Raw genomic sequence first — 57,671 nt, 5'->3', positions numbered from 1 at the left:
ACACCCGCTTCGAGCTGCACCGCGTGTGGGAAGTTCAGGGCAACGTGAAAGCCGGCCAACGCCACATCTACGCCCAGCGTAACTTCTTCATGGACGAAGACTCGTGGATGATCAACCTGGCTGATCACTACGACGGTCGTGGCACGCTCTGGCGTGTAGGCGAGGGCCATATCGCCTTCAACTACAACGAGAAGATCCCGGGTTACTCCATCGAGACCCTGTATGACCTGCTGGCCGGTCGCTACATCGCCCTGGGCATGTACACCGAAGAAGTCTCTGCACCGCAGTTCGACTTCGAGCCAAGCTACAACCAGTTTACCCCGGCAGCCCTGCGCTCCTCGGGTATTCGTTAAGGTGTAAAGCTGCTCAAGTAGTTGTTTGGGATTTAAGGGACATCTTCGGATGTCCCTTTTTTTATGCAAGCTTTTCGCCCAAATAATGCTGAAACCCGCTTTTTAAACCCAAAATGGATCCCCGCCTTCGCGAGGATGACGAAGGGGGGGCGTCATTCCCGCGAAGGCGGGAACCCATTTTGACCTTGGGTTCTGGCCCGCGAACCCGCACACATAATGCTGAAACCCGCTTGCTTGAAACCCAAAATGGATCCACGCGTACGCGAGGATGACGAAAGGGGGGGCGTCATTCCCGCGCACGCGGGAACCCATTTTGACCTTGGGTTCTGGCTCGCAAACCCGCACACAAAATGCTGAAACCCGCTTTTTAAACCCAAAATGGATCCCCGCCTTCGCGAGGATGACGTTGTCTAAGAGGTTCGAGGATGACGATGTCTGTCTAGTGTTACACTACCCACCATCAAATCCGATTACTGCCGTACCAGAGGGAAGCATCCTTGTTTAGCGAATTTGCCCTGCACGAACGTCTGCTCAAAGGCATCGAAGAACTGTCTTTCGACAAACCCACCGAGGTTCAACAGGCAGCCATTCCGCCTGCGATTGCGGGTGATGACCTGCATGTGATTGCCCAGACCGGCAGTGGCAAGACAGCGGCATTTGTAGTGCCTCTTCTGCAGCGCCTGATGACCGACGACAGCCAGGCCATGGCGCCGCGGGCGTTGATCTTGCTGCCCACGCGTGAACTCGCGCGGCAGATCATCAGCGAAGTGCAGAAATTCGCCAAGTTCACCTTTATCAAGGCTGAACTCATCACCGGTGGCGAAGACTTCAAGGTCCAATCCGCCAAGATGCGCAAGAACCCCGACATCATCATCGCCACCCCCGGCCGCGCCCTCGAGCACCTGGCCGCCGGGAGCTTGATCCTGTCCGATATCCAGGTACTGGTCCTCGACGAAGCAGACCGCATGCTCGACATGGGCTTTACCGAAGACGTGATGAAACTCGCCAACGCCTGCCCGCCGGAGCGACAGACGCTGCTGTTCTCCGCCACCAAGGGCAGTGCAGCACTGCGGCGTGTAGTTGAAGAGGTGCAGCGCACACCACGTCTGTTACAGCTCAATACCGTACGCGACGACACCCCAGCCATCACCCAGCAGGTTATCGCCGCTGACGACCAGGCCCACAAGGAAGCGCTGCTCAAGTGGCTGTTGGTTAATGAAAGCCCCGGCAAAGCCATCGTCTTCACCAACACCCGCATCATGGCTGACCGCCTCAACGGCGTTCTAAGAGCCATGGACCTGCGTGTATACGTGCTGCACGGCGAGAAAGACCAGAAAGACCGCAAGCTGGCCATAGAGCGCCTCAAGCAGGGTCATGTAGGCGTCCTGGTCGCCACCGACGTCGCGGCCCGCGGACTGGACATCGACGAGCTGGACCTGGTCATCAACTTTGACATGCCGCGCAGTGGCGACGATTACCTGCACCGCATCGGCCGCACCGGCAGGGCAGGGGCCGAAGGTATCGCCATCTCCCTGGTAGCACCCCACGAATGGAACCTGATGTGCAGCATCGAGCGCTACCTGCGCAGGCAGTTCGAGCGCCGCACCATCAAGGAGCTGGTCGGCAACTACAAAGGCCCGAAGAAAACCAAAGCCTCGGGTAAGCCGGTGGGTAGCAAGAAAAAGAAAGACGACAAGAAAAAAGACGGCAAAAAACGCCCCAAAACCGGCAAACCCGCCGCCAAACGCAAACCCGCCACGCCCCAGGGGCAGGTGGTGACAACGTCAGATGGATTGGCACCGCCGAAGAAGCGTAGCTGAGTGCAAATGCTCAAACCCGCTTTTTAAAGTCAAAATGGATTCCCGCCTTCGCGGGAATGACGGGGAGGGGGTGGGAATAACGTGGTAGGACGCGGGAATGACGGGTAGTGGTTGTCATCCTCGCGAACGCGGGGATCCATTGTGGGTTTCAAAAAAGCGGGTTTGTGCCTTACTGAGCGGGACGGCGCGATCCACGCCACAACTGAAACAACCAAACCATCACCAACCCCACAACCACCCCAGCCGTATTGGCATAAATGTCAGTAATATCAGCCGACCGCGTCGGATGAAAACTCTGCACATATTCCACAGCCACACCCACCATAAACATCAACAGTCCACGCACCCACCAATACCACCTGGGGAAGGCGAGGAAGTTGAGGACCGTGCAGGCGAATAGGCCACCGGCGTGATAGAAATACGAGTGCCAACCAGCGGTTGCCGGGGGCGGGGTGGGGCTCATGCCCAGGTAGATGCCCAGGCCGAGTACCGTAAAAAATATAACCTTGAACACCGTGCGATACCGCGCCCATTGGCGCATAAGTCTTACCCACATATCAGCACGGTCAATCCCTCAGGCTGTCGTAGCCGTCGTTGAAACGGCTCATGTCAGCGGAACGGGTCATGTCATACAGCTGGTAGCGTCGCGCCAGGCGGGCGCCACCGTCACGGGTCAGGGGGTTCCAGGCGATGGTACCGCTGGACTTGGACGAGCGGGCAAAGAACGCATCGAACGGGAAGGAGAAGTACACGCCCTTGTCGAAGCTACCCTCACCAAACTCTTCAGCCGACACGTTGGTACGCGTTACCCAGGCACCCACGGAAATACCGTTCTTGTAGCGCCGCGATAGGTCCAGCGTTGCACCGTAATCACCAGCCAGATAGCGGCCCACGCTGCCCTTGGCCAGCACATCGTAGAAACTGGTCTGCACATAGCCGGTCACGTGGCCGGTCAAGGTGGAATAATCGCGGAAGCTCAGATCCTGCTTGAAGCCACGCTGGCGCACCCAGTTCACATCCACACCCACAGCCCAGTTATCGTTATGCGGCCGGAACAGCAGCTCACCACCCACACCGCCGAACATACTTTCCAGCATGCCCGCATAGGCAGACGCATACAGATCACGGTCAAGACGCTTGGTGTGGGTGTATTGCAGACTTTCGATCACCACATCCGAGCTGGTCAGGTATTCACGGATATTGGTACGCACCCGCGGCAACTGGCTTGGGGCGTCGTAGCGGAACTTGTCGAAGTTATCCAGCAAGTTGGCAGCCACGCTGGTGTGAATCCACTGGTTGCGACTGAAGCGGTACTCACTGGTGAGACGCGCCAGGAACTGATACAGAATAAAGCCGTCAGGTCCACCCACGTTCTGGTTATAGCCTAGGGAAACGCCGTAGGTAAACTTGTCCAGAGGCTCGGTGTGCAGAAGCTCGGTGTTCAGAACGCTTGGCGTGGCATTTACCACGGAACGGCGCATTTCAGCGTCATCAATCCGGTTATCACGCAGATCGCGCAACTTGCCCGCGTCGATGCTGGTCTCGGTCACCGCCATGCCGCGGGGCTTGTTGACCAGGGTGTACCAGTCATAGGTGCCTTCGCCTGCGCTGTTATCCAGAATCCGGCTGGCCCGGCCCAGGCCCTGGGCTTCGTTACGGAAAACCTTTTGCTCACCGGTAACGATCAGCTCGCCATTCTTTTCTTCAATGGTTTCTACTTCAAAGCCGGCATTCTCGCGCAAACGATCGCTGACATTAGCCCAGTCTATGGTTTTGGCGCTCACACCAGCGGGGAGTGCTTGCCGCGGTTCTACCTCTGGATCCAGTGTTTTAGGCGTCAAGGCATCAGACAGGTTGGTACGCAGGGTAATACCGATCATCGCGGTATTACCGCGCTCCCAGCCTGCAGTAAAGGAGATGCCGTCGCTGTATTTGTAGACTGCACCTATGTTAATAGGTGAGTCTTGGGCCTGATTGTTTTCTTGAGGTTCAGATTGATAGTCGTTACCGTCGAGCTCGAGCTTCAGTCGCAAGGGTTCCCAGGGAGTCTGGTATTCAACGCCACCGAATATACCTGGGCGGCCTTTGAAATAGGCATCCTGGTTAAAATCACCCACTTGATCCGAGGTTCGACCGGGGCGCTCGTTGAAGTTACCACCCAAAATCGCCAGCGGGTTGGTCACGTCACCGCGGTTGCCGATGTAGCCCCAAGCAAAACCGAGACTGAAGTCGAGGTCGTAGAATCGCTTGTTAGCGACAAAGTACTCACTGGCGAACAAACCGGTACCGCCGACGTCACGCATACCAAAGGCCACGTCAGGTAACCAATAGTTTTCCTGCAGTAGTCGGACCTTTACATCTACGGCCTTATCTTTATAGCTCTGTCCAGTAGTAGATACGGCGTATTCCCTATTGCTGATTGCCATATAACGTATAGTGCCTTCAAGCCATGAAAACGGTTGTACTGAAACGCTGTAACGGCTGTAGGGTGATGTTCTGTTGGCATTAAAACTAAACTCACCCACGGGCGCCATACGGGCTGTCGGCGTCTGCAACAAGCCTACACCGCCAAAGTCATGCTGTGTGGTGCTGTAACGATCCGCGAGCGCCTGAGCTGGCAAGATAAGGCAGGCCATACTCAGTGATGCTACAAGGGAGGAAGCAGCAGCTTTACTCATCAAAGCGGCCTCCCAATTGATACTGTGTTGCGAGCAGTGCGGTGAAATCTTCATTCAGGCCCGTCGCTTCCGGCGAGAGGATATTCCGTTGCAACGGTACAAAAACGATTCCCCCGACAGCCAAATTGGCAGGTTGGGCGTTCCAGTAGGCGACGGAGGCCTTGCTGACACTTCCATCCGGCTGCACTAAATACACAAGACTGGGATCAGCCATATCATGTCGCGGGCAGCTCTCCAGGTAAGCAACGGGTTGTTCGCCGGGTACATAAGGCAAGACGCATTCGCGTTTTACCGCGCCTATCACGCGAATTTGATCGGGGCGCCGCGGATAGCGCAACTGATCACCGTCACGCAGTAATTGGTTATTCTGCGGCAGTAGTTGAGCGAGGGGATTCATTTCAGCCACTACGCGGCCAGTAACAGGCATGGGCTCTACCAGGGCATGCAGGCGCTCGGCCAGCTCCAGCAAGGGAGCGTTACCCTCTGCCTTGGCATGTACTGCGTTGACCTGCAATTCAAATAGAACGCCAGCCTTGAGTCGCACCTGGTCTTCTACTGCGTCTTTGCGTAAAAGGGCGGCGCCCAGAAACCAGGCATTGGCACTCACCTGGCCGGTAGCAGCAGCCTGGCTCAGCCGAGCACCCATCGGAAACGCAAATGTGCCGGGGTTGAGCACCTGACCGTCAATCTGCACCACTATCCTGTTTTCGTCAGGCAGTGCGGCCCTAGCTTCACTATTGCCTGCTGTTTGAGCCAGAGCATGAACTGAAAAAATACTGAAAAGAAGAAAACACCCCAAACTCAAAAAAGAACGATTCATTCCTGAAACCCCGCCGGACGCACTTCAGTCAGTCGCATGGGGGGCAGGCCTGGCGCAACATGTTGCACGCTGGCTATTACCTTGCCCGTGGCAGGGTCAAACCAGTAGTAATTGGTAGCGGTGAAATCCAGTGCAGGCATGCTTATGTTTTCATCCAGGCGTTGCAGTTGAATTTCCCTGCCCATTACCTGAATGGCTTCCTCTGGGCCCAACTCATAGGACGCGATTTGCGGAATGCCGGTCAAAAACCGATCCGGGTAATCCACGGTCCGCACAACTTCGACTTGCCCAATAGTACGAAGATCGCCGCGAAATGGATCAGCGGCCATCATTGGCGCCAGTACGTCACTCCCATCGGGCAGGCCCGCAGCCTGAATCACTCGGCCGTTCTGGGTCACCAGCATCTGCTCAAGTCCGTGCCACTCGGCAGTGCCCTGGCTTTCAGCGGCTCTGATGAGTAGCGCTTCAGATTGCACCAGTTGAACCACCAAGCCAGGTCGATCCAGAGTATTGACGTACTCGGCAGTAACCAGCGGTTCAGGGCCACTGACTGCCAGCTTGATCGACTCATAGGAATCGGTCATCAGCGAGTTACAGCCTGACAGCAACAGTGCCGTCAGGCAGCTAGCGCCCAAACGAAAGAGGTTATTCACTACGTGGCCAGTCCCTTGCTCAGTTATCGTTGCTGCCGATGTCTTCGTTGATCAGCACAGAGGTGCGCAAGATGTTAGCTGAGGGGAACAACTGGCTGATGAAACGGTTCCAGCGTGTGATCTCGGCAGCGCCAACAAACACCACATCCTGTGGCTGCATTTCAAACTGATTAGCCAGAATGAAGGCAGAGGGCGATTTAGCATTAAGCTGGAAAACAGTGGCTTTATCGGTTGCGAGGTTCTCGACACCACGGATCACATACACATCCTTGCCGCTAGCCGATGTGGGCAGGGGGCCACCAACTGAACCCAGCACTTCGGTCAGCGTCATACGGCTGGTGCGGTATGGGATGGCTTCAGGTGCACTTACTTCACCCATGACAAAGATCTTACGGTTATCGTTCAAGCCCATGTGCAGCTTGTCACCGGCGCGCAGATAAATCTGACCGATGCGGCTATCGTTGCTGCTCAGGCGGTCGTAGTCCAGAGTGTAAGTGACTCCGTCACGCACCAATACTAGATTGGATAGGTCGGCACGCTGCTGGTCGATCTGTGCGAGTCCCACAGCTTGCAATAATGTGAGCTGAGTTGAGTCGACTGGCAAAAAACCCGGATTCACAAATGCGCCGCTGATATCGATTTTCTGGCTGTTATATCCCAGCACATTGACGTCGACCTGGGGTTGTTCGATGTAGCGGGCCAAGCGCTTGGTGATGATTTCTCGCAGTTCCTCAAGCGTAAGGCCTGCTACCTCTACGTTACCCACAAAAGGATAAAACAGTGTGCCATCGTCACGAACGACGCGGGCGTTCGCCGCTTCTGTTTGCTGTGGGCCGCCAGGAGTGGTCAGTTCAGGGTGATCCCAGACTGTGATAAATAGAGCGTCATTCGGTCCAATGCGATAATTCTCTGGCTCATAGGAAAGCAGCTCAGGTGGAATCATCGTTTTTTCCGCATTGCTGGCCTGATCCTGGGCAATCAGCTTTGGTGTTATCTGCACCATCTCTACCATGCTGTCTTCAGCTGAGTCATCGCTGATCAAACGGTCCGTGTCCATGTGCATACCGGGGGAAAACATGCACGCCTGCAAAAGTAGTACAGAAGCGCCCAAAGCGACTAGCGGGAATCTGGTCATCGTATGGAGTCTTTATTTGAATTTTCGGAATCGAACATAAAAAAGCCACCTAAAACAATGTTTCAGGTGGCTTCCATCACTGACAACAAACTCTATCAGTTAGTGCCGGTAGTACCGGTGGTACCAGTAGAGCCGCCGCCATCATCAGCAGCTGCAGCAGCTGCAGCCCCTGCAACAGCTACACCAACTGCTAGGGTACCAACTCCAAGGCCGCCAGCTGCACCTGCGCCTGCTGCTGCGCCGCCTGTACCAACACCGGGCGCTGCGCCTGGCGCTGCACCAGCACCGCTACCAGCGCCTTGGCCAGCATTGGCGCTTGCGCCAGGTGCTTCACCTGTTGGGGTTTGAGCAAAGGCACCCGCAGAAGCGAGTAACAGGCCACTAGTTACCAGAGCAAAAATTTGTTTTTTCATAATTTAATTCTCCCGGATTTGCAATTCAAATTCGATTATACGCAGATCTCCGTTAATGGAAACCCTGCTGGCAATACCTTGCTTGAAAGTGCAAGCAAAAAGTGTGCGCTCGATCACGTCAATTTGTGATCAATGTGATTAGTATGCGGCACAGTTAAGGCAATAGCCGTTCAAAAAGCAAGTGAATTTGCAAAGGAATGCATATGAATACCCAATACCCCCACATACAGCACCATGGAGCAGTGCAGGGCGTTACTGGCTCCTGTCACCAGTTATGGTTAACCCCTCAGGACAGCCTGCTGATTGATTGCGGGCTCTTTCAGGGCGGCGAGAGCTCCGGTAACGGCGCAGATGCGCACAACCTGGCAGTCGAATTCGATCTGACCAGCGTCAGGGCGCTTGTTGCTACCCATGTGCACATCGATCACATAGGGCGTATCCCATGGCTGCTTGGTGCAGGGTACAAGGGCGATATTCACTGCACCGAGCCATCAGCCATGCTGATGCCGACGGTATTGGAGGATGCTTTTCTGGTAGGTATCAAGCGTGACAAGCGCCTGGCCACCCGCTTTATTGAGATGGTACAGCCCAGACTCCAAGGCCACCCCTATAAAACCTGGGTCACCCTGATTGAGCGCGAAGATCTTGTCTGCCGAATTCGCTTTCAACGCGCCGGCCATATTCTCGGCTCTGCCTACGTGGAATTCGACATAAGCTACCCACAGCAAAACCGCACCCGCCGCATCGTATTCTCCGGCGACCTCGGCGCACCCCACGCCCCGATGCTTCCCGCCCCAAAGTCACCTTACAAAGCAGATGTTGTGGTACTCGAAAGTACCTACGGTAACCGTCTCCACGAAAACCGCCGCACAAGACGCGCCCGTTTCCAAAAAGTAATAGAACAAGCCCTACAAGACGGCGGCACAGTTATAATCCCCGCCTTCAGCATAGGTCGCACCCAGGAGCTCCTCTACGAACTCGAAGACATCATCACCAGCACCCGCCAAAAAACCTGGCAAAACATCCCGATAATCCTCGACGCCCCCCTGGCCACCCGCTTCACCAAACTCTACCGCCAACTAACGCCCTACTGGAACGCCGAAGCCCTGAAGCGTGTCACCAGCGGCCGCCAACCCCTGGGCTTCGAACAACTCCTCACAGTCGAAACCCACGCCCAACACCAATCCATGGTCAACCGCCTGGCCCAAACCAGACAACCCGCCATCGTCATCACCAGCAGCGGCATGTGCAACGCCGGCCGCGTCATCAATTACCTCAAAGCCATGCTCAACGATCCACGGCACAACGTCGTATTCGTCGGCTACCAGGCCCGCGGCACCCCCGGCAGCATCATTCAGCAATACGGTCCCCAGGGCGGTTATGTAGAGCTGGACGGAGAACGCTATGACATCAAAGCAGGTATCTACACTCTGGGTGGCTACTCAGCCCACGCCGATCAGGCAGGGCTGATTGGTTTTATCACCAATATGCGCCACTGGCCTGAAGAGGTGCGCCTGGTGCATGGAGATGAAGACGCCAAATCCACCTTGGCCGCGCTGCTCAAGGCACGCGCTGTCTCGGCCGGAAAGACACTTGTGGTAAATGTGCCTTGACCGAGCAGTCCGAGTTGAACCCTTTCGGTTTTATACGCTCTCATTTGTGTGTCAAGTCTTGTAAGTGTCACATACGACCCATTATCATCATCCCGCTTGGATTGCTGAATCAGGATCGATCCGCCTCCATTCTTTGCCCCAATCACTAACGCCGTCTAAGCGGCAAGCAGGACAGGATGCCAGCCCCTAAACGCAACGTTTCCCAGTGGTATCTGATTCAGTGCAAGGCTCGGCAAGACGAGCGGGCAGAGCTGAATCTGAAAAACCAGAACTTTACCTGCTATAGACCGGTCCATACGGTTGAGCGCCTGCGTCACGGCAAGCGGGTTCGTATCGAAGAGTCTCTTTTTCCAGGCTACATGTTCATTCATCTGAGCTATATCTCGGACAACTGGTACTCCATTCGCTCCACCCGCGGAGTTTTGCGCCTGGTTGGATTTGACCACCAGCCCACCACGGTAGCGCCGGAAATCATCCATGCAATCAAAACGCGCAGCGAGGGCTTACCTATCAAGCCAATCCTGCAACCAGGTGATCGTGTGCGCATTGTGAAAGGGCCCTTCAACGAGCTGGAAGCCATCTTTACCCGGCAAGATGGCATGGAACGTGCTGTGTTGCTATTAAACCTGTTACATCGCCAGCAGCACATGAAAGTGCCATTGCATGCCATAGAGCCAATGGAACGTCTGACCAGAACTGGCTGATGTAAACTGCAAAATGTATTAAAAACCTTATATTTATCAATAGGTCTGCACAATGTCAGTAAGAAAAGCCATCCTCCCCGTTGCCGGTCTAGGCACCCGTTTTCTGCCCGCGAGCAAGGCTATTCCCAAGGAAATGATCACCGTGGTGGATAAGCCGGTGATTCAGTATGTGGTGAATGAAGCCATAGCAGCCGGCATCAAGGAGATAGTGCTGGTCAATCACTCGGCCAAACGAGCGATTGAAGATCACTTCGACGTCCACTACGAACTTGAAACCGAATTGGCCAATCGCGGCAAGGACGAGCTTCTCAAGGTGCTGCGTTCGATCTTGCCAGCAGACGTTCGGGTGATCAGCGTGCGCCAGGGCAAACCCCTCGGTCTGGGCCATGCCGTATTGTGCGCACGAGAAGTCGTTGGCGATTCGCCATTCGCAGTAATGCTGCCTGACGTGTTGGTTGATGATTACTACCAGCCCGCCGGTAGTGAACCAGACCTGGCCACCATGGTGCGCAATTTTGGTGCAACCCAGCACGCGCAGATCATGGTCGAACAGGTACCGATGGACAAGGTCTCGCAATACGGTGTGGTAGCGCTGGACGGCAAGCCGCCTGCAGCCGGCCAGAGCTGCACCATGACCGGTGTGGTAGAAAAGCCCAAGCAGGCCGATGCCCCTTCGGACCTGGCCGTGGTTGGCCGTTATGTTCTGCCCGCCCGTATTTTTGATCTGCTGGCAACCACCCAGCCGGGGGCCGGCAACGAGATTCAATTGACCGACGCCATCGCCGCGCTGATGCGCGAGCAGCCGGTAGATGCTTACCGCATGCAGGGCAAAACCTACGACTGCGGCAGCAAGATCGGCTATCTGCAGGCCACTCTGGCCTACGCGCTGCGCCATCCTCAGGTGGGTGACGAGTTTGCCCAACTGATCCGCGCGCACCGTTAACGGGAGCTCTACTGTCATGCATCTGGACGTATACGGAGATACCCTGTGCGCGCTGGTCACAGCTGCCGGCCTGGCGTCCGTCGGCCACGACGTGACACTAAGCCTACCCTATGGCCGCGTGCGCGAACGCGTATTGGCCAATCACGCGGCCTACAGCGAGCCGGGCCTGCGCAAGCTGATCAGTGGCGAGCACACCGCCGGGCGCCTGAGCTTTTCCGAGTTCAGTACCTTGCCGGACGAAAATAGCCGAGCGGTGTTCCTAGCCCTGAATACCGGCGAAGAAAGCGCAGCGGAGAATATCGTCCAGCGACTGACCCAGAAACCTGACCGACGCTGGTTGATCATCAATCAGTCACCGTTCCCGGTGGGCTTCACGGAGCTGTTGCAGTCACGTATCAAATTGGAAACACCAGATAATCCCAGCGCTGTTGTCTGCCTGCCCGATTTCCTGCAGGAAGGTTCAGCTATCGACGGCCTGCGCAAACCGGCACAAATCATACTGGGGTGCAGCGATGGCCACGCAGAACTCAAGGTCAAGGAGATTTACCGGCCCTTCAGTCGTGAAGTTGATCGTTTCCTGGTCATGACAGAGCGTGAAGCCGAATTTACCAAGCTCACGATCACCGGCATGCTGGTTACCCGCATCAGTTTCATGAACGACATGGCCAATCTGGCCGACTCCCTGGGTGTGGATATCGAGCACGTGCGCCAGGGCGTGGCGGCCGATCCACGTATCGGGCCGGCCTATCTATATCCCGGGGTCGGATTTGGTGGGCCGGGCTTTGCCAGCAACGTGGTCAACCTGGTCGATACGTTAAAAGCCAGTGGTGTCGGTTCCGAGTTGCTTAACGAAGTATTGGAGATCAACGAACGGCAGAAGGACCTGCTGTTTCGCAAGCTCTGGAAGCATTACCGCACTGACCTGCAAGGACGCACCATCGGCATCTGGGGCGCGGCCTTCAAGCCAGGCACTGGCCGAATTGACAATGCACCGGTGCTACGCGTGCTCGAGGCACTCTGGGCCCAGGGCGCACGGGTACAGATCCATGATCCTGAGGCCATCCCTGCGCTTCTCGAACATTACGGCAGCCGTGCCGACCTGGTTAGCGCCAGCAATCCCTACACGGCGGCAGAAGGCGTCGACGGTTTGATGGTGCTCACTCATTGGCCACAATATGGCAGCCCTGATTTCGAACGGCTCAAGCGAATTATGCGAACACCCGTTATTCTGGATGGTCGAAATGTCTACGACCCTGCCACGGTGCGGGAATACGGATTTACCTATTATGGAGTCGGGCGATGAATGCATTCAAAGCGATACCGGATACCGGCAACGCGGCGATTCAGCAAGCCTGGGCCGAACTGGCTGACGAGGCCAAACGCCTGCAGGATACTCATCTGGCAGAGATGTTCAGTGCTGACCCTGAACGATTCAAACGACTGAACGTCAAGCACGGGCCTATGCTGCTGGATTACAGCAAGCAGCGCCTCGATAACTCAGCACTCGCAAAACTCGGCTCACTGGCCGATGCCTGCGACCTCAAAGAGTGGATAGAGCGGTTGTTCAGTGCCGAGCCCATCAACTGCACAGAAAACCGCGCAGCCATGCACTGGGCGCTGCGCGTACCTGCCGATACCGCTCTGCAGGATCCAGCGCCAGGCGTGTTCTCAAGTGTGCAGTCCCAGCTGGAGAAAATGGGCGGCATGGTCCGCAAGATTCATAATGGCCAATGGCGCGGTATGACCGGTGAGGTGATTACCGACGTGGTCAATATCGGGGTAGGGGGCTCAGACCTCGGCCCTCTGATGGTTAGCCGTGCTCTTAACGACTCCACGCTGATACGTGACAAGCCCCTGGGTATCCATTTTGCTTCCTCTATGGACGGCAGTCAGCTGGCTCAGTTGCTCAAGCTGCTCAAGCCACAGAATACCCTGTTTATCGTCTCGTCCAAATCCTTCACCACTGTGGATACCCTGTATAACGCCAACACCGCCAAGGTGTGGTTGGAGCGCAGCCTGGGTGGCGGCGATGAGCTGATGCACTGCCATTTCATTGGTGTGTCTTCTGCCCAGCAGAAAATGAACGACTGGGGTATTCACCCGGAAAATCAACTGCAGATATGGGACTGGGTAGGCGGCCGGTACTCACTTTGGTCCTGTATCGGTTTACCGGTCGCGTTGCGTATTGGCATGATCGGCTTCAATCAGTTGCTGGCCGGGGCGCACCTGATGGATAACCACTTCCGCAGCGCTCCCTGGCAAAACAATATACCGGTGCTGATGGCACTGATAGGTATCTGGAATACCAACTGCCTGAACATCAACGCTCAGGCGATCCTGCCCTACGACGGCCGACTGGAGAAACTCCCGGCCTACCTTGAACAGCTGGAAATGGAATCCAATGGCAAATCCGTCACCCGCGACGGCCAGATGGTGCAGACCCACACCTGCCCGGTTTTATGGGGTGAAGTAGGCCCTAACGCTCAGCATGCGTTCTATCAGTTGCTGCACCAGGGCACAGAGGTGGTGACCTGCGACTTTATCGCTCCGGCCTTGCGTTACCATGAGGCCATGCACAACAGCGATTCGGAAGAGCTGGTGCGCCAACACGAACTGGCCCTCGCCAACTGCCTTGCCCAGTCCCGTTTGCTTGCCCTGGGTGAGGATGCCCTGAAGGGCGAAGGCGAGCTACCGGACTACAAACGCTACCGCGGCAACCAACCCAGCTCTACCATCCTGCTGAAAGAGCTCAGCCCCTTCAGCCTGGGCGCCATGATCGCCGCCTACGAGCACAAGGTATTCGCCCAATCTGTCATCTGGGGCATCAACCCCTTCGACCAGTGGGGCGTAGAAATGGGCAAAAAGATCGCCACCGAAACCCTCGGCGTCATCCGCAACGAAGCCAAACCCGAATACCCCCTCGACAGCTCCACCAACGGCCTGATCGACTTCATCAAGAATCAGTAAGCCCAAACGCAAAAGCCGAGCATGCGCTCGGCCATTTCCCCCCACCACCCCGTCATTCCCGCGCACGCGGGAATCCATTTTGACCTTGGCGCAGAAACCGCGCTCCACCTGAATAAGGCTGAAACCCGCTTTTGTTGAAGCCCAAAGATGGATTCCCGCGTTCGCGGGAATGACGGGGAGGGGCCGGAATGACGAGGAGGCGCGGGAATGACCAGGTGGTGGAAGGAAATCGTCATCCTCGCGAACGCGGGGATCCATTTTGACCTTGACCTTGACCTTGACCTTGATCTAGACCTTGACCCTCACCCTCAATAAGCATTCTTATTAATAAACCCCTTAAAAATCGTCATAAACACAATCTTCAAATCCAACAACAACGACCAGTGCCTTATATAATCCAGGTCGCACTCAACCCGCTTACGCATCTTGTCCAGCGTATCCGTCTCACCACGCCAGCCATTCACCTGAGCCCACCCGGTAATACCTGGCTTTACCTTGTGCCTCAGCATGTAACCACTGATCAACTTCCGATACTCCTCATTGTGCGCCACCGCATGCGGTCTTGGCCCCACAATCGACATCTCACCCCGCAACACATTCAAAAACTGCGGTAATTCATCCAAGGAAGTACGCCGCAAAAAAGCCCCAAAAGGCGTAATCCGAGCATCCCCCTGGGTCGCTTGTATTACCTTAGCGCCGTTTTCCATCACCTTCATGCTACGAAATTTCCAGACTTCAATCGGCTTGCCATCAATACCGTAGCGCTGCTGCTTGAACAACGCCGGCCCGCGGGACGTCATTCGCACACAGAATCCAATAAACAGCATCGGCACCGCAATAATCGCCAGAATGATCAGCGACAAAACGATGTCCTCAATCCGCTTGATAATACGGTTCGATCCATCCATGGGCGTATCAAAAATGCTGATACTGGGCAGCCCGTTAATACTTTCACTGCGAGCGTGCAGCAGATCAAATACAAACACGTCAGGTATCAGGTATACAGAAGCCGTAGTATCACTGAGCTCATCAAGCAGGCGGCGGATCTTCTCCTCCGCGCGCATGGGCAGGGTGATATACACCTTGTCGATCATGCCAGCTCTTGCATCGCGCACCAGGGCCTGCATAGTGCCTCTTATAGCGACATCCTGCTCATGGGTGGTCAACCGCACGGGATCATTTGACTTATCATCGTAAAAGCCGACCAGATTGAGCCCCATCCATGGGCTGGCGATGATATTGTCAGCCAGCCGCTGGCCAAGCTCACCAGCTCCGGCGATGGCCACAGTACGGGTGTTATAGCCCTTGGCACGAAGTCTGCGCATGGCCACCCGGAAAAAGATCCGATAGCTCAGCAACCCAGCCAAACCGAGCACAAACCACAGGATACGGTCGGTATCCGGCAGCCGGCTGTTTTGGAAGATGAAATAGTCCGCTACGAACATACCGGCGAAGGCCGCAGCCCAGTTGCCAGCCACCTTACGTAACTCAACCAGACTGTGCTCACCACGCCAGGAGCCGTAGAGCCGGCTGAAGTCGTTGATTAGATAAAACAGAAACAATGTGACCAGTAGGCTGATCCAGTGATCTTGATGCTGCCGGGTGCCTTGCCACAACAGGGCGGCGAGGAAGGCCGCACCGATTACAAAGAGGTCCAGCCACCGATGCAAGACCGCCAGAAAAGGCTCATTTGAACGGATTATACCGTTATCACGGTTCAGCATTTTAGTGAATACCCTCAATACGGGCTGAGCATTCAGGATTGAATGATCAACAGACCAGAAGACCAACGTGCTTTTGTGTAATTCAAAACGACCAAATGAACGGAATCAATATTACAGATGAAGTTCCAATCAGTGCGCTTAACGGAACGCCAATTCTCAGGTAGTCGGTAAATTTGTAGCGGCCTGGGCCATAAACCATCAAATTGGTCTGATAGCCCAGTGGCGTGATAAAGCTGGCAGAAGCGGCGAACATGATAGCGATGACGAAGGGGAGATAATTGACTCCCAGAAGTTCAGCCACCGCCATGGCGATTGGAAACATCAGCACAGCAGCTGCGTTATTGGTAATTATCTCGGTGAAGAAGACCGTTAAAGCGTAAATGCCTGCCAGCGCCAGCCAAGGGGATATGTTATCGCTTGAGACGATCAGCCCCGCAATCGACTGAGCTGCTCCGGTCACCGTCATGGCGTTGCCAAGCGCAAACGAGGCTGCTATCACTATGAGTACTGGCAGATCGATGTAACGCCTGGCCTTCCCGGCGGTGATACAGCGCGTAGCCACCATGGCGCCGGCCGCAATAAAAGCAGCTTCCATGATGGGGAGCAGACTAAACGCGCTGATCAGTACCATCGACAACAATATGCCTAGGGCCAGAGGCGCCTTGCGGAAGTCGGGCGGAGTAGAGTCGTTTAGGGCACTGACCAACAGAAAGTCCCTGCGGAATCGGTATTGTTCGGCAAACTGCTGGCTGGCTTCCAGCAACAAGGTGTCGCCTACCCGGAATTGGATATCGCCGAGTTTGCCGGGGATCCTGTTACCCTCTCGGGAAACGGACAGGATCACCGCATTGAATCGAGTGCGGAATTTCGATTCGCGCACTGTCTTGTTCAGGGCAGGAAACTCGGAGCCCAAGACCACTTCGACAATGCAACGCTGGTGGTTGGCGATGGCCAGCTTGTGAACACTACCATTGGCGGGTTTCAAGCCCTGAATGCGTCTAAGCTCGGTAGCGCACTCGGGTGCGCCAATAAAATACAGCTTGTCACCGGCTTGCAGCGTACGGTCAGGTTCTACTGCGGTAATAAGCCGACCCTGGCGATCAATCTCGGTCAGATAGCCGTAAGTCAGGCTGCGCAAGCCTGCCTGGGCTATGGTCTTGCCAACAAGCGGTCCGGGCGATTCCACTTCGACTTCTACGCCATATTCCCGCACCTGCTCCAGCTGCTCTGTTACACCACCACGATTGGGCAGAAGCCGGTCAGCAAAAAGGACCAGGAAAGTAACCCCTATACCCAACAGCGGCACCCCCAGCCAGGCCAGTTCAAACAGCCCCAGGTGCGTTCCTGTTTTGCTCTGCAGCAGTCCATCAACCACCAGGTTGGTACTGGTACCGATCAGCGTGCAGGTGCCGCCCAGAATGGTGGCGTAGCTGAGTGGCAGTAATAGCTTGGAAGGTGAAATACGCAGCCGTGCAGCCCAGTCCTGAATGGCAGGAATGAACATGGCCACAACGGTTGTATTGTTCATGAAGGCACTGAGAAGACCCGTGGGCAGTAGCATCCGGACCTGCGCCCCGCGTACAGATTTCGGCTGCCCCAGCAGTCGTGATGCCACCCATTGAACGGCACCCGTCTCCTTGAGTCCGGCGGCAACTACGTACAGCGTAGCAATAGTAATGACCCCGGTGTTTGCAAAGCCCGCCAGAGCTTGTGGGGCGCTGAGAATCCCGCTGATGACCAGAAAAGCCAGCGCGCCCATCAGAATGAGGTCAGCCGGGATGCGTGTTGCTGCAAGCGAAACAAGTACCACCCCAACCGTGATCAGGGTAAAAATGGCGTCCAATTCCAATGTCGAGACTCCGTTAACTTAACGCCTAAAAGAGGTATAAAGAACTTTTAATATTAGATATTGCAACCGAGAATAAAAGTATAATCATTCAGGATGGATGTATAGCCGTTGCTCTTGTGTTGTCATTAAACAGAATTAATAAAGTTTAAGGCCTGCTTTTTAAGTTTTTAATTTCGCCCATAAATATCTTCGAATCGCACAATATCATCTTCTCCGAGGTAGGATCCCGACTGCACTTCTATTAGCTCAAGATCAATTACTCCCGGATTTTCCAGTGAGTGCACTTGTCCTATGGGTATGTAAGTGGACTGATTCTCAGTGACGAGATAGGACTTTTCGCCATTTGTCACCTTTGCAGTGCCACTCACTACAATCCAGTGTTCGGCGCGGTGGTGGTGCATCTGAACTGAAAGCTTAGCGCTAGGCTTTACTGTGATGCGTTTGACCTGATAGCGATGACCGCTGTCGATGGAATCATAGACGCCCCATGGGCGATAGACCTCGCGATGATTGGCGTGCTCGTGTCTACCCTCAGCCTTGATGCGTTCAACTATCTTTTTCACATCCTGCACGCGGTCTTTGTGAGCGACCAGCAGGGCGTCTTTGGTTTCGACAATGACTAGGTCACTAACACCCACAGTAGCGATCAAACGGTTCTCAGAACGAATGAGCGAATTGGTAGTATCCGACGTCATAACATCGCCGACAGTACTGTTGCCATGGCTGTCTTTCTCGCTGACTTCCCACAGCGCAGACCAACTGCCGATATCGCTCCAGCCTGCGTCAAGGCTTACCATGGCTGCGTCAGCAGTCCTTTCCATTACTGCATAGTCAATAGAATCGTCGGGACATGCTGCGAAAGCTTCTGCATTGACACGAGTAAAGTCGAGATCGTGTGAAGGCGTGTCCATGGCCCTAGTGCATGCTTCCAGAATATCGGGCTGAAATGCTTTTAGTTCATCAAGGTAGCGCTGCGCCTTGAACATGAACATTCCACTATTCCAGAAGAACTTACCGCTCGCCAGATACTCCTCAGCCGTTTCCAGGTTTGGCTTCTCCACGAAACGGGCAACGGTATAGCCGTGATTGCCCAAGCTTTCGCCCTGCTCAATATAGCCGTAGCCGGTTTCGGCTTTGGTTGGGACGATCCCGAAAGTGACCAATTTTCCGCTCTCAGCTAACGGGAGTGCTTGCTCAATACTCTGGTGAAAGGCAGCAGTGTCACTGATGAGGTGATCAGCAGCCAATACCAGCATAAGTGGGTTCTCGCCCTTGGCGGTCAGTTGTAATGCGGCCAACGCAATAGCCGGGGCCGTGTTGCGTCCCACGGGCTCAAGTATGATGGAAGCGTTTTTATAGCCGATTTGCCTCAACTGCTCAGCTGCCAGAAAACGATGCTCCTCGTTGCAGATAAGAAGAGGTAGGCTGATTTCAATGTTCTCTAACCGTTGTACGGTCTGCTGCAGCATGGAGACTTTTTCGCTGGTAAGCCGGAGAAATTGTTTGGGGTTTAATTGGCGTGATAGAGGCCACAGACGTGAACCGGAACCGCCGGCCATGATAACGGGTTGCAACATGTTCATAATCCTTTTTTGGGGTGCTTTGCCAGGGCAGCCAAGTAATCCCGACTGTGTTGGTGCACGCTGTTGTCGTTGATCATCTCCGACGGCGACCACCATTTGAATTCATTGTGTTGAGATTTCGGTAAATCAAGCAGCGACTGATCAGCAAGGTCCAATAGGTATCCTGCTACTACATAGTGAGTGTCCGGAGCCTCACCAAAAACACAATCATCGTAGAAGTGCTCATAGAGGTCGAGCAGGCTTGCTGAACTACGAGGGATAACCACACCGAGTTCTGTTTGGGTCAAGCGCCCAAAAGCTGTGTCCAGAGTTTCGTTTTTCATTACGCGACCACCGGGCACAAACCAGAAGCCTTGAGCTGGCCGGTTGGTTCGTTTGCCCAGCAGCAAACGACCTTCTGGATTCCTGATGATCAGGTCCATTGAGAACAATGGAGTGCTAGCTATTACAGTTCGAAATGTGTCATCTGGCAGCCACATCAGAAGAAACCTCCTCAATGAAGCGTTGAAGAATACTCTCCTTGTCTAAATACTCAGAGGCATACGATTGGGCTATAGCATTCCTCGCAGGCATCTTCATGGCCTGGTTGATGCCAGTAAGCAAGGCGTCTACAGACTCCGGCTCAATGCAAACCGCAATGCCGGGATGGTCTAGACATAGCAGCCCAAGGGTTGTGTCAGAGTCAGCAGTGATAACAGCATTGCCGCCAACTGCGAGGATATTCGTTAATTTAGACGGCAGCACAGCATCAGCCGCACCACGTTTCTGTACAACCAGGTGTACATCTGCAGAAGCCAGCAAGACCGGGAGGTCTTCGTAAGGTTGTAACGGAGCGAACGCCACGTTCGCAAGTTGCAAGCCCTTGGCTTTTTCAAGCAAGCGTTGCTTGCCTGAGCCTTCACCTACAAGCAAGAAGAACATATCTTCATTCCCTTGCAATCGCTCCGCTGCATCGATGAGCTGTTCCAATCCTTGCTTATCACCCATATTCCCTGAGTAGAGCAGGACCCTTCTGCCGTCAGGTACACCCAGTTTGCGGAGCAAATCTGGGCAGGGACGAATGTCTTTGAACCGGTGAGTTTCAGACCAATTGGGGAAAAATACCAGGCGGTTCTCTGGTACCCCCTTTTCTTTGGCACGCTTGAGCATGCCGCTGGAAATCGTGGATAGATAGTCGAAGCGACGCAAAAGGAAGCGCTCGGTGGCATAGGCAAACCGCTTGAGTATGCCTGGTTTGGCTAGGCCCAGCCCAAAAAGGGCGTCTACTTCGTAATCCTGGATATGCAGCACAGAGGTCGCGCCGCTTAACTTCGACAGCAACCAAGCCCCCGGCGCGCAAAATAACGTAGGGGCAACCAGAATGACCAGATCGGGTTTATTTCTGAGTTGCGCTATCAATGGAAATAAAGAGCTCAAGGCAAAGCTGGATAAATGAAGTAGGCGTTTGAGGGAGTTCACCTCTCTGGGCACGTAAAGCGGGCATCGGGTGACTCTTACGCCATTTTCATCTGCCTGATGCCATCTCGAACCGGTAAAACCTTCCTTGACTCTCCACTCAGGGTAGTACGGAGGAGCTGTAATAACGCTGACTTGGTGGCCAGAACGCTGCAACCATTCTCCCATTTCACCGGAGTACTTACCGATGCCGGTTAGCTCAGGACTATAGTTGATGCCATACAGAACAATATTCATCAATGCGACCGTGCGTTCGCAGCATTGTCGACGAACCACTCGTATGCGTTGTTCAAGCCTTCCTCAAGTTCGATGCTTGACTCCCAGCCGAGGGACTTCAGTCGTGACACGTCCATAAGCTTTCTTGGTGCGCCGTCAGGTTTGGAGCTGTCAAACGTTAACGCGCCTTTGAAACCCGTAACCTTCGCCACAGTTTCCGCCAACTGCTTGATAGTGCAATCCTGTCCAGTACCTACATTGATATGGCTGAGCATAGGTTTGGTGTTGGCCTGATAGGTCTGGTTATCCAGATTCATGACATACACCGAAGCCGCCGCCATATCGTCGACATGGAGAAATTCGCGCATAGGGGTACCACTGCCCCAGATAACCACTTCAGAGTCGCCCCGTTTGCAGGCCTCATGAAAACGCCGGAGCAAAGCGGGGATCACATGGCTGTTGTCGGGATGGTAATTGTCGTTGGGACCATACAGATTGGTGGGCATCACACTGCGGTAGTCACGACCATATTGGCGGTTGTAGCTTTCGCAGAGCTTGATACCGGCAATCTTCGCTATCGCGTAGGGCTCGTTAGTGGGCTCAAGGGCACCCGTTAACAAGGCGTCTTCGCGCATAGGTTGCTCGGCAAGCTTTGGATAGATACAGGAGGAACCGAGAAATAGCAGCTTTTGTATGTCATGGCTGTGAGCTGCATGGATAATATTGGCTTGAATCATCAGGTTCTCGTAGATGAATTCCGCAGGCAATGTGTTGTTGGCTTGGATGCCCCCTACCTTTGCGGCCGCCAAATACACCTGATCAAATTCATTCTCCTGGAAAAAGGAGTGCACCGCTCCTTGATCCAGTAAATCAAGCTCATCGCGACCAGCGGTAATTACGTTGATGTAGCCATCAGAGAGCAAACGACGGACGATGGCTGACCCAACCATCCCCCGGTGCCCGGCTACAAATACCCTTGATGTCTTGTCATGCTGCATTTCAATTCTCCATTGACACCGGCAACTCGTGTCCATGCTGCTTCAACAAGGCATGACGTTGTGCTACCTTCAGGTCTTCCCGTACCATTTCCGCGCACATTTCTTGCACACTGATCTCTGGAGTCCAGCCCAGCTTTTCTTTAGCTTTCGTCGGGTCGCCGAGAAGTGTTTCGACCTCAGCTGGCCGGAAGTAACGTGGGTCGATCCGGACCAAAACATCACCGACCTTGATCGCAGGTGCATTGTCTCCCGTAATGGATTCGACTACAGCGATCTCGTCTAGTCCTTTGCCTTCAAATCTCAAGGTCACGCCGATCTCTGCAGCTGACCAACGAATAAACTCACGTACTGAATACTGAACGCCAGTCGCTATAACAAAATCCTCAGGTTTGTCCTGCTGCAGCATCATCCACTGCATACGAACGTAGTCCTTCGCATGTCCCCAATCACGGAGGGCATCAAGATTGCCCATGAACAAACAGCTTTCTAGGCCCTGAGATATGTTAGCCAAACCACGCGTAATTTTACGAGTAACAAAAGTTTCGCCCCTGCGTGGGGACTCGTGATTAAACAAGATACCATTGCAAGCATACATGCCATAAGCTTCTCGATAGTTTACAGTAATCCAATAAGCATAAAGTTTAGCTACTGCGTAAGGTGATCGAGGGTAGAAAGGAGTGGTTTCTCTCTGAGGGGTTTCTTGGACAAGCCCATAAAGTTCGGAAGTAGACGCTTGATAAAAGCGTGTTTTCTTTTCCAGGCCCAGCAGCCTGATGGCTTCCAGAATGCGCAAAGTACCCATCGCGTCTACATCAGCCGTATATTCCGGTGAATCAAAACTTACCGCCACATGAGACTGGGCGCCTAAGTTATAAATCTCGTCAGGCTGAATTTCTTGAATAATTCTTGTTAAATTGGAAGAATCGGTTAAATCACCGTAATGAAGAATAAAGTTTTGATTATCGACATGTGGGTCTTGATAAATATGGTCCACACGCTGTGTGTTAAAAGACGATGCGCGTCTTTTGATACCATGAACCTCATAACCTTTTGCAATTAGGAATTCTGCCAAATAAGAACCGTCTTGGCCAGTAATGCCTGTTATTAATGCTTTGTTGCTCATCATGGAAACTCCAGTTATTCGTTTAAGCGTTTAATTAATTTTGCGGGAACGCCGCCATAAATACCACGGTCAGTGCAGCTTTTGGTAAGTACACTGCCGGCAGCGATAATACTGTTGGCAGAGACAAGCTGACAATTTTCTAATATGATTGACTGCGATCCCACCCAAACACCAGGACCTATAATTTTAGGCATGGCAATAGGTTCTGAACGCGGATTATAACCGTGCGAATGAGTATAAATTACGCAGTTTTCTGAAATTAATACGCCGGCTCCAATCAGAAGATCACCGGTATGATCTATCCGGGTATTGCTATTGATCTGTACCCCTTCACTCAAGGTTAAAACCCCTATAGCTGTTTCTGAGGTGAGTGCACAGCCCTTAGTAAGAAAACAATTTCGTCCGATGCGCACGCGCATCGGATTTTCAATTTTTACACCGAGTTGTATTACACTCCCTTCACCAATGTTTTTGATTAAAAACCGCCATCTAAGGGTATTAATACGATCTCCAAGTTTAAGGAAAAATCTTAAGGGTAAGCGAAAGATTGAGAGTATGAGACCGTGCCGGCGAATGAATGGCTTAATTTTTGTATAGAATGTTTTCATACGACTCCGTGGTTTTCACGCCAGACTGAGACCAGTCGTAGGTAGAGATTATAATTTGAGCTGCGTTTGCACCCATTTTCTTAAGGTCAGCGCTAGGCGTATTGCAAGCGATGGTCAGAGCTTCCTTAAGCTTATCTACTGTAGGCTCCATAACCCAACCACAATTTTTTTTCTGAATGTCTTTCCACGGTGTATTAGTGGAGACAATTACAGGCAAATGAGCAGCCATTGCTTCGGCTATTGCCATACCAAAGTTCTCAAACTTGCTAGGAAGAACAAACAGTTCTGATGCCCAATAGGCCATCAAGCGCGCTTCAAGACCAAGATGCCCACAAAAAATGACTCGATCAGAAATCCTGAGATTTTCGGCCAAATCTACTAGGGTCTGAACGTAATTTGTTTCTCCCGTGCCGCAAATTAATAATTTCCACTCTTTCGGAAGTGCTGCTTTCTCATAAGCAATAAACAGTAGATCTAATTGTTTCCGAGCTTCAATCCTCGAAAGAAAAAGTATGTATCTGTGTGAGCTTGATAGGCCGAGCGCTTGTTGTGCTGCACGTTTCTCAATTAGAGGTATGAATTCTGCCGAAGAAACACCGTTGGATATTAGTTCTATATTATTATTAAGCTTAAGTAAGGAGAAATCATTGGCTTCCTGTTCCGATGTGACGTGGACAGCCTTGGCTTGTTTCAGGAATCTATCAATAAAAATCTTCCGCAATACTATTTTAAATAACCGATTTTTAACTAAAGACTGCTGAAACAGGCTTGAGCGTGGCGAGATGACATACGGAATTTTATGTAGCCTTGCAAACAAAAAACCCACAAGGGTTGGAAAAGACCAGATGGAATGGAAATGAATTAAATCAAAATGGTTTTCCATATGAGCTTCTTTGAGGGTTTTGTAAAAACGACAAGATAAATAAAAATTGTGAAATTTTGTTCCCCGGGAATATAGGACAGGTATGCGAAACTGTCTTGCCCGGGAATTGCGCTTGTCCCCTCGGAGAAAAGTGCTAGTAACCATAGAAGATGTACGATGAGGCAGGGAGTGTATAAGCTCCGGAATAGATTTAGCAGGCCCACCATATCGATCATCAAAATTTTCTATTATGTGTAGAATTTTCATTTCGATAAAAGCCGGCTGTAGGTTTGCCATAAAGATATGTCGATGTCCCACTCTAAGCGAAACCTTTCGATGTCGTCATGAATTTGTTCAAAAATCTTAGTTTCAGTATTGCTTGAAAATGTGCCCGGATCGATTTTTGATTTCCGGGCTAAAAGAGACTTGAGTTGCGATCTGACTTGGACCGGAAGTAATGGCTTGACCAGATTTTTATACCAATCTCTGTTGCTTACAATGGCGCCAACCCAAGATATTGGAACTAGCTTCTCGGATGAAACGTTTAACTTGGTGTTGGTGTCAATGGATATATTTGGTGACTTTAAGCCCAGAAAAGAAGCTATGTCTAAAGTTGTTTCTAAACGCGAATTTATATATTTTTCGAATTGAATGACTTTAATATTTTCATAACCAAACGCTTCTATCCACGGAGTAAGCTGGAAGTGATATTTACTGACATCACAGAAGCGTGTTTCGGCATTAGCTAAATCGTTTATGTTGCCCTTTACGCGTCCTGCGAGCAAGTCGTGGTAGATATGTGAGCGTGCTCTCTCAATTGGGTCTCTAACCAAGTATATTATTTTTAACTCCGGACCGATTACAGACAACACGCGATTTACCACGCCGGGGAATTTGGGAAGCATAGTGTAAGTAGTTGAGAATTCTCCTTTAAGATCATTAGGTGCTGCGCCGCCAAAAAGTTGTTCATACTGTCTTTTGCCAGACTTTGACATGATTTTATCTGAATTAAATATCATGGGCTCTTTGTTGGCTGGAGAGTAAATCCCATCAATGGTTGCAAGGTCAGAATGGAGTGTGGTAGTACCGCTTTTCATTGAACCTATTACTAAAAAGTCTATCATAATGACTTTGCCTTCTGCAGATTTGCTTTTCTCGCCGAGGATGTTGTGAGTATCAATAGTGTGCCCATGACGACGATGTCAGTAGCTACTTGAACTAATGCTTGTGAAAAATTCAGGCCGATTGCTCCGAACGAAAAACGCCATAGAAAGCTTATGTAAATCAACAGCGCAATAGGGTTGGAAATTATTATATTTCTAAAGGTCATATACAAAAGTTTTTGAATGGAGCCAAAAAGAAAAGGAAGTATAATAAGGCCAATATAACCAAAATTCATATATCCCTCAGCTACAATTCCAGGGGGGAAACCATTGTTGAGTGTTGGTAGGCCATAGATTTCACTTCGCACTGAAGGGCCTAGGCTGACGTTTGGCTTCTCTGGCCATATTACTCTGGGTATAGGGGCTGTAATCCAAGAAATTAAGGATGTACCATAAAGATAATCCATTTTTTCAGGCACGTTAGCGATAATGATCGAGGTTCGCGCTAAGTCAACGAAGTTACCTGACCCTACAGTTGACTGAATAGGGTCGGTATAAGTTGATGCATCATTACCTTGCGCTGTTGCACGTAGATATCCCATTCCTGAAGCAATAGAAACAGAAAATACAAGTGTGCCTATCAATACCTTTTTTGGTAAAGAGCGATTTTTCGCATAATAGATAATAATTAAGCAGTTAATGCCTACTAGCATAATGTCCATTCTGGAGCTTGATACGAAAGGGGTAATAAATGCGAAGGCGAATGCTGTGTAAATCATTATTTGGTTTGAGAGCTTATGCGAGCGTTTGAGCATTGTTAGTCCACTCGCTAGCACCAGATATAATGCCACTTCTGCAAAAGAAGCAAGAAACTTTAGATGACCATATGCGCTGTAAGTGCCATCATCAACCTCTATGGCTCTTTTGTTTGAAATTGATGTTAAATCACTAAGGTCGAGATTTATTGTCTTTAGGTATAGAAAGCTTCCTGTTGCTGAAATAAATATCGCAACAGGAAAAATTGCATGAATTTTATTTGTGCTTATTTTTCGTTTTAAAAGAAATAGTCTTTCTATTGGTATTCTTTTGTTATGAAACGAGTATCCTAAATTTAAGCTGAGAAGTCCTAAAAAAAGGAATGGGCTAAAACCTAGAATTGTGCTGAAGGAAAAGCCCTCGGTTAAATAATCGAATTTTTCGCTTCCTTGTAATGTAACAAGTAACGATCTGGCTGCGGTCCCTAGAAAAACTGCAAAATATATGAGATTAATTGGTTCAAAGACATCGATCTTTCTATTGTTTAGTTGTGACGGAAGAAATGCGCAGAGACATAGAAAAGAAATCGAGCAGAATAAATATCCTTCCTCATTACTTAGGGTGTAAAGTAACAGAAAAAATAATGATATTATAATATTTGGGTATATAAGTGCTATCAAGCGCAAATTCATATTTCTTTTTGAATGGCTTGACGATACCTGTGCGCTCGACTTCTTATGAGGTAACATTAGAGTGCTTAGTATCCTAATAAAGTAGCTGATTGGTTTATGCTTTTCTCTACGACAGAAGAGTCCGGGGCTAATAGTTCGAGTTCGCTTTTCCAGCCAGATATATTCCCTTTGCGTTTGGTAAACGACTTTCTATTAACTGATTCGGATATAATCTTTGCTATCTCGTGTTGATCTGCCACCATGCCGATGTGAGAAAAGAGATTAAGAAGAATTACGGAATCATTTCCCGCAAGCACACTTTTTTGGTCATTCATAAGTTCTTCGTATTGAACATAGAAAGTTGACTCTTCTGTTCTCCAGTCTTTGAAGCGAGCCATTCGTTCTTCGAATGATGGTTGTCGGTATTTTGTACCATTATGCAAGTATTCAAAGCCTGTCGCTAGAGCTTCTATCTGGTCTTTACTGGAATTGAATTGCGTTGTTAATGTGGGATGTAAGAAATGGCGCTTCAAGTTAACTATATAGTGATACTCAGATATTATTATTGCGCCGGGATGGCGGGCTAAAAATATCGTGGAAACATTGTTTTGTTTTGTTATGCCGCAAATTAAAGGGTCATAAGGTAGGTGAGCACTAAAAAAGTGGCCCTCATTCAACTTACATACTTGTTTTTGGAAGATTGATTCGTCTATATCAAATTTTTCATTTTTGTGAGCGTTACCTTCGGATCTCTTATTTACAAGTCTTGTTTCAAGGTGTGAGCCGCTGTTGATGAGGCCTGGTGTGCTGGATAATAAGCCAGTAACTAGGTGTGTGCCGGATTTAGGAATGCTATTTAGGAAAATCTTTGGCATTCCCGGTGTAAATTTTCGTCGAGTCTTTAATGTGTAGGAATAAATTAGTAACTTTCGGATAAAAGCATTTTGAAAAAACATCTGTCAGTTTCCAAATATAGATTTTCGCTTAATGAAGATAAGGGCTAAGCTAAGTAGGTTTTGTCCGACTATTACTCCTGCTAAGCCGATAGCGCTACCATAAATCCCGAATCCCATCGTTAGTAGTGTATAAGATGGTAATCCAACAAGAACCAAAATAATTGCTGCGTTCTTCATTAGATTGTCGTGCCCGGTCATGTTTAGCAGAAACCCAATGGATCCAGTTGCGACGTTGAAGAACTGAGCTGTGGCGAGGATTAACAAAACCGGATATGCTGCTCCAAACTCCGGTCCAAAAAGAGCTAATATATCCCTTCCGTAGATGATAATTATCAAGTATATCGGTGTTGCTAAAAATACACCACTGAGGGCGCTTTTCAGGACCAGTGACTTTAGCGCTTTATAGTTTTTTAAGTTATGCGTGGTGGCAAATCTTGGTGGGTATATAGCGTTTATGGCGATCAATATCATCCCGATACTCATTGCTATCCGCTCTGCGGATCTGAATAATCCAAGTTCTTGGTCGTTCACGAGAATCCCGGCAATTACTATCGTGCCCACTTGTTGAAATAGCTGTGTTAGATTCAAAGCCATGAAGTTCTTTGAAACTTTGTTTAGCTCTTTAACTGGTGCTATTTTTGTCTGTACCTCTTTGTTTGTATTTTTCAATACTAGGTATAATGCAATGCAGCCGTAACATAGTACTAAAAAGGTTGATAGCGTGAAAGCAGTAGCAGCTCCCTCTATTGAAATACCCCATATCAACCAACCACATAAAATTGTTGCGGTTGCAACAAGTGATATTGCACCGTTCTCTAGCATGCTTGCTGCGACAGGGCGCCTAAGCCCTTTTAAAAACCCTGAAAGGACGAAACACAATGTCAGTGGTGGCGTTGATAATGCCATGGCTCTGATTACTTCGCCAACACCGCCTAAAGATGATAGTTTCTCGATTTGAGTCGCACTGAGATATACGATTGCTGTTATAAGGGTTGTAGGGATTGCCGTTCTTTTTATGCCCCATTTCAAGTAGATAATGGACTCAGCGTTGTTAGTCGTTTGAGCGGCATATTTCATTAGTGCGTTATTTGTTCCGCTTCTTGCAATCATGGCGGCTCCGAGTATCACACTTTGTGCTAATGCAAAAATACCAAAGCCTGGCGCGCCATAAAGCCGAGCTAGCAATATACCAAGTGTTATCGAGCCAATCGCTGATAATGCTCGTGCAAGAAGTGTCAACAAGAGCGCCTTGCTTAAACTATATTTCACGGCATTCCCACTCGGGATAATTTTCTCTGATAAAGCGATTCAAATTCTTTTCTGCTTGGTTGTAGCTCTTTTGGGGGTGACTTATTTCGTTTTTAGAAGGTTTGGGGCTCAATATCATACCTGCACCAACGGTTACATTAGTAAGCGTATCAATGATAGCAAATGCACCGGTGTTTGGGAGTTTACAGTACCTATCAAAAACTGCATCTTCAGTAAGTTCTATATCAACTTGGCCAATTGAGTTTAGATCGAGGGAGGATGTTCCTGGAATTGTATCAAGTGTATTGACGTCTATTTCATGTTGAATATTAGTGAAATAGCCCGTTGTTACTTTGGTGCCGAGCTTGAAACCGTATTCCTTTCCTGTGATGAGCGGTTTTTCACTCATCCACACAACGTGGGCACTAAAGGCTTTCCCAACAACAGCCGGTGTTGCCGGGTCTACCAGTGTGTCCCCGCGTGAAACGTCTATTTCGTCTTCCAGTGTCACCGTTATTGCGTCACCAGGAAAGGCTTCTTGTAGTTCGCCTTCGTAAGTGATGATGCTTTTCACTTTGCTTGTCTTTCGAGAAGGCAGCGTCATGACGGTATCGCCATGGCGTAGAACACCACTTGCCAAGGTGCCGCAAAACCCACGGAAATCCAGATTGGGTCGATTCACGTATTGAACAGGGAAGCGGAGATCAGTCAGGTTCTCGTCTTCTACTAGTTCCACGCTTTCCAGGATTTCCATCAGCGTTGGGCCCTCGTACCAGGGCATGTGCTCGCTGCGGTTGACTACGTTGTCACCGTTCAAGGCGGAGACAGGTACGAAATGCACATTGTGCAGATTCAGCTTGTCAGCCAGCTGCTGGTATTCAAAGCGGATGTTATCGAATACTTCGCGCGAGTACTCTTTCAGGTCCATTTTGTTAATGGCGACCACAATGTGCTTTATGCCCAGTAGGGAAGCGATAAAGCTGTGGCGGCGGGTCTGAGTCTGTACGCCACGGCGGGCATCAATCAGGATGATAGCCAGGTCACAGGTGGATGCGCCAGTAGCCATGTTGCGCGTGTACTGCTCGTGCCCAGGGCAATCTGCAATGATGAACTTGCGCTTTTCGGTAGAGAAGTAGCGGTAAGCTACGTCAATGGTGATGCCTTGTTCACGCTCGGATTGCAGACCATCGACCAGCAGGGCTAGGTCCAGGGCCTCGCCTGCGTTGCCTACCCGGTCGTTGTCCTTGTGCATTGCTGCCAATGTATCTTCGTAAATCAGGTTGGTATCGAACAGTAGTCGCCCTATCAGGGTGGACTTGCCGTCGTCGACGTTGCCGCAGGTTAGAAAACGCAGCATGTCCTTGTTTTCGTGCTGGTTAAGGTAGGCTTCGATATCGGTGGAGATCAATTCGCTTTGATGAGACATAACATGTTCCTTAATGACTGTGCTGGCTTTTAGAAATAACCCTGGCGTTTCTTTTCTTCCATGGAGCCTGCGCCATCGTGATCGATGACGCGCCCCTGGCGCTCAGATGTGCGGGTTAGCAGCATTTCCTGGATGATTTCGGGCAGGGTGGATGCGGTGGATTCGACTGCTCCAGTCAAGGGATAGCAACCAAGGGTGCGAAAGCGAACAGACTTCATTTCTACCTTGTCATCGGGGCCTATCGGCATACGCTCGTCATCAACCATGATGAGTGTGCCGTCGTGTTCCACTACGGGGCGTTCCTTGGCGAAATATAGGGGGACGATATCGATCTTCTCCTTGTATATGTACTGCCAGATGTCCAGTTCGGTCCAGTTGGACAAGGGGAATACGCGGATGGATTCGCCCTTGTTGACCTTGCCGTTATAGATATTCCAGAGCTCTGGCCGCTGGTTCTTTGGATCCCAGCGATGGAATTTGTCGCGGAAGGAATACACGCGTTCCTTTGCCCGGGATTTTTCTTCGTCACGTCTTGCTCCGCCAAAGGCGGCATCAAAACCGTATTTGTTCAATGCTTGCTTGAGTGACTGGGTCTTCATCACATCAGTATGCTTTGCACTGCCGTGGGTGAAGGGGCCGACGCCTTGCTCCAGGCCTTCCTGGTTTATGTGCACAATCAGTTTCAGGCCCAGGTTTTCCGCCAGTTGATCGCGGAAGCTGATCATTTCCTTGAACTTCCAGGTGGTGTCCACGTGTAGAAGCGGGAAGGGTGGTTTGCCGGGTGCAAAGGCCTTCAGCGCCAAGTGCAACATCACTGCGCTGTCTTTACCTATGGAGTAAAGCATGACCGGGTTATCGAACTCGGCGGCTACTTCACGGATGATATGAATGGATTCGGCTTCCAGCTGTTTCAGGTGGGTCCGACGGGGTGGTGTCAGGGTCATGATAGTTTCCTCATTCATTGTTTCTGCCATTGCCGGACCATGGCCTGGATAAATGTGTCCAACTGATCGCTAGGTAATTTGTTGATGCCGGCTGCAGCCTTGCGGCCACCGCCGGAAGGGAACTGGCGCGCTAATTCATCGGCGCCTGTGCGATTGTTCAGGGGCGCGCGAATGCTTATCAGATAAAAGCCTGGCTCAGCATTGGTTACGACTGCACATGCCTGTTCCGGATATTGATTAGCAAGATCATTGCCAAGTACGCCGCTTACGCGTCTTGCCCATGGCTCGTCTGGCAGTTGCACCACAATTGCCTGCTCGCAATGGTGTAGTGCAGGCGTTCCGAGACCCTTTGCCATGTCTTCCCGGTACCCGTCACTCAGCTTTTGCCAGGCGGCGGGCTTGTCTACCAATAGTTGGAGTGGGTCAGGGTATGCCAATAGCGCCTGGTACAGGTCGGCAGGGTGAAAGTGCAGGTCCTGCAGGCTAGAGCCATAGCCGTTGTAATTGATGCAGATGCCCAGTTGTTTCAGGCCTTCAGTCTGCTGCTCATCCAGGCCTGCCTCAACGGCCAGTTTACTGGCAACCGAGTTGAGGTTGTCGCCGAAGGCTGCCGTGATAGCCCAGTTGTGAAACTGACCCTTCAGGTGCTGATCGATCAGCAGGCTTGTGCAGGTGGCGGCATTGGTATCAATCAAACCCGTGAAATTGGGGTGATCCGGCAGCGAATCCCCAGGGTGGTGGTGATCGCAGTAAAAAACAGTGCTGCCTGCTGTTAGCAGAGCGTCGACTGCATTCCGGTTTTTATCCAGGCTGATATCGAGCGCCGTGACCGTGGCAGGGGTATCTGTTGGTACTTGCTGGAGTAGCTCGATATCTCGTTTTACTCCCGTTACCAGGGAACTGTGCACCGGGTTTGCGAGTCTCAATTGAAGCAATGCACAGATACCGTCAGCATCGCCGTTGAATACGTCATATCGGGGTTCCATCTCAGGCCTCCTTCAGTATCTGCTTTGCCTTGAGATAGCCGATGATCTGGCTGACAGAGTCTTCGAGGCTCTGTGTGGATGTGTCGATTATGATCTCCGCGTTTTCTGGAGCTTCATAGTCCGAGTCGATCCCAGTGAAGTTTCGGATTTCACCGGCGCGGGCTTTCTTGTACAGGCCCTTGGGATCGCGCTGTTCGCATGCACTGAGCGGTGTGGCCACGTGTACTTCGATGAACTCGCCTGGTTGCACCAACTCGCGTACTAGGCGACGTTCAGCGCGGAATGGAGAGATAAACGCGGCTAATACCAGCAGGCCGGAATCAACGAAAAGCCCCGCCAACTCGCCGATACGGCGGATGTTTTCCTGACGGTCCTGATCGCTGAAGCCGAGATCCTTGTTCAGGCCGTGACGAACATTATCACCGTCCAGCAGGTAGGTATGGTGGTTGAGTTCGAACAATTTCTGTTCTACGGCGTTGGCCAGGGTGGATTTACCCGACCCACTGAGCCCGGTAAACCAGATGATGCAGGGTTGTTGGCGCTTCTGGTCGGAGCGCTGGTCTTTGTTGACCTTGTACTGATGCCAGACGACATCCTTGTTGGGTTCGATAATCATAATAGTTATCCATGCTTGGGAGTAGCAATTTAGGGCAGATCATTTTTAAACGAAAACTAATCGTTGCCGAAAAGGTCCCGGGTGTAGATTTTCTCTTTTACGTCTTCTAGCTCGGATTGTATGCGGTTAGCCAGAATAATGTCGCTTTCTTGTTTGAATAATGCCAGGTCATTAATAACCCTAGAGTTATAGAAATTATCTTCTTCAAGTGATGGTTCGAATACAATTACTTCTATGCCTTTGGCTTTTATGCGTTTCATTACACCTTGTATCGCGGAGGCCCTGAAATTATCTGAACCGCTTTTCATTACCAAGCGATAAATGCCTACGACTTTAGGTTTTCGTTTAATAATGGCGTTGGCAATGAAGTCTTTTCTCGTTGTGTTAGCCTCTACGATTGCTTTGATCATAGTGCTAGGTACATCAGCATAGTTCGCTAGCAACTGCTTGGTATCTTTCGGCAGGCAATACCCGCCATAACCAAATGATGGGTTGTTATAGTGGCTACCTATCCGTTGGTCCAAGCACACACCTTCTATGATCTGACGGGTATCCAAACCATGGCTTTCTGCATAAGTGTCCAATTCATTGAAATAGGCTACCCGCATAGCTAGATAGGTATTGGCAAACAATTTGATGGCTTCAGCCTCAGTTGAGTTCGTCAGCAGTATTTGCGGGCCTGTTTTCAAGGCGCCTTGCTTAAGCATGTTGGCAAAGATCTGAGCCCGCTCACTTTGTTCTCCTACGATAATTCTTGAGGGGTACAGGTTGTCATAAAGCGCTTTGCCCTCACGTAGGAACTCAGGCGAGAAGATGATATTCGGATTGTTTAGCTGTTCTTTTAGAGCTTTGGTATAGCCAACTGGTACGGTTGATTTAATCACAATGGTGGCATTCGGATTTATCGCCGTTACGTCGGCAATAACTGCTTCCACGCTTTTGGTATTGAAGTAATTAGTTTCAGGATCGTAATCTGTAGGAGTTGCTACGATAACAAATTGCGCACCGTCGAAGGCTTCAGCTTTGTTGGTCGTTGCTTTGAGATTCAAAGTCTTGTTAGCGAGATAGTCTTCTATTTCCGCATCCGCTATTGGGGAACTTTTCTGGTTGATCAGATCGACCTTTTCCTGGACGATATCCAGTGCGATGACTTCGTTATGCTGGGCTAGTAGTACGGCATTGGACAGGCCTACGTAGCCTGTGCCTGCGACTGCGATTTTCATAGCTGGTTACCAGATAGTTACAGAATGGGGTTGTCTTGGAAGGAGGAGAATGGCCAAGCTACTTCTGCAGGGATGCATCATGAAAAGTAACAGAGCTAGCACCTGCTAGCCCTGTTAAAGATCTCAACTCTTGTCGGACTTGTATTCGTAATTGTAGTAACCGTAATTGCCGTAACCATAGGCGCTGGCTTTCTTTTCCACGGCGTTGAAAATGGCGCCCTTGAGCTGGATGTCGTTCTGCTCAAAGCGGCGCTTGGTTACTTCTATTTCCTTGGCGGAGTTGAGGCCAAAACGGGTGACGATCAATGACATGCCCACCTGGCGGCCAACGATGGCAGCGTCGGTCACGGCCAGTATCGGCGGGGTGTCGATGATGATCATGTCGTACTCATCCTTGACGTTATCCAGGAAGCTGCTGAAGTTGGCGTGCATCAATAGTTCTGATGGATTTGGTGGGATCTGGCCGCGTGGTACCACGAACAGGTTTTCCACCTCGGTGCTGTGGATCGCATCGTTGCTGGTGATGCGGGCGGAGAGCAGTTCAGACAGGCCGTTCTCTGGAGCCATGCGGAACATCTTGTTCAGATAGCCTTTGCGCATGTCGCCGTCGATCAACAGTACCTTTTGGCCGGCCTGGGCGATGATGGCTGCCAGGTTTACCGATACGAATGATTTGCCCACCGATGGACTTGGGCCTGAGATCATCAGGATGTTGTTCTTGGCCTCCAGCCGCGCGAAGTGCAGGCTGGTACGCAGGCTGCGCAGGGACTCTACGGACAGGTCTGCGGGGTTGCTAATGGCCAATAGCAAGGAGCCGCTATAGGCATCGCGGTTACGGCCTTTAGTGTATTTCTCCAGCACTTCCTGATCTTTGCTGAAGGGGATTGCTGCATATACCGGCAAGCCAAGGTTTTCGATCACGTCCGGGTCTTCCACGCCGCGGTTCATAGCGTGGCGCAGTAGCACCAGAGCGACGCCGATAAAGCCGCCGAGCAGGGTGGCGACAATAGCGATCAATGCCTTCTTGGGCTTGACGGGCTCTTCCACATTGGCTGCTGCTTCATCGATGATGCGCACGTTGCCGACTGTGCCTGCCCGCAATACGTCCAGCTCCTGTGAGCTGTTGAGCAGGGCGGTGTAAATTTCCGTGGTTACGGCTACGTCACGTTTGAGGCGAAGCAGCTCCTGCTGGGTGGAGGGAAGGTCGCCAACGCGTGCTTCCAGGTCTGCCTTTTGGCGCTCCAATTGCTGCATCTGTACCAGCATGGCCTGGTAGTTGGGGTGCTCACGGGTGAAGCGGCGCTCCATCTCGGCGCGGCGCAGATTGAGTTCGGAGATCATGGTGTCGAGCTCGACGATCTGGTCGAGTATGGCCTGTGTCTCGATGGTGATGTCTACGGACTGGGTGCTGATCTGGTATTCGTTCAATGCTTGTTCATAGCGTTCCAGCTCCTGGCGTACGACGGGGAGCTGTTCGCGGATAAACTCCAGGCTTTGGGCTGCCTCGGCCGAGTTGCGGGCTACGTTCTGGAGTACGTACAGGCGGCTGACTTCATTCAGGATGCGTGTGGCCTGGGCGGGGCTTTCATGCTGCATGCTCAGGCTGATAATGCCGGAATCCTTGCCTTTTTCGCTTGCGCCCAGTTCTTGTTGATAGGAGATGATGCTGTTGAGCATGCGGTGCTTGGTAATCAGAAACTCGGTGCCCGGGCGGGCTACCAGGGCCTGCACCTGAATCTTGAAGCCGTCCCGGTCAATCTGCTCCAGGGTGTTGCCCTCTATCAGCAGCACACCGTCCTGATCTTGAAGGGTAAAGGTGCCTGCTTCCTGTGCGGTGAGAATCAGGGTTTTGCCCAGATAGCCGGGTGGTACTTCCAGTTGGAAGATATCCAGCTCTTCACCACCCCAGGCAAAGGAGTCCAGGCCGAGCCAAGGCTCTGCGACTTCGTTAGCCTCATTGCGCTGGTAGCGGCGGGCTGCCCAGTTGCCAATGCCGGGGAAGTATTTGGGCTCAGCGACGATATCGAGCTTGAGGTTCTCTACTGCCTGGCCAATGACGGTGCGGGACTTGAGCAGCTCAATTTCAGTGACGGCTACAGGTGTGCTGCCGAACATCTCTGAGATTTCACTCAAGCCGGTCATGCTGGGCGACTTTTCTTCTATCTGCAGCAGAGCGTTGGCCTGGTAGATGGGTGTGGCCAGCAGGGCATAGGCCACGCCAATGATTGCGAACAGGACCGTGAAGCCTATTATTATCCACTTGCCGTCTATCAAGGCTCCCAGCAGGGTGAGCAGGTCAATCTCGTCATCATCGCGGTGGTCTTGAACCGGGGGTGTATTGTTTTGCATGTAGGCCCTTTGGCAGTCGATCAATATGGAATGAGGTTACAGGTGCTTTGACCAGCTGGCAGTGCCTTCGCTGATCAGTTTGTATACGTGCTCGAAAGCGGGTCGTTGTTGACGGTATGGGTCGGGTATGGGCTTGTCTGATTGCCATTTGCCGAGCAGAAAGGTTTTGCCGCGCGCCTCGGGTGCGATGCGCAGAATATCGTGCACATGGCGCGGCTCCATGGTCAGGATTAAATCGTATTGGTGTGCTATTTCGCGTGTTAACTGACGGGCCTGGTGGGTGGGGTGGTCCAGGCCGTTTTCCTGAAGAATCTCCAGGGCTGTGGCATCCATGGGTTTGCCGACCAGAGCGCCGACACCTGCAGAAGCGACCTTGATGCCTTTGGTACGGCATTGCTCGAGCAGCATGGCTTCGGCCATGGGGCTACGGCATATGTTGCCAACGCATACAACAAGGATGGATTTGAACATGTATGAAATCGGGCTCTGCGTTGCGGCGCTTTCATGCCTGTAGCGCTTTGAATGTAGTGGTCGTTCGCTGTGCGGTCAAGACTATAACGCGCACATAAATGGTGCTTCAGACACGCTACCGCCCCAGGATTTAGTGTCGATTTCCTGAAAACGGGCTGCCAGATTGTCGTGTCACGTGATGCAATGCATATTCTACGCCGACATAGGGTGCCGAGTTAAGATGAAATTTGGATGACTTGCCTAACTTGCCGTAATAGGGTGGGTTTTTAGAGGGAACTGTTTTTTCGTCGGGGGTCAGATAGGAAGCTCTAGTACGGTATTCCGGGACGGGCATCACGTTTTTTGCAGGTGCTGACAATGAATCTTGATGTTTACGGCGACACCCTTTGTGCACTGGTTAGCGCTGCGGCTTTGGCTTCCAGCGGTAATACTGTGCGACTGCACCTTGCAGATGCACAAATGGCGGACGGACTCAGGACAGGGAATTGCCCTTATCGCGAGCCTGGCCTGGCCGCCATGATCGCTGAACAGGTGCAGGCAAAGCGCCTGGATTTTGCGGGCATCACTGATCTGCCCGGCGAGCGCAGCGCTGTTGTCTGGCTGGCATTGAGTCCGGACCTTCTGCACGAGGCCCACGGCATTATTCAACAGCTGCCACTGAACGCAGGTCGTGACTGGTTGGTAGTCAATCAGTCTACCTTTCCTGTGGGCAGTACCGAGGCATTGCAGGCTAGCCTGCAAGCCCGTTGCGCTGGCGGGCAAAATACCTGTGCGGCGGTCAGCCTGCCGGACCTGCTGACGGAAGGTGATGCTATTGCCGGATTTATGCGTGCGGATCGCTGGTTGTTGGGTACGGACGTTGATTGGGCACGCAATCTCGTCTCTGAGCTTTTGCGGCCGTTCAATCGGCGCCGCAACGCGATCATGCTGATGCAACCGCGGGAAGCGGAGTTTACCAAGTTGGCCATCAACGGGATGTTGGCAACGCGTTTGAGCTATATGAACGATATGGCCAACCTGGCGGATAACCTGAATGTGGATATCGACCGGGTGCGCCAGGGTATGGGTGCGGACAAGCGTATTGGCGATGCCTACTTGTACCCTGGTTGCGGTTTTGGCGGGCAGGCCTTTTCCCGTGATGTGATGAGTTTGGCGAGTACCCTGCAGCACAGCGGCATGCAGCCGCAGTTGCTGGATCAGGTGTTGCAGATCAATGAGCGCCAGAAAGAGGTGCTGTTTCGCAAGTTGTGGGAGCGCTACGGCACCCATTTGCGCGGCCGCAAGGTGGCGATGTGGGGCGTGGCATTCAAGCCGACCTCCACCCGTATCGATAACGCGCCCTCACTGAAACTGCTCGAGGCGCTCTGGGCCCAGGGTGTGGAGGTGCATGTGCATGACCCCCGTGCATTGCCGGCGCTGGCCGAGTGGGCGGGCGAGCGTGATGACCTGGTGCTGCATGACGATCCTTATGAAGCAGCGGATGGTGCTGACGCCCTGATGCTGGTGACCGAATGGAAGGCCTACTGGAGCCCTGACCTGGCTCGACTCAAGGCAGTGATGAATACCCCGGTACTGCTGGACGGCCGCAATGTATGGGAGCCCGCCTTTATAAAGGAGTGCGGGTTTGAGTATTACGGCATAGGGCGGCGCTGATGATTGTCGATATGCAGGACCGGGCGGGGATGTCGCAGAGCTGGCAGGCTTTGTTAGCGCATGGCGATGCGATGTGCGGTAAGCATCTGGCTGACATCTTTGCTGCCGACTCGCGACGCTTTAAGCGGTTGACCCGTGAGTGTGGCCCCCTGGTGCTGGATATCTCCAAGCAGCGTATTGAAGAGCAGACTCTTGGCTATTTGATGGATGTGGCCAGGGAGCAGCGGCTGGATAGCTGGATTGCCAGGCTGTTTGGCGGTGAGCGGGTGAACGATAGCGAAGGGCGCGCAGCTATGCACTGGGCGTTGCGTTTGCCGGTTGGCGCTGAGTGTGACGTTGACGGCGTTGATGTGGCGGCACAGGTGCATGCGGAGCTGGACCGTATGGAAGCCATTGTGAATCAGATAAGAGCGGGGCAGTGGCGGGGGGCGACGGGGGAGGTGGTTACCGATGTCATCAATATTGGTGTGGGCGGCTCTGACCTGGGGCCGCTGATGATGACCGAAGCCTTGACTGATTCGCGTAAACAGACCGCATCGCCATTACGGGTGCATTTTGCCTCGACGATGGATGGCAGCCAGCTTTCCCAGCTGCTGCGGCGGGTGAGTGCGCATTCGACGCTGTTTGTGATTTCGTCCAAGTCCTTCTCTACCATCGATACCCTGAGCAATGCGGAGACGGCGCGGCACTGGCTGCAACGTGAACTGGGTAATCGGGAGGGATTGCTGGATTGTCATTTTGTGGCGGTATCTTCTGCCGTGGCCAAGATGACCGAGTGGGGTGTGGCCGAGCAAAACCAGATGAAGTTATGGGACTGGGTGGGTGGTCGCTACTCGCTCTGGTCGACCATTGGCCTGCCGATTGCGTTGAGTATTGGCATGGACGGCTTCAGGGAGTTGCTCGCGGGCGCCCATGAGATGGATGAACATTTCAAGTCGGCACCCTGGCTGGAGAACCTGCCGGTGCTGATGGGTATGGTGGGGGTGTGGAATACCAATGTGCTGGGTATTAACGCCCACGCGATCCTGCCCTATGACGGGCGGATGAAGGAACTGCCCAATTACCTTGAGCAGTTGGAGATGGAGTCCAATGGCAAGAGCGTGACGCGCTCGGGTGAAAAGGTGCAGTGGGCGACCTGTCCGATTGTATGGGGCAACGTGGGGCCCAATGCGCAGCATGCGTTTTATCAGTTGCTGCACCAGGGGACCGAGGCGGTGACCTGTGATTTCATCATGCCGGCCCGGCGGTACCTGGAAAAACGCCATAACGCTGCGGCGCCTGAGTTGGTGGCGCAGCATGAGTTGGCGTTGGCTAATTGTCTGGCGCAGTCGCGGTTGTTGGCGTTGGGGGATGCTGCGTTGGTGGATGCCGAGAGTATGCCGGCAGAGAAGCGGTATCGCGGTAATCAACCGAGCTCGACGCTGCTGCTGGATGAGCTGACTCCGCGCAGTATGGGTGCGCTGATTGCCTTGTATGAGCACAAGGTGTTTGTGCAGTCGGTGATCTGGGACATCAACCCCTTTGACCAGTGGGGGGTGGAGATGGGCAAGAAGATTGCGGTGGATACGCTTGCGCGATTACGCGGGGCGGAGTGTGGGGCGACGGACGGGTCTACTGCGGGGTTGGTGGAGAGGATTTTGCGGGGGTGACCCAAGGTCAAAATGGTTCCCCGCGTTCGCGAGGATGACGGATTAAACCGAGATCAAAATGGATCCCCGCGTTCGCGAGGATGACGGGGTAGTGGCGGGGATGACGAGGTCGTCGCGGGGATGACGACTCTACTCGAACGTCATTCCCGCCCCCTCCCGTCATTCCCGCGCAGGCGGGAATCCGCCCCACACCCCGTCATTCCCGCGCAGGCGGGAATCCATTTTGACCTTTCGGGGTTTGCGGTTGGTTTCGGTGCTTGCCCGAGGCACCGCGAAAATGGATCCTCGCGTTCGCGAGGATGACGAGGGTAGTGGCGGGGATGACGGTTGGCAGGGGGGCGCGGGAGCCCGGCCCCACCACGTCATTCCCGCGAAGGCGGGAATCCATTGTGATTTTGGGGTGCGTTTTACCGGGGCGGGAGAATGTTACACTTGCGCCCTGCTGGGAGCGCCAATGCGGCGCAAAGGATTTCAATCAATTTAATATGGAATTTTATGTCTGAGATCACCTGTTTCAAAGCCTATGACATCCGTGGCCAATTGGGCACGCAACTGGACGAGAACGTGTCCTACCGTATCGCCCGGGCCTTTGCCCAGTGGCTCAAGCCTAAGCAGATCGTACTGGGTGGCGATGTGCGGGCAAGTTCGGAGGCGTTGAAGACGGCTCTGACCAATGGCCTGCGTGATGAGGGCGTTGATGTATTGGATCTGGGCCTGGCCGGGACTGAGGAGGTGTACTTCGCTACCTTCCACCTGGGCGTAGATGGTGGTGTTGAGGTGACGGCTTCCCACAATCCCATCGACTACAACGGCTTGAAACTGGTACGCGAGGGTTCGCGACCGATCTCGGCTGATACCGGTCTGAAGGAAATTCGTACGCTCGCCGAGGGCATGAGTTTCGATCTGGTGGATGGTCGTGATCCGTCGGTGCCCGAAGACAAGCGCGGTGCCTACAAGCGTGTGGACACCCGCGCTGATTACGTCGAACACTTGATGGGCTATATCGAGCCTGCCAATTTCACGCCGCTCAAGCTACTGATGAACGCGGGTAACGGTGCGGCAGGCCCGGCTATTGATGCGCTGGAAGCGGCATTCAAGCGGCTGCAGATTCCGGTGGAAATGATCAAGATCTGCCACGAGCCGGATGGCACTTTCCCTAACGGTATACCCAATCCGATCCTGATCGAGAACCGCAGTCTGACCAGTGATGCGGTGTTGAAGCACGGTGCGGATATGGGCATTGCCTGGGATGGGGATTTTGACCGGTGCTTTTTGTTTGATGAGCAGGGCCGGTTTATTGAGGGGTATTACATCGTTGGTCTGCTGGCTGAGGCCTTCTTGCAGAAAGAAGCCGGCGCCAAGATCGTTCATGACCCTCGCTTGGTATGGAATACCGTTGAGCAGGTGGAAGAGAACGGCGGGGTGGCGGTGCAGACCAAGGCTGGGCATGCGTTTATCAAGCAGCGTATGCGCGAGGAGGATGCCGCGTACGGTGGCGAGATGAGTGCGCACCATTACTTCCGTAATTTTGCCTACTGCGACAGTGGGATGATTCCCTGGCTTTTGGTGGCAGAGCTGCTGTGTGTGAAGGGCAAGCCGATGTCCGAGTTGGTGGATGAGCGGATTGCACGCTTTCCGTCTTCGGGTGAGATCAACCTGACCGTGAGTGACGCGCCTACTGTGTTGAAGGCGATCGAGGCGCGGTATGCGCCGGATGCGCTGGATGTGGATCATACTGATGGGGTGAGTGTGTGTTTTGCGGACTGGCGGTTTAACTTGCGGGCGTCGAATACCGAGCCGGTTATTCGGTTGAATGTTGAGAGCCGTGGTGACCAGGGGTTGATGGAGCGGGAGACGGCGAAGTTGGTTGAGGCGATTGGGGGGATTTAGACCCTCGTTAAGGTCTAAATGGATCCCCGCGTTCGCGAGGATGACGGGGATTCATCTTGGGCTGCGGTGTTGGAGGAAAGCACGCTCATCGAGGTGGAACTCGACGGTCCCAGGGGCGCGCATCTGGGAGGGCCGAGTTCCATCTCGGCCAAAGTGTTGCAGAAGAGCGCGCTTGACGAGGCGGCCCCGCCGGGAAGGGTCAGGATGCTCTGTCACAATTGTAGCCTCTTGCCTCAATTGTAGCTTTTTGCCTCATTTGTGATGTTTCGCTATAGTCGAAGACGTCCATTAGGAGGGTATTGGAATGACTACCCGCAGCATACGCTTGGATCAAGACCTTGTTGAGAAAGCAACTATCATGGCTAAAGCGTTTAACCGAACGCCGCCCAAGCAAATTGAACATTGGGCGAAGATCGGTGAAATGATGGAGGACAATCCTGATCTACCATATGAGTTTGTCAAGCAGGCCATCATTGCAAAAGCAGAACGGGAAGCCGGTAAGCTAGAGCCGTACGATTTTGGTTAAAGCCACGGGGGTTATACAGACTCCGACCTTCAAGCGAGCAGTAAAAAAGCTTAAAGCTAATCAGAAAGAAGATCTCGACGAGGCCGTCAGAGTTCTGATGGCTGACCCCGATTTGGGGGAGCAGAAAAAGGGAGACCTCTCTTTCCTGCGTGTCTATAAATTCAAGATGGACAGGCAACTGACGTTACTGGGATACAGCTTTGATGATGGCGCCCTCGTTCTAGAGCTCATGGCCTTAGGTTTACATGAGAACTTTTACCGCGACATCAAGCGGCGCTATTAGCGCTGCTCTGCGCACATGGTAGGACCGGCGGCCCCGCCGGGAAGGGTTGGGCCCGTGCATGCTGCTTCGCGGCCAGGCGGCCGCTCCTACCATTAATATTTATCCAAAATAATTACATGGTGCGTGCTTGGTCCCAAAACGGTTAAAGCCCGCCTTGTCTGCGCCTTACTTCCCCACCTCACTGAAACTACTACAAGTGTGATCCAGAAAGCGTTCAACCTTGCTCGCCGCAGCAGGGGTGAGGGTGACCAGGCGCAGGCGGCGGTCGGTGGTGGATTCCTGTTCGGCTAGCATGCCGCGGTCTATGGCGTTCTGCACGTATTTGACGGCGGTGCGGCGGCTGATATTGGGCATCAGGTTGTAGAGGTCGGTCTTGGCTGGCGGTGCCTCTTTGCGTTGCAGCCACATCTGGGTAAAGAGGTCGCAATAGTTCAGGTCGCTGAGTCCTGTGTCGGCGAAGGTCTGAGCCCAGAAGCTGTCGATGGCGAAAATAGCCTGGGCCGCTCTGGTGCGGTGGGCGATGGTGTAGCGTTTGGTCATGCTGGGGCCTGCTTTCCGGTTTGCCTTATTAGGCTTGATTGCGGTGTTGGGCGCAATCATCGGGTGCGTATTGGGGCGCTCTGCTCTGCTCTGGTGCACGAGTTCAGGCCCTTGCGTAATAGGCTGCGGGGTTTATACATGTCGATTGGCATGTAAAACAGTAACCTATGCAAAGTTGCACCTATATGGCATGACGATTGCTTTGTTTCTGGCATCTTAGATTGCCAGGAGCAGCACTATGCGGTTGGATCTGTTCAAGACCCTGTGGGGGCACGACGGTAGTGTGGAGGAAGCCGCTTTGCTTGCGGTGGATGCCGGATTTGCCGGGATCGAGGCGCCGGCGCCGCAGGACGATGCAGCGCTGGATGCTTTCGCCAGCGTGCTCGCCGCCCACAACCTGGATTATGTGGCCGAGATCTGCACTACGGGTAGCTATGTACCAGACCGTCACGCCACGCCGGAGGATCACCTGGCCTCGCTCGAGGCCAAGATCGAGCGCAGCCTGCTACTCAAGCCCCGCTTCTGCAATGTGATGGGCGGCTGCGATGCCTGGCCGCTGGACGTGCAGATCGATTTCTTTCGCCGGGCACATGCCCTTGCTGAGCGGCATGGCGTGCTGTGCAGCTTCGAGACCCACCGTGGTCGTTCCTTTTTTAATCCCTGGGTAACCCGTGATGTGTTGCGTGCGCTGCCGGAGCTGCGCATTACCTGTGACTTCAGTCATTGGGTGGTGGTGTGTGAGCGGCTGATGGACAGCGAGATGGACACCATTATCGAGGTGGCCGAGCAGGCGCACCACATTCACAGCCGGGTGGGCTACGACCAGGGGCCGCAGGTGCCGCATCCGCGAGCGCCTGAGTACGCAGAGGCACTTGTGTCCCACGAGCGCTGCTGGGACGCGATCTGGGAGGCGCAGGCGCGCCGCGGTTACGAGGTGACGACAATGACCCCTGAATTCGGCCCGGACGGGTACCTGCACAAGCTGCCGTTTACCGGTATGCCGATTGCGGATCTGTGGGAGATGAATCGTTGGGTGGGATTGCGGCAGCGGGATCGGTTTTCGGATTTCCACTCCCCGTCATCCTCGCGAACGCGGGGATCCCCCCACCCCGTCATCCTCGCGAACGCGGGGATCCATTGAGGGTGTAAAGCAGCGGGTTTGTGCATTAGTGGGTCGCAGTGCGCGCAACGGGGAAAAGTCAAAATGGATTCCCGCGTGCGCGGGAATGACGGGGTGTGTGGAGGAGTGCGGTGGCTTTACCCAATGCACCGCGCTCCCAAACAAACGTCATCCTCGCGAACGCGGGGATCCATTGAGGGTGTAAAGCAGCGGGTTTGTGCATTGGTGGGTTGCAGTGCGCGTAGCCGGGCAAGGTCAAAATGGATTCCCGCGTGCGCGGGAATGACGGTGAACACGAGGGAGTGACGGCTCACACATTTTCAACAGGAGGCATTGGTAATGCAGATTTACAAGAGTATCTGGCGGGACGAGGGCATGGTGCCAAATACGCTGGCTATCGGTTACGTGCTGCTGACCTACGTCGGTGGCTGGGCGCTGTTGTTGTTGCAGGCCTGGTGGAGTGTGCCGCTGGGGATTCTGGCGGTGGCGCATGGCATGGTGATTGCCGCCTATTTGCTGCACGACTGCGGGCATAACGCGCTATGCCGTAAGGTGGAGCACAACACCTGGCTCGGACGCTGGATGAATGTGATCACGGGGTCGAACTACGGCACCTACGAGGACATGCGCTACAAGCATATGCGCCATCACGTGGATAACTGCGAGCCGGTGGCGTTCGACTATCGCGCCTGGTTGCTGCAGCGCCCGCGTCTGCACAAGGCGGTGCGGGCGCTGGAGTGGTGCTACATCCCGGCGGTGGAGTTGTTGATGCACGGGATGCTGATCGCCGCGCCCTTCATCTATGAGAGCAAGCGTGCCCAGCGCGGGCGGGTGATTCGGGTCACGCTGGTGCGTTTCAGTCTGTTTGCGCTGGTGCTGTGGTTCGCGCCCTGGGCTGCTCTGGGCTATGCCTTGGCGTACTGCCTGTTTCTGACTTTTCTGCGCTTTATGGACAGCTTTCAGCACAACTATGAGATTTTCTACACGCTGGATACGCCGGACCAGAAGCCGCCTTACAAGGGCAATAGGGAATACGAGGAGACCAATACCTACAGCAACCTGCTCTCCGAGCGCTGGCCCTGGGTCAATCTGCTGGCGCTGAATTTCTCCTATCACAATGCCCACCACACCAAGCCGAACATGGCCTGGTACCGGCTGCCGGCGTTTCATCAGCAGATTTACAGCGGTAATTGTCCGCAGCAGTTGGGTGTGTGGGGGCAGTTGAAGAGCTTTCATCAGCATCGGGTAGAGCGGGTGCTTGCGGAAGAGTACGGCACTGTCGACGTGCGTGAGAGTGTGCGTGACGGGCAAGCAGTGGGCGTGAATGCCCTGTCGTTTCTGACGGCATTTTGAGGGGGATTTGATGCGGGAGCTTTTGGCTGCGGTGAGTGAGAGATTCGATTTCAAGCAGCCGGTGACGCCCGGTCTGAAACTGACGCTGGGGGTGGTAGCCTGGGCCAGTCTGATGCTGCTCTGGCATGTAGCGGCCACCGGTAAAGGTACGCCAAGCCCGCTTTTTCCCGGGCCCTTGCAGGTTCTGGAGGCGCTGCGCGAGTTGTTTCTGGAACGCGGATTTATTGCGGATGTGTGGAGCAGTTTGCGGCGTATTGCGATCAGCTTTGCGGTTGCCTTGGCTATTGCCTTGCCGCTTGGGGTGTTGATGGGTGCCTTCCCGCTGATAGCCGCATTCTTCAACCCCCTGGTGTCGGCCTTTCGTTATTTGCCGGCGCCGGCGTTTATCCCCCTGCTGCTGATGTGGCTGGGGACTGGGGATGAGCAGAAGGTGGCGTTACTGATACTCGGGGTAGTGTGGTTTCTGATTACTTTGATCAGTGATGTGGTGCGCCAGGTGCCGACGGATTTTATCGAGACCTCCAAGACTCTGGGTGCGCCGCGTCGGGTGATTCTCTGGACGGTGGTGATGCCGGCTGCGATGCCGGGGATTGTTGACACCTGCCGGCAGATGCTGGCGGTGAGCTGGACCTACCTGGTGATCGCCGAGATTGTTGCGGCCACTGATGGCATCGGCGCGATGATGATGCGCGCCCGGCGCTTTGTGCATGTGGACGACATCATGGCGGGGATTGTGGTGATCGGGGTACTGGGCCTCTTGTGTGATCTGGCCTTCAGGGGGCTGCACTGGTTGATGTTTCCGTATTTGCGGCAGCGGGGGGGATAGCCGGGAGGGCGCGCTCATCGAGGTGGAACTCGACGGTCCCAGAAGCCCGTCATCCTCGCGAAGGCGGGGATCCATTTTGGGTTTGGGTTTGGGTTTGGTTTTGGTTTTGGTTTTGGGGGCAACGATTTTTTCATCTAGGAGAACGACCATGCAATTGAGTGACTGGAGCAAGGCAGCCAAGGGCTGTGTGCTGGGCGCGGCGCTGATGTGTGCGGCGGGGGTGGTGCAGGCCAAGGAACAGGTCAATGTGTCGCTGTTCTCCTGGCCGGGTTATGGCTTCTGGTTTATCGCCAAGGAAAAGAACCTGGTGCCGGAACTGGATCTGAACATCAGCATTATCGAGGATCCTTACGAAAGCTTTGCGCTGATGAGCGCCGGGCAGTTGGACATCACTTCAAGCACGGTCGAGTACGGCCCGATCGCGGTGGACAAGGATGTGCCGGTCAAACTGGTGACTTACACCAACCCTTCCTACGGCACCGACAAGATCATTCTTGCTCCTGGCATCGACGGCGCCAAGGATTTGATCGGCAAAAAGATTGCGGTGATGGAAGGCGGTCTTACACAGATCTTCATGGGTATCTGGTTGGAACAGAACGGCGTGGCCATCGACCAGGTGGAGTTCGTCAATGTGATCATGGATGAGGCCGTGGGCGCGATGCTTGGCGGCAGCGTCAGTGCCGTTGAGCTCTGGGAACCCTTCGGCAGCCAACTGCTGGCGAATATGCCCGGTGCCCGCGTTGTAGCCCATTCCAGCCAGGGTGATTGGATCAGTACTGCGCTGTTGGGCGACGGCATGTATATGAGCTCGGGATTTTTGAGCGAGCGTCCCGAGGCGGCGAATCTGGCGATGGAGGCCTACTTCAAGGCGGTGGATTTCTGGAAGGCCAATCCCGAGGAAGGTAATCGCATTATTGCCGAGGCGATCCAGTTTGATGTGAGCGATGTGGAGATGGTGATCGGCTCCGATGGCGAGATCTACAAGGGCGGCATCATGGTCTTTGATCTTGAGCAGGCGAGCCGTTTCATGGGTGTGGCCGAAGGTGACTTGCCCCTGGGTATGACCAATGGCCAGATTGTGGAGCACTGGGATACCACCAACGCCTGGTGGCAGAAGTTTGGGCTGGCTGATGGCAAGCACGACTGGACTACCGGCGTGGAGTTGGCTCCGCTGAAGGCGGCTCTGGAGGCAAAATGAGCGCGACTGCCATGCAGCTGGACGTGAATCAGCAGGGTTTGCAGGTACGCGAGCTGGGTAAGGTGTTCTCCGACCATGGCCGCCAGGTGGTGGCTGTGGAAGGGGTGAGCTTTGACGTGCCGGCGCGGCAAGTCTGCGTGCTGCTGGGTCCATCCGGTTGCGGCAAGTCGACGGTGTTGCGCATGATGGCCGGGCTGGAGCGCCCGTCCAGCGGGCAGGTAAGCCTGGATGGCGAGATCGTGCGCGGACCGCACCGGGACAGAGGTATGGTCTTTCAGGGTTATACCTCGTTCCCGTGGTTGAAAGTACGCGACAACGTTGCTTATGGGCTGCGCGTCAATGGGGATGTGTTGGCCATGCAGGAAGGCACCGTGGATTACTTTCTGGAGCGGGTGGGGTTGAGCGCCTTTGCCGATGTGTATCCGCACCAGCTATCCGGGGGCATGCGCCAGCGCGTTGCCCTGGCTCGGGCTTTGGCGAATACGCCCAAGGTGTTGCTGATGGACGAACCCTTTGGCGCGCTGGATGCCGAAACCCGCTGGCAGATGCAGGAGCTACTGCTGGATGTGATCCGCAAGGAACGCATGACCGTGGTGATGGTGACCCATGATGTGGAGGAGGCGTTGCTGTTGGGTGACCAGATCGTTTTTCTTTCGCGCCATCCGGGGCGGGTAAAAACCATTCTGCATCCACCCTTCAAATCCAGTGATAGCGTCAACACCCGGGAAGATCTGCGCAGCCACCCGGAATATGCTGCGATGGAGCGGCAGATTCTGACGATGATGCGGGAGGAGGGCGGGCATTAGATGAGAGGCTGGTCATTCTCGAGAACCTCTCCCAGTCATCCTCGCGAACGCCGCGCTCTCAAACTCCCGTCATCCTCGCGAAGGCGGGGATCCATTTAGCTCTTGAGAAAGCGGGGTTGAGCATTGGGTGCACAGAGAACTGCTTGCTCGCTATACTCTCTGGCACACGCACTCAGGAAGGCCAACCATGCCAGGAATGCAACAGACCATCCTTGTAACCGGCGGTGCCGGTTACATCGGCACCCACACCTGTATCAAGCTGCTTGAGGCAGGCTACAAGGTCATCGTGCTGGACAACTTCAGCAATAGCTCCCCGGAGGCGCTGCGCCGTGTGGAGCAAATCTCCGGTCAGGCTGTGCCCTATGTGACGGGTGATATCAGTGATGCTGCGCTGCTGGATGAGGTCTTTGCTGGCCACAGCATTGATGCGGTGATCCACTTTGCCGGTCTCAAGGCTGTTGGCGAGTCGGTGGCGCAGCCCATGCGCTATTACCGTAATAACGTCAGCGGCACAGTTGTGTTGTGCGAGGCGATGCAGCGCGCGGGTGTGAAGAACATCGTGTTCAGCTCTTCTGCAACCGTTTACGGGGACCCGGCAAGCCTGCCGATCCGTGAGGACTTTCCGACCAGCGCGACCAATCCCTATGGCCGCTCCAAGCTGATGATCGAAGAGATGCTGGGTGATCTGCATGTGTCTGATGCGGACTGGAACATCGCCCTGCTGCGTTATTTCAATCCGGTTGGAGCTCATCCCAGCGGCATGATTGGTGAAGACCCATCTGATATCCCCAATAATCTGATGCCATACATTGCCCAGGTGGCTGTTGGTCGTCGTGAGTATTTGAGTGTATTTGGCGGTGATTATCCAACGCCCGATGGTACCGGCGTGCGCGATTACATCCACGTACAGGATCTGGCCGACGGCCACCTGCAGGCTTTGCGTTGGCTGGAAAACAAGCCCGGCATCAAAGCCTTCAACCTGGGCACCGGGATTGGTTATTCGGTACTGGATATGCTCAAGGCGTTTGAAAAAGCCTGCGGCAAGGAGCTGGCCTACAAGATCGTGGACCGGCGACCCGGTGACGTTGCCAGCTGTTATGCCGATCCGGCGTTAGCAGCAGATGAACTGGGCTGGCAAGCCAGGCTGGGCCTGGAAGCCATGTGTGCTGATTCCTGGCACTGGCAATCGAGTAATCCGCAGGGTTATAGCAAGAGTTAGTGGCCACTGACTTAGAAGGTCAAAATGGATCCCCGCCTTCGCGGGGATGACGTGGGGGGGGAGAAGTCGTCATCCTCGCGGAGGCGCGATCAATGGGGTCAGCGATCCGATCAACGATCAATGCGATCAATGGGGTCAGAGTCGTTTGATCAATGGGCGCTTGCCGGAATATTTATTGGCGGATCAATGACTGACCCCATTGATAGACCCCATTGATTAGGGGCGAAGGTCAAAATGGTTTCCCGCGTTCGCGGGAATGACGTTGGGGGCAGGAATGACGCTTTCTCCCTCCACCGTCATCCTCGCGAACGCGGGGATCCATTGTTTTAAAAAGCGGGTTTCAGCCTTTTCCCTTCTTACTCCACAGTCACCGACTTCGCCAGGTTCCGTGGTTTGTCTACGTCTGTGCCCTTGACCAGCGCCACGTGGTAGCTCAGCAGTTGCAGGGGGATGGTGTAGAGGATCGGGGAGATGCAGTCTTCTACCCAGGGCAGGCTGATCATTTCGTGGTTGTTGTCTTCACTCTGGTCGACGGTCTCACACGCGAAGGTAATAAGCTGGCCGCCGCGGGCGCTGACTTCTTCCAGGTTGGACTTGAGTTTTTCCAGCAGGGCATCACTGGGGGCGACGCTGACCACGGGCATGTCTTCATCCACCAGGGCCAGGGGGCCGTGTTTGAGCTCGCCGGCGGCGTAGGCTTCGGCGTGGATGTAGGAGATTTCCTTGAGCTTGAGCGCGCCTTCCATGGCGATCGGGTAATGCGTGCCGCGGCCGAGGAAGAGGGCGTGGTGTTTGGTTGCGAATCGTTCTGCCAGGGTAGTAATACGTGATTCCAGCAACAGGGCCTGTTCGATTATCTGCGGCAGCTTACGCAGCGCGGCAACATTGCTGGCGATTCTCTCCGGGTCCTTGCCGCGCACCTGGGCGAGGGCGGTAGTCAGCCACAATAGCGCGACCAGTTGCGTGGTGAAGGCCTTGGTGGAGGCAACGCCGATCTCCGGGCCAGCGTGGGTCAGCAGGCGCCAGTCGGCCTCGCGTACCAGTGAGCTGCCGGCCACGTTGCAGATGGCGAGGGTAGCCAGGTAGCCCTGATCCTTGGCAAACCGCAGGGCGGCCAGGGTGTCGGCGGTCTCGCCGGATTGAGAGATGGTGATCAGCAAGGTATTTTTGGGTACGACAACGGTGCGGTAGCGGTATTCGCTGGCTACTTCAACGCTGCATGGCATGTCAGCCTGCTCTTCGATCCAGTAGCGCGCGACCAGACCGGCGTGATAACTGGTACCGCAGGCAACAATGTGAATATTCTCTATCTCGTGCAAACGGGTTTCGGCGTCCGGCCCCAGGATGGCTGTGAGCACGTGATCTTTAGCCAGTATGCCGCTAAGGGTGTCGCTGATGGCTTGAGGCTGCTCGAAAATTTCCTTGAGCATAAAGTGCCGATATTCACCCTTTTCCATGCTGAATGCGGCATGTTCGTAGCGTTTTACCGGGCGAACAGCCGTATTGTTATCACGGTCCCAGATCTCGCATTGCGTGTTGGTCAGGCGGGCATGATCGCCCTCTTCGAGGTAACGGAATCGGTCGGTAACTTGCAGCAGTGCCAGGGGGTCGGATGCAACGTAGTGCTCGCCACTGCCTTCACCGATTACCAGCGGGCTGCCCATGCGGGCGCAGTAAAGTGTTTGCGGCTGGTCTTCATGGATCATTGCCAGAGCATAAGCGCCGTGCAGTTCATTCAGGGCGGTGCGGAAAGCGCCTAGAAGATCCTGGGTTTCGCTGTAGTAGTGGGCGACCAGATGGGCTACCACTTCGGTATCGGTTTCTGAAACGAATTCATAGCCCAGGGCAACCAGCTTCTTGCGCAGCGGGCCGTGGTTTTCGATGATGCCGTTGTGTACTACTGCCAGACTGCCGGAAATATGCGGGTGGGCATTGCGTTCAGCGGGCTTGCCGTGGGTGGCCCAGCGGGTGTGGGCGATGCCGAGATGGCCATGGGCCGGTGTGGCCGCCAAGGCGTTCTCGAGCTCCACGACCTTGCCGACGGCGCGCACTCGCAGCATTGATCCATGCTTGTCGCTACCGTCGTCAGTAAGCACTGCTATCCCTGCGGAATCATAGCCGCGGTACTCGAGCCGGCGCAGCCCCTCCATCAGGATTGGAGTGATGTTCCGCTGAGCAATAGCGCCGACGATTCCGCACATGGTGATTTCCCTTGATATGTATGCAAAGCAGGGAGTCTATCACCGCAGCGCGCTTATGGCAGCGCCCTCAACGTTTGCTGAATCGCTCCACTAATGCCGTCTGACGCTCGGCGGTATGGGCCAGTTCGCCGCTCAGGTAGGCGCTGCGCTGGGCCTGGGTGGCGTTGTTGTCGGACAGGCCGGCTATGTTGGTGACGTTGCGGTTGATCTCCTCGGCTACAGAGCTTTGTTCTTCTGCGGCGCTGGCGATCTGGTCGGTCATGTCGTTGATACGCCCGATGGCTTCGCGGATGCCATCCAGGGCTTCGTCTGCTTCGATAACCTGCGTTACCCCGTGATCGGCCTGCTCGTGTCCGGCACGCATGGCGTCGACTGCGCGTTTGGCGGCGGTCTGCAGGTTTTCAATCAGGCTGTGAATCTGACCGGTCGAGTCAGCGGTGCGGCTGGCCAGGGCGCGTACCTCATCGGCCACTACCGCAAAGCCGCGGCCCTGTTCACCGGCCCGTGCGGCTTCGATGGCGGCGTTGAGGGCGAGCAGGTTGGTCTGCTCGGCAATGCCCTTGATGACATCCACTACCTTGCCGATTTCCTGGGTGTCGCTGGCCAGCTGTGAGGATACGCTCGCGGCGGAGCTGACCGACTCGGAGAGGATTTCGATGGCCTCGCGGGTTTTGGCGACGACTGATTTGCCGACCTCGGCCAGGTTGTTTGCATCGCGCGTAGCATCTGCGGTGCGCTGGGCATTGCTGGAAACTTCCTGGGTGGCGGAGGCCATCTCGTTGATCGCCGTGGCCACCATGTCTGTTTCCGAGCGCTGCTGGTTGATGCCGCTATGACTCTGCTCGGCCAATTGACTCGCTTCCCGGGCCTGTGTGCCCAGGTGCTCGGCGCTGTCCAGCACGCGTGTGAGACAGGTCTGCAGGCGCGCCTGCTGGCTGTGCAGGGCCATCTCGAGCTGGCCAAGGGCGCCCTTGTAGGGCGTATACATGACGGCCAGCAGGGGATCGGTAATGCTGTTGTCGGCCACCTTGAGAAGCCGTTGCAGGTGCTGGTCGTACCAGGCGCGCAGGGCGAATGCCGCGGGTATGGCTACGGCCGCAGCAGCAACAACGCCCCAACCGCCAAACATCAGGCCCGCAACACCGGCCGCAGCGGCAATGACCACCACCGGGATAACGTCCGCTGCCATACCGGCAAGGTCTGGCGTGGTGGCGCTTTTGCCCTTATTCAGGCGGCGGTATAAGGCTTCGGCACGTTGTACCTGATTGGCTGTGGTCTTTACCCGCACGGACTCGTAGCCGACTGCCTTGCCGCCTTCCCAGATGGGTGTGACAAAGGCGTTGACCCAGTAGTGATCACCATTCTTGCAACGATTCTTGACGATCCCCATCCAGCTTCTGCCAGCACTGATGTCGGCCCACATATGCGCGAACACGGCGGCGGGGGTGTCTGGGTGGCGAACCATATTGTGCGGGCTGCCGATGAGTTCCTCGTGTTCATAGCCGCTGACGGCCACAAAGGCTTCGTTGCAATAGGTGATCTTGCCCTTGAGGTCGGTGGTGGAGATCAACCTCTGGTCGGCGCTGAAGGTTTTTTCACGCTGGGTGACGGGCTGGTTGTTACGCATGGTTGGCTGTCCTGGTACGAGCGAGTGCCCTTTGCGGGCTTATTTTGGCTATGCTTGGGTGTATATAGGTGTTATCGACGCAGCGACTGTTTTCTTTAAAGATAACGCACAATCAGCGGGGCTCAAGTTTGCGTCTCTTACTTGAGCCATCTAGGGTAGAAGCATAGCAAAGAAAGCGGTCTGCCATTTGCGGACGCGCTCAACGGAGGTCATGTAATGTCTGAAGCCAAGAGCTCGGGTAACAGTTTGAACACCCGCGATACCCTGCAGGTAGGCGATACCACCTACCATTATCATTCGCTGCCCAAGGCGGCGGAGCAGCTCGGTGATCTGACCCGGCTGCCGGTGTCGCTGAAGGTGCTGCTGGAAAACCTGTTGCGCCACGAAGACGGCGTCACCGTTACCCCCGATGACATTCATGCCGTGGCGGACTGGCTGAAGACCCGCAGTTCTGATCGCGAGATCCAGTATCGTCCGGCGCGGGTGCTAATGCAGGACTTCACCGGTGTGCCGGCTGTTGTCGACCTGGCGGCCATGCGTGATGCCGTGGCGCGGGCCGGCGGCGATCCGCAACGGATCAATCCTTTGTCGCCGGTGGATCTGGTGATTGACCACTCGGTGATGGTCGATCACTTTGGTGACCCTGAGGCGTTTGAAGAGAACGTCGAAATCGAAATGCAGCGTAACGGCGAGCGCTACGAGTTTTTGCGCTGGGGCCAGAAGGCGTTTGACAACTTCCGTGTGGTACCACCGGGTACTGGCATCTGTCACCAGGTGAACCTGGAGTATCTGGGCCAGAGCGTGTGGGCCAGTGAGGTGAATGGCGAGCAGTGGGCTTATCCAGATACGCTGGTGGGCACCGATTCGCACACCACCATGATCAACGGCCTGGGTGTGCTGGGCTGGGGTGTCGGTGGTATCGAGGCAGAGGCCGCAATGCTCGGCCAGCCGGTGTCGATGCTGATTCCCGAGGTGGTGGGCTTCAAGCTCAGCGGCAAGATGCGCGAAGGCATGACCGCAACCGACCTGGTGCTGACCGTGACCCAGATGCTGCGCGCACAGGGTGTGGTCGGCAAGTTTGTGGAGTTCTATGGCGACGGCCTGGCCGATCTGCCCCTGGCCGACCGCGCGACCATTGCCAACATGGCGCCGGAATATGGCGCTACCTGTGGCTTCTTTCCGATCGATGATGAAACCATCCGTTATCTGCGTCTGACCGGCCGCACGGATGAGATCGTCGCCCGCGTGGAGGCCTACGCCAAGGCCCAGGGCATGTGGCGCGAGCCCGGTGCCGAGCCTGAGTTTACCGCCAGCCTGGAGCTGGATCTGAACACCGTCGAGCCCAGCTTGGCCGGCCCCCGTCGCCCGCAGGACCGCGTGGCCCTGGGTGAGGTGCATTCAGCCTTCGACAAACTGATGGATCTGGTATTGCGACCTGCTGATGAAGCCCAATCGCGCCTGGAAACCGAAGGTGGCGGTGGGGTTGCCGTGGGCGGCCCTAGCACAGGCGCGAGCATCACCATTGATGGCGAAGAGCATGAGATCAGTCACGGCGCTGTGGTGATTGCGGCGATTACCTCCTGCACCAACACGTCCAACCCCAGTGTGATGATGGCGGCGGGGCTGCTGGCAAAGAAGGCGGTCGAGCGGGGCGTAATGCGCAAGCCCTGGGTCAAGACGTCGCTGGCGCCGGGCTCCAAGGTAGTGACCGATTATCTGGAAAAGGCCGGCCTGACCGAGCCGCTGAATGCCTTGGGTTTCAACCTGGTGGGTTATGGCTGCACCACCTGTATCGGTAACTCGGGCCCGTTGCCGCCGGAAGTCGCGCTGGCAGTGACCGAGCATGACCTGGTGGTGTCGGCAGTGCTGTCCGGTAACCGCAACTTTGAAGGTCGCGTGCATCCCCAGGTCAAAGCCAACTGGCTGGCTTCGCCGCCGCTGGTGGTGGCTTATGCACTGGCGGGTAATACGCGCATGAATCTTCTTGAGGAACCGCTGGGTCTGGACAACGACAACAAGCCCGTCTACCTCAAGGATTTGTGGCCGAGCAACGCCGAGATCGCCGAGGCCGTGGCGATGGTCGAGGACTCGATGTATCGCGAGCGTTATGCCGACGTGTTCAGCGGTGATGCGCACTGGCAGTCGATCAGTGTGGCCGAAGGTGCTACCTACAAGTGGCTGGACGAGTCCACCTACGTGAAGAATCCACCCTATTTCGAGCAGATAGACCAACCCCTGCAGCCCCTCGAGCCGGTCGATCAGGCGAGTGTGCTGGCGGTATTCGGCGACTCGATCACCACCGACCATATCTCCCCGGCGGGCAACATCAAGGGCAGTTCACCGGCAGGGCGTTATCTGCAGGAGCTGGGCGTTGAGCCAGAGGATTTCAACTCCTACGGCTCACGTCGCGGCAATCACGAGATAATGATGCGCGGCACCTTCGCCAATATCCGTATCCGCAACCGGATGATGGGCGGCGAAGAGGGCGGCGACACCATTCACGTGCCCACTGGCGAGCGCATGGCAATTTACGACGCGGCCATGCGCTACCAGCAGGACAACACGCCGCTGGTGGTGTTTGCCGGCAAGGAATACGGCACCGGCTCCAGCCGCGACTGGGCCGCCAAGGGCACCAATCTGCTGGGCGTGAAAGCCGTGATCGCGGAAAGCTTCGAACGCATCCACCGCTCGAATCTGGTCGGCATGGGCGTGCTGCCGCTGCAGTTCAAGGATGGCCAAGGCGTTGGGCCGCTGGGGCTGGATGGGCATGAGAAAGTGGATATTCTGGGCATCAACGACGACCTCAAGCCCGGCCAGACCCTGAAGATGGTCGCCACCAAAGAGGGTGGCGAGAAGGTCGAGTTTGACGTGTTGTGCCGGATAGATACACGCAACGAGATCGACTACTTCAAGGCTGGTGGGATATTGCACTTTGTGTTGCGGGAGTTGATTGCGGAGGGGTGATACGGCAAGGAGAGGCCCCCGCTAACGCGGGGGCCTGACCTCTCGCCATTCTCGCCGTCCCCCTCGTCATTCTTGCCGTACCCCCCGCCGTTCTCGCCGTCTCCCTCGTCATTCTCGCGAACGCGGGAAACCATTTTGACCTTGGTGCAGATAACACGTCACCCCGCTAAACAAGGCACAACCCCGCTTTTTTTACACCCTAAAAATGGATCCCCGCGTTCGCGAGGATGACGTTTGCGGGGAGGTTGGCGTGAGTTCTCGAGGATGACGGCCATACCTCGTCATTCTTGCCACTCCCCCGTCATTCCCGCCACTCCTCTCGTCATTCTCGCCGTCTCCCTCGTCATTCTCGCGAACGCGGGAAACCATTTTGACCTTGGTGCAGATAGCACGTCACCCGCCAGACAAGGCACAACCCCGCTTTTTATAAACCCCAAAATGGATCCCCGCGTTCGCGAGGATGACGTTTGCGGGGAGGTTGGCGTGAGTTCTCGAGGATGACAACCATACCTCGTCATTCTTGCCACTCCCCTCGCCATTCTCGCCGTCC

Annotated in this window: 48 protein-coding genes (1 of these 48 running past the window's edge); 19 read left to right on the top strand and 29 right to left on the bottom strand. The window is 54.1% G+C overall.

The annotated features are described in order from the left end of the window. Together IEV54_RS07925 and IEV54_RS07920 are read left to right on the top strand one after the other, a co-directional pair. Positions 1 to 353, top strand: part of the annotated coding region (locus tag IEV54_RS07925) for a DUF1329 domain-containing protein (RefSeq protein WP_188434372.1) (this coding region is incomplete at its 5' end). 252 nt of the annotated region lie to the left of the window's left edge; 353 of its 605 annotated nt are in view. A 497-nt stretch (positions 354 to 850) separates the two neighbouring features. Next, the gene (locus IEV54_RS07920) at positions 851 to 2,173 is read left to right on the top strand and encodes a DEAD/DEAH box helicase (RefSeq protein ID WP_150278575.1); all 1,323 of its coding nucleotides are present in this window, start codon (positions 851 to 853) and stop codon (positions 2,171 to 2,173) included. 169 nt (positions 2,174 to 2,342) lie between these two features. Here the strand turns inward: IEV54_RS07920 and IEV54_RS07915 are convergent, their stop codons facing one another. From IEV54_RS07915 to IEV54_RS07890, 6 genes are all read right to left on the bottom strand, one after another. After that, a complete protein-coding gene (locus tag IEV54_RS07915; protein ID WP_150278574.1) occupies positions 2,343 to 2,729 on the bottom strand; it encodes a VanZ family protein in 387 nt (128 codons plus the stop codon). A gap of 10 nt (positions 2,730 to 2,739) precedes the next feature. After that, positions 2,740 to 4,851: a YjbH domain-containing protein gene (locus IEV54_RS07910; protein ID WP_223825510.1), complete on the bottom strand. Its 2,112-nt coding sequence runs from the start codon at positions 4,849 to 4,851 to the stop codon at positions 2,740 to 2,742. Then, positions 4,844 to 5,545, bottom strand: a complete 702-nt coding sequence (locus tag IEV54_RS07905) for a capsule biosynthesis GfcC family protein (RefSeq protein ID WP_188434371.1) — start codon at positions 5,543 to 5,545, stop codon at positions 4,844 to 4,846. Before IEV54_RS07905 ends, IEV54_RS07910 begins: the two co-directional genes overlap by 8 nt. A 122-nt stretch (positions 5,546 to 5,667) precedes the next feature. Continuing rightward, entirely contained in the window at positions 5,668 to 6,255 is a 588-nt protein-coding gene (locus tag IEV54_RS07900; protein ID WP_150278572.1) for a YjbF family lipoprotein, read from the bottom strand. An 88-nt stretch (positions 6,256 to 6,343) separates the two neighbouring features. Then, positions 6,344 to 7,381: a polysaccharide biosynthesis/export family protein gene (locus IEV54_RS07895; protein ID WP_373286431.1), complete on the bottom strand. Its 1,038-nt coding sequence runs from the start codon at positions 7,379 to 7,381 to the stop codon at positions 6,344 to 6,346. A gap of 268 nt (positions 7,382 to 7,649) precedes the next feature. Next, a complete protein-coding gene (locus IEV54_RS07890) occupies positions 7,650 to 7,841 on the bottom strand; it encodes a hypothetical protein (protein ID WP_188434369.1) in 192 nt (63 codons plus the stop codon). Positions 7,842 to 8,075: 234 nt separating this feature from the next. On the opposite strand from IEV54_RS07890, the gene IEV54_RS07885 reads away from it, so the two are divergent. The 5 genes from IEV54_RS07885 to pgi (IEV54_RS07865) all read left to right on the top strand — a co-directional run bounded on the left by IEV54_RS07885 (position 8,076) and on the right by pgi (IEV54_RS07865) (position 14,099). After that, positions 8,076 to 9,485, top strand: coding sequence for an MBL fold metallo-hydrolase RNA specificity domain-containing protein (locus IEV54_RS07885; protein WP_150278569.1), 1,410 nt, complete (start codon positions 8,076 to 8,078; stop codon positions 9,483 to 9,485). Between the two features lie 176 nt (positions 9,486 to 9,661). Continuing rightward, positions 9,662 to 10,189 carry a transcription/translation regulatory transformer protein RfaH gene (rfaH, locus tag IEV54_RS07880; RefSeq protein WP_150278568.1) on the top strand — a complete coding sequence of 176 codons (528 nt, stop codon included), beginning with the start codon at positions 9,662 to 9,664 and terminating at the stop codon, positions 10,187 to 10,189. A gap of 52 nt (positions 10,190 to 10,241) precedes the next feature. After that, complete coding sequence (gene galU / locus IEV54_RS07875; protein ID WP_150278567.1) at positions 10,242 to 11,132, top strand: UTP--glucose-1-phosphate uridylyltransferase GalU; 891 nt, start codon at positions 10,242 to 10,244, stop codon at positions 11,130 to 11,132. Between the two features lie 16 nt (positions 11,133 to 11,148). Then, positions 11,149 to 12,435, top strand: coding sequence for a UDP-glucose dehydrogenase family protein (locus tag IEV54_RS07870; RefSeq protein ID WP_150278566.1), 1,287 nt, complete (start codon positions 11,149 to 11,151; stop codon positions 12,433 to 12,435). Next, positions 12,432 to 14,099: a glucose-6-phosphate isomerase gene (gene pgi / locus IEV54_RS07865; RefSeq protein ID WP_150278565.1), complete on the top strand. Its 1,668-nt coding sequence runs from the start codon at positions 12,432 to 12,434 to the stop codon at positions 14,097 to 14,099. The genes IEV54_RS07870 and pgi (IEV54_RS07865) overlap by 4 nt, the downstream gene beginning before the upstream one ends. A gap of 308 nt (positions 14,100 to 14,407) precedes the next feature. Here pgi (IEV54_RS07865) and IEV54_RS07860 read toward each other — a convergent pair whose 3' ends face one another. The 20 genes from IEV54_RS07860 to IEV54_RS07765 all read right to left on the bottom strand — a co-directional run bounded on the left by IEV54_RS07860 (position 14,408) and on the right by IEV54_RS07765 (position 37,266). Further along, positions 14,408 to 15,823, bottom strand: a complete 1,416-nt coding sequence (locus IEV54_RS07860) for an undecaprenyl-phosphate glucose phosphotransferase (RefSeq protein ID WP_150278564.1) — start codon at positions 15,821 to 15,823, stop codon at positions 14,408 to 14,410. An 82-nt stretch (positions 15,824 to 15,905) separates the two neighbouring features. After that, entirely contained in the window at positions 15,906 to 17,672 is a 1,767-nt protein-coding gene (locus tag IEV54_RS07855) for an SLC13 family permease (RefSeq protein WP_150278563.1), read from the bottom strand. A gap of 167 nt (positions 17,673 to 17,839) precedes the next feature. After that, entirely contained in the window at positions 17,840 to 19,249 is a 1,410-nt protein-coding gene (locus IEV54_RS07850) for a mannose-1-phosphate guanylyltransferase/mannose-6-phosphate isomerase (RefSeq protein WP_150278562.1), read from the bottom strand. 2 nt (positions 19,250 to 19,251) lie between these two features. Continuing rightward, on the bottom strand, positions 19,252 to 19,734 hold the full coding sequence (locus IEV54_RS07845; RefSeq protein ID WP_150278561.1) for a GDP-mannose mannosyl hydrolase: 483 nt from the start codon (positions 19,732 to 19,734) through the stop codon (positions 19,252 to 19,254). Then, positions 19,718 to 20,947 carry a glycosyltransferase WbuB gene (locus IEV54_RS07840; protein WP_150278560.1) on the bottom strand — a complete coding sequence of 410 codons (1,230 nt, stop codon included), beginning with the start codon at positions 20,945 to 20,947 and terminating at the stop codon, positions 19,718 to 19,720. Before IEV54_RS07840 ends, IEV54_RS07845 begins: the two co-directional genes overlap by 17 nt. Continuing rightward, entirely contained in the window at positions 20,947 to 21,924 is a 978-nt protein-coding gene (fcl, locus tag IEV54_RS07835) for a GDP-L-fucose synthase (RefSeq protein ID WP_150278559.1), read from the bottom strand. Before fcl ends, IEV54_RS07840 begins: the two co-directional genes overlap by 1 nt. A 1-nt stretch (position 21,925) precedes the next feature. Next, positions 21,926 to 23,050, bottom strand: coding sequence for a GDP-mannose 4,6-dehydratase (gmd, locus tag IEV54_RS07830; protein WP_223825509.1), 1,125 nt, complete (start codon positions 23,048 to 23,050; stop codon positions 21,926 to 21,928). A gap of 11 nt (positions 23,051 to 23,061) precedes the next feature. Beyond that, positions 23,062 to 23,655: an acyltransferase gene (locus IEV54_RS07825; protein ID WP_150278558.1), complete on the bottom strand. Its 594-nt coding sequence runs from the start codon at positions 23,653 to 23,655 to the stop codon at positions 23,062 to 23,064. After that, a complete protein-coding gene (locus IEV54_RS07820; protein ID WP_188434367.1) occupies positions 23,630 to 24,784 on the bottom strand; it encodes a glycosyltransferase in 1,155 nt (384 codons plus the stop codon). The genes IEV54_RS07825 and IEV54_RS07820 overlap by 26 nt, the downstream gene beginning before the upstream one ends. Next, a complete protein-coding gene (locus IEV54_RS07815; RefSeq protein WP_150278556.1) occupies positions 24,781 to 25,641 on the bottom strand; it encodes a sulfotransferase domain-containing protein in 861 nt (286 codons plus the stop codon). The genes IEV54_RS07820 and IEV54_RS07815 overlap by 4 nt, the downstream gene beginning before the upstream one ends. After that, positions 25,638 to 27,068, bottom strand: a complete 1,431-nt coding sequence (gene wzy / locus IEV54_RS07810; RefSeq protein WP_188434365.1) for an O-antigen polysaccharide polymerase Wzy — start codon at positions 27,066 to 27,068, stop codon at positions 25,638 to 25,640. The genes IEV54_RS07815 and wzy overlap by 4 nt, the downstream gene beginning before the upstream one ends. Positions 27,069 to 27,133: 65 nt before the next feature. Further along, positions 27,134 to 28,003: a sulfotransferase domain-containing protein gene (locus IEV54_RS07805; protein ID WP_150278554.1), complete on the bottom strand. Its 870-nt coding sequence runs from the start codon at positions 28,001 to 28,003 to the stop codon at positions 27,134 to 27,136. Positions 28,004 to 28,006: 3 nt separating this feature from the next. After that, positions 28,007 to 29,242 carry a lipopolysaccharide biosynthesis protein gene (locus tag IEV54_RS07800; RefSeq protein ID WP_188434363.1) on the bottom strand — a complete coding sequence of 412 codons (1,236 nt, stop codon included), beginning with the start codon at positions 29,240 to 29,242 and terminating at the stop codon, positions 28,007 to 28,009. Positions 29,243 to 29,261: 19 nt separating this feature from the next. Further along, the gene (gene cysN / locus IEV54_RS07795) at positions 29,262 to 30,677 is read right to left on the bottom strand and encodes a sulfate adenylyltransferase subunit CysN (RefSeq protein WP_150278552.1); all 1,416 of its coding nucleotides are present in this window, start codon (positions 30,675 to 30,677) and stop codon (positions 29,262 to 29,264) included. Positions 30,678 to 30,706: 29 nt separating this feature from the next. Further along, positions 30,707 to 31,621 (bottom strand): sulfate adenylyltransferase subunit CysD, encoded by a 915-nt coding sequence (gene cysD, locus IEV54_RS07790; RefSeq protein ID WP_229734540.1) that lies wholly within the window; start codon positions 31,619 to 31,621, stop codon positions 30,707 to 30,709. 14 nt (positions 31,622 to 31,635) lie between these two features. Further along, positions 31,636 to 32,607 (bottom strand): DHH family phosphoesterase, encoded by a 972-nt coding sequence (locus IEV54_RS07785; protein WP_150278550.1) that lies wholly within the window; start codon positions 32,605 to 32,607, stop codon positions 31,636 to 31,638. A gap of 1 nt (position 32,608) precedes the next feature. After that, positions 32,609 to 33,223, bottom strand: coding sequence for an adenylyl-sulfate kinase (gene cysC / locus IEV54_RS07780; RefSeq protein ID WP_150278549.1), 615 nt, complete (start codon positions 33,221 to 33,223; stop codon positions 32,609 to 32,611). 56 nt (positions 33,224 to 33,279) lie between these two features. Continuing rightward, the gene (locus IEV54_RS07775; protein ID WP_150278548.1) at positions 33,280 to 34,446 is read right to left on the bottom strand and encodes a nucleotide sugar dehydrogenase; all 1,167 of its coding nucleotides are present in this window, start codon (positions 34,444 to 34,446) and stop codon (positions 33,280 to 33,282) included. Positions 34,447 to 34,569: 123 nt separating this feature from the next. Further along, positions 34,570 to 36,795 (bottom strand): polysaccharide biosynthesis tyrosine autokinase, encoded by a 2,226-nt coding sequence (locus IEV54_RS07770; protein WP_150278547.1) that lies wholly within the window; start codon positions 36,793 to 36,795, stop codon positions 34,570 to 34,572. A 36-nt stretch (positions 36,796 to 36,831) separates the two neighbouring features. After that, positions 36,832 to 37,266, bottom strand: coding sequence for a low molecular weight protein-tyrosine-phosphatase (locus IEV54_RS07765; protein ID WP_150278546.1), 435 nt, complete (start codon positions 37,264 to 37,266; stop codon positions 36,832 to 36,834). Between the two features lie 357 nt (positions 37,267 to 37,623). On the opposite strand from IEV54_RS07765, the gene IEV54_RS07760 reads away from it, so the two are divergent. The 5 genes from IEV54_RS07760 to IEV54_RS07740 all read left to right on the top strand — a co-directional run bounded on the left by IEV54_RS07760 (position 37,624) and on the right by IEV54_RS07740 (position 43,267). Next, a complete protein-coding gene (locus IEV54_RS07760) occupies positions 37,624 to 38,919 on the top strand; it encodes a UDP-glucose dehydrogenase family protein (protein WP_150278545.1) in 1,296 nt (431 codons plus the stop codon). Beyond that, entirely contained in the window at positions 38,919 to 40,568 is a 1,650-nt protein-coding gene (pgi, locus tag IEV54_RS07755; protein WP_150278544.1) for a glucose-6-phosphate isomerase, read from the top strand. The genes IEV54_RS07760 and pgi (IEV54_RS07755) overlap by 1 nt, the downstream gene beginning before the upstream one ends. A 495-nt stretch (positions 40,569 to 41,063) precedes the next feature. Further along, a complete protein-coding gene (locus IEV54_RS07750) occupies positions 41,064 to 42,458 on the top strand; it encodes a phosphohexomutase domain-containing protein (RefSeq protein WP_150278543.1) in 1,395 nt (464 codons plus the stop codon). 304 nt (positions 42,459 to 42,762) lie between these two features. Beyond that, on the top strand, positions 42,763 to 42,984 hold the full coding sequence (locus IEV54_RS07745) for a TA system antitoxin ParD family protein (RefSeq protein WP_150278542.1): 222 nt from the start codon (positions 42,763 to 42,765) through the stop codon (positions 42,982 to 42,984). Next, positions 42,977 to 43,267 carry a type II toxin-antitoxin system RelE/ParE family toxin gene (locus tag IEV54_RS07740; protein ID WP_150278541.1) on the top strand — a complete coding sequence of 97 codons (291 nt, stop codon included), beginning with the start codon at positions 42,977 to 42,979 and terminating at the stop codon, positions 43,265 to 43,267. The genes IEV54_RS07745 and IEV54_RS07740 overlap by 8 nt, the downstream gene beginning before the upstream one ends. 165 nt (positions 43,268 to 43,432) lie before the next feature. Here IEV54_RS07740 and IEV54_RS17335 read toward each other — a convergent pair whose 3' ends face one another. Then, a complete protein-coding gene (locus IEV54_RS17335) occupies positions 43,433 to 43,807 on the bottom strand; it encodes a hypothetical protein (RefSeq protein WP_223825508.1) in 375 nt (124 codons plus the stop codon). 238 nt (positions 43,808 to 44,045) lie between these two features. Between IEV54_RS17335 and IEV54_RS07730 the strand changes: the two genes are divergently transcribed. The 6 genes from IEV54_RS07730 to galE all read left to right on the top strand — a co-directional run bounded on the left by IEV54_RS07730 (position 44,046) and on the right by galE (position 50,329). Next, complete coding sequence (locus IEV54_RS07730) at positions 44,046 to 44,948, top strand: sugar phosphate isomerase/epimerase family protein (protein ID WP_150278540.1); 903 nt, start codon at positions 44,046 to 44,048, stop codon at positions 44,946 to 44,948. Positions 44,949 to 45,266: 318 nt separating this feature from the next. After that, a complete protein-coding gene (locus IEV54_RS07725) occupies positions 45,267 to 46,280 on the top strand; it encodes a fatty acid desaturase (protein ID WP_150278539.1) in 1,014 nt (337 codons plus the stop codon). A 10-nt stretch (positions 46,281 to 46,290) separates the two neighbouring features. Continuing rightward, complete coding sequence (locus tag IEV54_RS07720; RefSeq protein ID WP_150278538.1) at positions 46,291 to 47,106, top strand: ABC transporter permease; 816 nt, start codon at positions 46,291 to 46,293, stop codon at positions 47,104 to 47,106. A 148-nt stretch (positions 47,107 to 47,254) separates the two neighbouring features. Further along, entirely contained in the window at positions 47,255 to 48,304 is a 1,050-nt protein-coding gene (locus tag IEV54_RS07715; protein ID WP_223825507.1) for an ABC transporter substrate-binding protein, read from the top strand. Beyond that, entirely contained in the window at positions 48,301 to 49,110 is an 810-nt protein-coding gene (locus IEV54_RS07710) for an ABC transporter ATP-binding protein (protein ID WP_150278537.1), read from the top strand. Before IEV54_RS07715 ends, IEV54_RS07710 begins: the two co-directional genes overlap by 4 nt. 196 nt (positions 49,111 to 49,306) lie before the next feature. Next, positions 49,307 to 50,329 (top strand): UDP-glucose 4-epimerase GalE, encoded by a 1,023-nt coding sequence (gene galE, locus IEV54_RS07705; RefSeq protein WP_150278685.1) that lies wholly within the window; start codon positions 49,307 to 49,309, stop codon positions 50,327 to 50,329. 356 nt (positions 50,330 to 50,685) lie between these two features. Here the strand turns inward: galE and glmS are convergent, their stop codons facing one another. Both glmS and IEV54_RS07695 read right to left on the bottom strand, forming a co-directional pair. Next, on the bottom strand, positions 50,686 to 52,530 hold the full coding sequence (glmS, locus tag IEV54_RS07700) for a glutamine--fructose-6-phosphate transaminase (isomerizing) (protein ID WP_150278536.1): 1,845 nt from the start codon (positions 52,528 to 52,530) through the stop codon (positions 50,686 to 50,688). Positions 52,531 to 52,597: 67 nt separating this feature from the next. Further along, on the bottom strand, positions 52,598 to 54,157 hold the full coding sequence (locus IEV54_RS07695; protein WP_150278535.1) for a methyl-accepting chemotaxis protein: 1,560 nt from the start codon (positions 54,155 to 54,157) through the stop codon (positions 52,598 to 52,600). Positions 54,158 to 54,373: 216 nt separating this feature from the next. Here IEV54_RS07695 and acnA point away from each other — a divergent pair, with 216 nt between their 5' ends. Then, positions 54,374 to 57,121 (top strand): aconitate hydratase AcnA, encoded by a 2,748-nt coding sequence (acnA, locus tag IEV54_RS07690; RefSeq protein ID WP_150278534.1) that lies wholly within the window; start codon positions 54,374 to 54,376, stop codon positions 57,119 to 57,121. Positions 57,122 to 57,671 lie beyond the last annotated feature (550 nt).

The sequence above is a fragment of the Halopseudomonas salina genome (assembly GCF_014637955.1).
In the GTDB taxonomy this organism is placed as follows: Bacteria; Pseudomonadota; Gammaproteobacteria; order Pseudomonadales; family Pseudomonadaceae; genus Halopseudomonas; species Halopseudomonas salina.
This window is presented reverse-complemented; position numbering and strand designations above follow the sequence as displayed.

Bases quoted from the DNA above. Each gene is read 5' to 3' on its own strand.
- cysD (WP_229734540.1), bottom strand. From the start codon at position 31,621: ATGACCCTGACACCACCCCGTCGGACCCACCTGAAACAGCTGGAAGCC.
- IEV54_RS07860 (WP_150278564.1), bottom strand. From the start codon at position 15,823: ATGCTGAACCGTGATAACGGTATAATCCGTTCAAATGAGCCTTTTCTG.
- IEV54_RS07840 (WP_150278560.1), bottom strand. From the start codon at position 20,947: ATGAATATTGTTCTGTATGGCATCAACTATAGTCCTGAGCTAACCGGC.
- IEV54_RS07850 (WP_150278562.1), bottom strand. From the start codon at position 19,249: ATGTTGCAACCCGTTATCATGGCCGGCGGTTCCGGTTCACGTCTGTGG.
- glmS (WP_150278536.1), bottom strand. From the start codon at position 52,530: ATGTGCGGAATCGTCGGCGCTATTGCTCAGCGGAACATCACTCCAATC.
- IEV54_RS07820 (WP_188434367.1), bottom strand. From the start codon at position 24,784: ATGAAAATTCTACACATAATAGAAAATTTTGATGATCGATATGGTGGG.
- cysC (WP_150278549.1), bottom strand. From the start codon at position 33,223: ATGATTATCGAACCCAACAAGGATGTCGTCTGGCATCAGTACAAGGTC.
- IEV54_RS07895 (WP_373286431.1), bottom strand. From the start codon at position 7,381: ATGGACACGGACCGTTTGATCAGCGATGACTCAGCTGAAGACAGCATG.
- pgi (WP_150278565.1), top strand. From the start codon at position 12,432: ATGAATGCATTCAAAGCGATACCGGATACCGGCAACGCGGCGATTCAG.
- IEV54_RS07720 (WP_150278538.1), top strand. From the start codon at position 46,291: ATGCGGGAGCTTTTGGCTGCGGTGAGTGAGAGATTCGATTTCAAGCAG.
- IEV54_RS07900 (WP_150278572.1), bottom strand. From the start codon at position 6,255: ATGACCGATTCCTATGAGTCGATCAAGCTGGCAGTCAGTGGCCCTGAA.
- IEV54_RS07745 (WP_150278542.1), top strand. From the start codon at position 42,763: ATGACTACCCGCAGCATACGCTTGGATCAAGACCTTGTTGAGAAAGCA.
- acnA (WP_150278534.1), top strand. From the start codon at position 54,374: ATGTCTGAAGCCAAGAGCTCGGGTAACAGTTTGAACACCCGCGATACC.
- IEV54_RS07870 (WP_150278566.1), top strand. From the start codon at position 11,149: ATGCATCTGGACGTATACGGAGATACCCTGTGCGCGCTGGTCACAGCT.
- cysN (WP_150278552.1), bottom strand. From the start codon at position 30,677: ATGTCTCATCAAAGCGAATTGATCTCCACCGATATCGAAGCCTACCTT.
- IEV54_RS07915 (WP_150278574.1), bottom strand. From the start codon at position 2,729: ATGTGGGTAAGACTTATGCGCCAATGGGCGCGGTATCGCACGGTGTTC.
- pgi (WP_150278544.1), top strand. From the start codon at position 38,919: ATGATTGTCGATATGCAGGACCGGGCGGGGATGTCGCAGAGCTGGCAG.
- IEV54_RS17335 (WP_223825508.1), bottom strand. From the start codon at position 43,807: ATGACCAAACGCTACACCATCGCCCACCGCACCAGAGCGGCCCAGGCT.
- rfaH (WP_150278568.1), top strand. From the start codon at position 9,662: ATGCCAGCCCCTAAACGCAACGTTTCCCAGTGGTATCTGATTCAGTGC.
- gmd (WP_223825509.1), bottom strand. From the start codon at position 23,050: ATGATGAGCAACAAAGCATTAATAACAGGCATTACTGGCCAAGACGGT.
- IEV54_RS07715 (WP_223825507.1), top strand. From the start codon at position 47,255: ATGCAATTGAGTGACTGGAGCAAGGCAGCCAAGGGCTGTGTGCTGGGC.
- IEV54_RS07710 (WP_150278537.1), top strand. From the start codon at position 48,301: ATGAGCGCGACTGCCATGCAGCTGGACGTGAATCAGCAGGGTTTGCAG.
- galU (WP_150278567.1), top strand. From the start codon at position 10,242: ATGTCAGTAAGAAAAGCCATCCTCCCCGTTGCCGGTCTAGGCACCCGT.
- IEV54_RS07825 (WP_150278558.1), bottom strand. From the start codon at position 23,655: ATGAAAACATTCTATACAAAAATTAAGCCATTCATTCGCCGGCACGGT.
- IEV54_RS07885 (WP_150278569.1), top strand. From the start codon at position 8,076: ATGAATACCCAATACCCCCACATACAGCACCATGGAGCAGTGCAGGGC.
- galE (WP_150278685.1), top strand. From the start codon at position 49,307: ATGCAACAGACCATCCTTGTAACCGGCGGTGCCGGTTACATCGGCACC.
- IEV54_RS07770 (WP_150278547.1), bottom strand. From the start codon at position 36,795: ATGCAAAACAATACACCCCCGGTTCAAGACCACCGCGATGATGACGAG.
- fcl (WP_150278559.1), bottom strand. From the start codon at position 21,924: ATGCAGCATGACAAGACATCAAGGGTATTTGTAGCCGGGCACCGGGGG.
- IEV54_RS07725 (WP_150278539.1), top strand. From the start codon at position 45,267: ATGCAGATTTACAAGAGTATCTGGCGGGACGAGGGCATGGTGCCAAAT.
- IEV54_RS07765 (WP_150278546.1), bottom strand. From the start codon at position 37,266: ATGTTCAAATCCATCCTTGTTGTATGCGTTGGCAACATATGCCGTAGC.
- wzy (WP_188434365.1), bottom strand. From the start codon at position 27,068: ATGAATTTGCGCTTGATAGCACTTATATACCCAAATATTATAATATCA.
- IEV54_RS07845 (WP_150278561.1), bottom strand. From the start codon at position 19,734: ATGTGGCTGCCAGATGACACATTTCGAACTGTAATAGCTAGCACTCCA.
- IEV54_RS07775 (WP_150278548.1), bottom strand. From the start codon at position 34,446: ATGAAAATCGCAGTCGCAGGCACAGGCTACGTAGGCCTGTCCAATGCC.
- IEV54_RS07785 (WP_150278550.1), bottom strand. From the start codon at position 32,607: ATGGAACCCCGATATGACGTATTCAACGGCGATGCTGACGGTATCTGT.
- IEV54_RS07695 (WP_150278535.1), bottom strand. From the start codon at position 54,157: ATGCGTAACAACCAGCCCGTCACCCAGCGTGAAAAAACCTTCAGCGCC.
- IEV54_RS07805 (WP_150278554.1), bottom strand. From the start codon at position 28,003: ATGTTTTTTCAAAATGCTTTTATCCGAAAGTTACTAATTTATTCCTAC.
- IEV54_RS07750 (WP_150278543.1), top strand. From the start codon at position 41,064: ATGTCTGAGATCACCTGTTTCAAAGCCTATGACATCCGTGGCCAATTG.
- IEV54_RS07815 (WP_150278556.1), bottom strand. From the start codon at position 25,641: ATGATAGACTTTTTAGTAATAGGTTCAATGAAAAGCGGTACTACCACA.
- IEV54_RS07910 (WP_223825510.1), bottom strand. From the start codon at position 4,851: ATGAGTAAAGCTGCTGCTTCCTCCCTTGTAGCATCACTGAGTATGGCC.
- IEV54_RS07730 (WP_150278540.1), top strand. From the start codon at position 44,046: ATGCGGTTGGATCTGTTCAAGACCCTGTGGGGGCACGACGGTAGTGTG.
- IEV54_RS07760 (WP_150278545.1), top strand. From the start codon at position 37,624: ATGAATCTTGATGTTTACGGCGACACCCTTTGTGCACTGGTTAGCGCT.